This is a genomic window from Vibrio sp. Y29_XK_CS5, assembly GCF_024181835.1.
Taxonomy (GTDB): domain Bacteria; phylum Pseudomonadota; class Gammaproteobacteria; order Enterobacterales; family Vibrionaceae; genus Vibrio; species Vibrio harveyi.
In genome coordinates, this window is record NZ_JAMZAM010000005.1 from 346,028 (window position 1) to 403,698 (window position 57,671).

The following is a 57,671-nucleotide window of genomic DNA, read 5'->3' on the forward strand; positions in this document are numbered from 1 at the left end:
ACAAAAAAATGAGAATTGATTTACACAGCCACACCACTGCATCAGATGGTCGCTTTGCACCACATGATCTAGTAGACAGGGCATTGAGTTTTGATATCGAGGTTTTGGCGATCACGGATCATGATACGGTTGACGGCTTAGCTCCGGCCAAGCAATACGTTGAAGAAAATAATCTTCCGATAAAAATCATCAACGGTATCGAGATTTCCACGGTTTGGCAGAATAAAGATATTCATATTGTTGGGTTAAACATTGACCCGGACAGCCCAGCGTTGGTTGAGTTAATCGAGCAACAAAAAAAGCATCGCGTTACACGTGCAGAGCTTATTGCGGAACGTTTACAGAAGGCGACCCGTGAAGGTGTGCTGGAAGAAGTGCAGCAAATAGCTGGTAATGCGCCTATTACCCGTGCGCACTTTGCTAAGTGGTTGGTCGACAACGGTTACGCCAAGACCATGCAGATGGTGTTTAAGAAGTTTCTGACGCGCACCAATCCGGGTTATGTCCCACCAAACTGGTGTTCAATGAAAGATGCGGTAGATGCTATTCATGCCGCGGGTGGTCAAGCGGTACTCGCGCATCCGGGGCGTTACCAACTGACGGCAAAGTGGGTAAAACGCTTATTAGCCGCGTTTGTTGATGCTGGTGGAGACGCTATGGAAGTGGCGCAACCCCAACAAGCGCAACAAGAAAGACGCAACTTGGCGGATTATGCTATACAATACAAACTATTAGCGTCTCAAGGCAGTGATTTTCACTATCCATCACCGTGGATGGAGTTGGGAAGAAACCTTTGGTTACCTTCGGGCGTAGAGCCAGTTTGGAAAGATTGGGGAATTGACCCTTCTCTAGAAAGCGCTGAATAAGACGGAGTCTAGACTCCATAAAAAAATATAGAGCCGAGAGGTTCGATAATGAGGAATTACAATGAGCCAGTTTTTTTACGTTCATCCAGAAAACCCACAGGCTCGCTTGATCAATCAAGCAGTAGCAATCATTCGTAACGGCGGTGTTGTGGTGTATCCGACCGATTCCGGTTATGCACTAGGCTGTCAATTGGAGAACAAGCAGGCGTTAGAACGCATCTGTCAGATTCGTCGTCTGGATGACAAGCATAACTTTACTTTGTTATGTCGTGATTTGTCGGAGTTATCTCTGTATGCGCGTGTTGATAACGCCGCATTCCGACTTCTGAAAAATAACACTCCTGGTCCTTACACTTTTATCTTCAAAGGCACAAAAGAAGTGCCGCGTCGTTTGATGAACGCGAAACGTAAGACCATTGGTATCCGTGTTCCAGATAACCGTATCGCACTTGATCTGCTTGAAGCGTTAGGCGAGCCAATGATGTCGACGTCGCTGATCTTACCGGGTAGTGATGTTACTGAGTCAGATCCTGAAGACATCCGCGATAAGCTTGAGCATGCGGTAGATGTGATCCTTAATGGCGGTTATCTTGGTGAGCAACCAACGACAGTGATTGATTTCAGTGAAGGCGATGCTGTTGTAGCACGTGTTGGTTCGGGCGATCCTGCACCATTTGAATAGTTCGCTCTATTGGTAATGAAATAAGAAAGGGAGGCACAGAAGCCTCCCTTTTTTTTTATAAAGCCTATCGCTGAGCATTTAGCTTATGCGAAATCGAAGATATCAATGCCGTGGTGTTCGACGTAGTTCATGTATCCCGCATCAATGCCTTTTAGTGTGACTTCAACATTGAACTGATCGCTTGAGAATACAGCCCAACCAAAATCGTTGTAAGACAGAGTCAGATCGTCGGCGGAATCCAAGAATGTATCGCGAATACCGTCGTCATTGGTGTCTAGACCCATATCAAAGACCAACTTGTCGTGGCAAATATTAAAGTCGAGAATTTCTGCTTTTACTTCAATGTCGTTTGATGAGACGGGTTGGTCTGGCACACCGATGGCAAGGCGATTGGTCATTACGAAAGTGTCATCACCGCAACCTCCAGCGATCACCGAATGACCGTCACCGACCACGACGGTATCATCGCCCCAACCAGCGTTGATGAAGTTGTTACCTGAGTAGTCAAAAATCGTATCGTCGCCACAACCACCAAACAACAGGTCGTTGCCTAGACCGCCAGACAGAAAATCATCACCAGAGCCTCCTGAGATGAGATCATTACCTCGGCCACCTAACAGGTGATCGTCACCACGACCCCCATAGACATAGTCATTACCGCCGTAACCAACAAACTTATCATCGCCGCCGAAGCCAACAAAAATATCGGTCGTGTTCGAACCTAATGTGCCCGTTAGATCGTCATCTGCTGCCGTACCAAATATCCAATTCAGGTCAAGATTTGTATGAGACATTTATTATTCCTTTGTTTTGTTTGAGGGAGCTAGCAAGCTATTGGGTTTTCTTTGTTACCACTCTGATAATTTTATCAGGTAGGTCAGGTTTTTAGAGGTGAAAGGCGACCTATAATAGTGCGGTTCTCGATGGTCTTTGTCTGGTACTAAGTTGGACAAATTGATGAGGGAAGTGTGAGTTTATGACCGATATTTTGCTACGCCAATGTCGACGATTTCGCTTACATTAAGTCGTAGAATCTCGTATAATGTCCGACCGAAAAAATCCCAATAGGTTGGGTAACTTGCACAATGAAGACCAATTCTGGTCTCGACGTCTGTGAAGACGACACATAGGTAGATAAATGAGCGAAAAGTTACAAAAAGTATTAGCACGTGCTGGACACGGTTCTCGTCGTGAGATCGAATCGTTAATTAAATCTGGTCGCGTTAGCGTGAACGGAATCGTAGCTAAACTTGGTGAAAGACTAGAAGATGAGAACAGCGTAGTTCGTATCGATGGTCACATTGTGTCTGCAAAGGCACAAGAAGAAGTGATCTGTCGTGTATTGGCTTACTACAAGCCAGAAGGTGAACTATGTACTCGTCACGACCCTGAAGGTCGTCGCACTGTTTTCGATCGTCTGCCAAAAATTCGTGGCTCTCGTTGGATTTCAGTTGGTCGTCTTGATGCGAACACATCTGGCCTACTGCTTTTCACAACTGATGGTGAATTGGCAAACCGCCTAATGCACCCAAGCCGTCAGGTTGAGCGTGAATACCTAGTGCGTGTGTTTGGTGAAGTGAACGAGAAAAAAGTTCGTAACCTAGTAAGTGGTGTAGAACTTGAAGATGGTATGGCTCGTTTTGAAGACGTAGTACACGCGGGTGGTGAAGGTATGAACCACACGTTCTACGTAGTAATTAACGAAGGTCGTAACCGTGAGGTTCGTCGTTTGTGGGAATCTCAAGAATGTACGGTTAGCCGTCTAAAACGTGTTCGTTACGGTGATATCTTCCTAGACAAGAAACTACCTCGTGGTGGTTGGATGGAACTTGACCTGAAAGAAGTGAACTACCTGCGTGAGCTTGTAGAACTTCGTCCAGAGAAAGAAACCATGCTTGATCTGAACAAAGACAACACATCACGTAAGCGTGAACGTGCTCGTAGCCAAAAAATCCGTCGCGCAGTGAAGCGTCACGAAGAGCGTGTTAACACACCAAAAGGTCGCAGCAACAATCCTTCTCGTCGTAAGCCGAAGAAGACTGCAGGTGACCAAGGTGCACGTAATAAGCATCGTTAATCGATAGCAGAAAATCAGAAAGGCTTGCCAAATCGGCAAGCCTTTTTCTTATCGAGCCTTTCGAGCTTATGAGCTTTCATGTCTTTCAATCATGCTTGTGCAATTAATAAACATAAAAAAACACCAGCATGAGGCTGGTGTTTTTGACCATGATAGGGAAAGCGTTAGTCACGTTTCCAAAGCATATGACAGAACTTATGTTCTGGGTCTCGACTGATTAGCATACGAGCAAAAACGTCATCAAGCACGTCATTTTCCTCGTTTACTAAGCCGATTCGAACTTCTGCATACACTTCTTTGTCGATATCGAAGCCAACGTGTTCAACCCAGTCATCACCAGTTTCAACAAGTTCTGCGGCACCACGATCTTCAAATTGCGCAGTAAACAGAATGACATCAGCGGGCTCTAGGTTATCTGGAGCCATCTCAAGGAAGATGTCGTACGCAGCGTCGATAACGTCGTCGTAAGAAATCAAATCAGACATGCTTATGCTCGGCTCATGTATTTACGTTCAGTCGTGTTAATGATAACACGGTCACCAGTTGCGATGTATTCAGGAACTTGGATTACAAGACCTGAAGCAAAGCGTGCTGGTTTAGTACGTGCAGATGCAGAAGCACCTTTGATTGAAGGGTCAGTTTCTTCAATCACTAGCTCAACAGAAGATGGTAGTTCGATACCCACAGCAGCACCGTTCACAAGGATAATGTGGATACCTTGTGTGTCTTCGTTGATGAACAGCATGTCGTCTTCAACTTCATTGTGCTTGAATGTGTATTGTGAGTAGTCTTCGTTGTCCATGAAGATGTGCTCATCGCCGTCAGCGTATGAGTACACAACTGCACGTTTGTTCATTTCTACTGTTTCAACAACATCATCAGACTTGTAACGCTCGTCTACACGAGCACCAGTGTTCAGATCTGTACAACGCATTTTGTAGATTTTAGCGCCGCCACGACCGCCAGGAGTCGTTACTTCGATGTCTTTAACTAGAAGAGTTTTACCATTAGACTCGATTGCGAAGCCTTTTTTGATTTCACTTGCCTTTGGCATTGTATTTTCCTATTACACTTATTAAGCAAAACTTGGTGATTATAGCGCTAAGTTCTTTGTCTGGCATTAAAATTCCACTCAGTAATTTGAACATTAATAAGGAGATGAATAGGCTTGATCCAAACGTAATGCTGGTGGATCATATAGCCCTTCGTCCGTTAAAAGCTTGAGATCGCGTTTTCTTCAATGTCTCTCCCTATTATCGATCCAAAACATCCTTTCCAACCTGAATTCGAACCTCTGCTCAGAGAAGTTCTCGCATGCCTAAAAGGTGGGCTTGGCGCAAACTTGCACAGTGTTTACGTCTACGGTAGCGTGGCCCGTAAGTCTGCGGTCGCAGGTAGATCGAATCTTGATATGGTGGTTGTGACAAAGGCGGACTTTGAAAACAACCGCGCCACGTTACTAAACACCATCAAATGGCGAGCACAGCAAGGGTATCCTCACGTGAAAGGGGTGTCGATTCGCACGGCGTTGGTCAATGAAGTAGCCAATCTCGATAGCATTTTTACTTGGGGTTTTATGCTCAAGCATTGCTGTGTGTGTGTTTATGGTGATGATCTGGCAGATTGCTTTGGTGATTATGTACCAAGTTGGGAGATTGCCAAGCACTGGAACATGGATGTGGAAGATTGGCTATCGGTGTATCGTACCAAGATTGTACAAGCACAAAGTGTTGAAGAGCTGGTCAGTGCTCAAGTTGTTATCGCCAAGAAACTGCTTCGCGCTTCGTATTCTTTAATCATGTATCGTGATAAACGTTGGTTTGACGACCCGCTTAAATGTGGCGAAGTGTTTTTGCAGTATCACCCAGAAAAGCAACTTGAGATAGAACGCCTTGGTATTCTGCTCTCTGGACGTCCTATCCCTAAACGCTCTGTGGTTGGGTTATTGGACGGTTTTGGCGATTGGTTAGTAAAGCAATATCAGAAAACCGAATTCCGCATTGGTTAACGCCAACAGCGTTAGCGCCTTTCCAATTTCGAATCTGATTTAGAACAGCCCCATCTGTGGTGCAGATAACTGCTCGAAGTCTGTGCCAATGAACGGCAAAATAGCGTCCGCGATCGGTTTTAGCTGTTTATCAATATAATGCTGATAGTCGATAGGGCTATTACGGTACTCATGCGGTTCTGGTCCGTTAACAGTGATCAAATATTCAATTCGACCACGGTTTTGATACTGCAGTGGTCTGCCTAATTTAGCATTGATGTCATCGGCTAAGCGCGCAGCGCGTACTTGTGGCGGAATGTTCTTTTGGTATTCGTGCAGCTTGCGACGTAAGCGCTTTTGATAAACCAATTGATCATCAAACTCGCCACTATTGGTTTTTTCAACCATCTCTCGTACGTAATCACTCGGATCTTCACCATGGAAAATCATTTGGTACAAGGTGTTTTGGAAACGCTGCGCCAGCGGTGTCCAGTCGGTGCGTGCGCTCTCTAACCCTTTAAAGATGATACGTTCTTTTTCACCTTCACCAATTAGACCAGCGTAGCGTTTCTTTGAGCCAGTTTCTGCGCCTCGAATGGTCGGCATCAAGAACTTGCGATAATGGGTTTCGTATTCTAGCTCAAGAATCGAATTGAGATTGTATTCATCACGAAGGTGATCACCCCACCATTGATTAATGTAATCGACCAGTTCATTACCAATCTTATCGGCATCTACTTGGCTATACGGGCCATTTAACGACACAAAAGTTGAATCGGTATCGCCATAAATCACTTGATAGCCTTTGGCTTCGATCAGCACCTTGGTTTGTTTCATAATTTCGTGCCCACGCATGGTGATGCTTGAAGCAAGGCGGGTATCAAAGAAACGACAACCGGAAGAACCAAGCACGCCATAGAAAGAGTTCATGATGATTTTGATAGCTTGCGAGAAGGCTTTCTCATTGTTCTTCTTTGCGACGTCGCGGGCTGCCCAGAGCTTTTCGATCATCTCGGGTAGAAAGTGTTTCGAGCGATGGAACTGACCACCACGAAATCCCGGTACCGCTTCATCTTCTGCTTTGCCGATTTCAAGCTGTAAGCCCTCGACCAAACCCATAGGGTCAATCAAGAATGAGCGAATAATAGAGGGGTAAAGACTCTTAAAATCGAGCACCAATACGGAATCGTAAAGGTTCGGGATAGAGTCCATCACATAGCCCCCTGGGCTGGCGATCCAGTTTTCTGGATGCAGGTTTGGGGCAACATAGCCTGCTCGGTGGATTTGCGGCAGATACAAATTGGTAAATGCGGCCACTGACCCCCCAACGCGGTCTAATTCCACACCTGTTAGGCGGGAGCGTTCTATCGCGAAGTCGAGTAGGTGAGTGTGGTCAAAAATCTTGTTAACCAACACACAATCTTGCAAGTTGTATTTAGCGAGAGACGGCTTGTCTGAACGGTACATGCGATTGATTTCATCCATTCTGTCATGCACGTTATGAATTTCTTTACCTTCGCCAAGGAGTTCTTGTGAAACAGACTCAAGTGACCAAGAACGGAAATGGTAGGTCGCGGTTTTGAGCGTATCGATACCATCCAGCACAACACGACCAGGAATAGAGATAAAGCCCTGTTGGCTTTGTGCTGAGCTGCGGAAGAAACTTGGCTGGTCTGCACGACCTAATATCAGCTTCATGTTATGCCACTCTGCGCGCTTATGCAGCAGACGGAAATCGAAGTCGATAACGTTCCAACCAACAATCACATCTGGGTCAAATTGCTTAAACCACGCAATTAAAGCATCGAGCAAAGCCTTCTCATCTTTTACCCATTGAATTGGCGTCTCTGCTTGTTCCGGTTCGCCAATCATAATCACGCGTGAATCAACAGGGCTATCTAAACCAATCGAGTAGAGAATGCCTTTCTCTGAGCATTCCAAATCTAGAGAGACCACATGCAGCTTAGGTTGGTATTCACCTGTGCGACACTTTGCATTTTGAATGCGTTGGAAGCCGTTTAGTGATTGTTGGTTACCGGTAAACTCCATACTGCCTTTGATAAAGCGTTCCATCAGATAACGATCGGCAAGTCGTACATCGCCCTCGAAATGGACGATGTCGTTTTGCTTCAGTTCATCTTGTAGAGCGAATGCGTCTTTCGTGGTCTGGGTATAACACGCGGCTAAAGGAGTTAGTTGGAAGTTCTTTAACTCAAGCGAGCGTATGTCGACAGCAATTTGCTTAGAAGTGGCAAATCGCTTGGTTTGCTCGATTTGTGCTTGCTCGATAAAGAAGACCGGTCTTTCTCCTTGAATCAACAATTGGGTCGGACCATTCTCGGTCGAAAGCCAAAGCTCAATTTGAGTTTGACCTTTGATGTCTCGGGCTTGTCGAGTGAGAAGGAAGCCTTGTTGGATATTCAATAGAGAAACCTTGTAAATCAATGAAGCACGTATTCTATCATTAAGAACTGTAAAAATAACCAGTGAAATAGAGTGGTTGTATTTCGCAGGTTAAAAGGACGTGTTGCGGGAGTACAAAAGCAGAGATAACCCGCTTATGGAATAACCATTTATAGGTGATATTGCGTTTCGCTGAGCAAAGTGAAATCTAGTTGCTTGATTTATTGGAGTTTATGTTGTTAATTAGCTTGTCTTAAAATTCGGCTTTGCACAGAGCACACTCAAATAATAGAGTGGTTTATGAATAAGTTCTTGCCAAACTTTGCGTTTAAGCACATATTCATAGAAAGCAATTTTTTGTCTTATGCGTTAGTATATAGGCACTCATACTGATATCCACATTGACCAAAGTTATGTGGGTGCAGAGCCAATAAAAGTGTGGAGATACAAGTTTGATAAATGTTTTCCTTGTAGATGATCACGAGCTGGTTCGCACAGGGATACGACGTATTATTGAAGACGTCCGTGGAATGAACGTAGCAGGAGAAGCTGACAGCGGTGAAGAAGCAGTAAAATGGTGTCGCAGTAATCATGCAGACGTCGTTTTAATGGATATGAACATGCCAGGAATTGGCGGCTTGGAAGCCACTAAAAAGATTCTTCGCGTGAATCCTGATGTAAAAATCATCGTATTAACCGTTCATACGGAAAATCCGTTCCCAACTAAAGTGATGCAGGCGGGTGCTTCTGGTTACCTAACCAAAGGTGCAGGTCCTGATGAAATGGTTAACGCAATTCGTGTGGTTAACAGTGGGCAGCGCTACATCTCGCCTGAGATCGCGCAACAGATGGCATTGAGTCAATTCTCACCAGCCTCAGAAAACCCATTCAAAGACCTATCTGAACGCGAACTGCAGATCATGATGATGATCACCAAAGGGCAGAAAGTTACGGATATTTCTGAACAACTGAATTTAAGTCCAAAAACAGTCAACAGCTACCGCTACCGTCTGTTTAGCAAATTGGACATCAATGGTGACGTTGAGTTAACACACTTAGCGATCCGCCACGGAATGCTGGACACCGAGACCCTTTAGTGTGAATCAACCCTTCGATTCGGCTTCCTTTCTCAAGACAGTAACTCATCAGCCCGGCGTTTACAGAATGTACAACGCCGAGGCTGTTGTTATTTATGTCGGCAAAGCCAAAGACCTGAAAAAGCGTCTCTCCAGTTATTTTCGCAAGAAAGTCGACAGTGAGAAGACACGTGCACTCGTCAGTAATATTGCCAAGATTGACGTCACGGTGACCCATACCGAGACGGAAGCGCTCATCCTTGAGCACAACTATATCAAGCAATATCTACCGAAATACAACGTACTTCTGCGTGACGATAAATCGTACCCGTACATTTTTATCAGCGGTCACAAACATCCGCGACTGTCTATGCATCGTGGTGCGAAAAAACGCAAAGGTGAATACTTTGGACCGTATCCGGATTCGGGCGCAGTACGAGAAACCTTGCACTTATTGCAGAAAACGCTTCCTGTTCGACAGTGTGAAGACACCGTGTATTCCAACCGAACGCGTCCATGTTTGATGTATCAAATTGGTCGCTGCGCAGGTCCGTGCGTGAGCACGATTATTTCTGATGAAGAATACGACGAGCTGGTGGGGTTTGTTCGTTTGTTTTTGCAGGGTAAAGATAAACAGGTACTTGAGCAGCTTATTGAAAAGATGGAAGTGGCAAGCCAACAGCTTCGTTTTGAAGACGCGGCCAAATTCCGTGACCAGATCCAAGCGATTCGACGTGTACAAGAACAACAGTACGTTTCAGAAGACAGCATGGATGATATGGATGTACTTGGCTTTGCCCAAGAAAACGGTATTGCTTGTATCCATATCTTGATGATTCGTCAGGGTAAGGTGCTAGGCAGTCGTAGTCATTTCCCTAAGATTCCACAGAACACTAGTCAACAAGAAGTGTTTGATAGCTTCCTTACCCAGTACTACTTGAGCCATAACGAGGCGCGTACCATTCCTTCTCGTATTATTTTGAATCAAGAATTGGGTGGCGATATAGAGCCTATCCAACAAGCTCTAAGTGAAGTGGCAGGTCGTAAGGTTCAGTTCCATACCTCTCCAACGGGTTCACGGGGTCGTTATCTAAAACTTTCCAATACCAATGCGCTTACTGCCATTACGACCAAAATTAATCACAAGATGACCATTAACCAACGCTTCAAAGCGCTGCGGGAAGTTTTGGGGATGGAAACTATTGCTCGAATGGAGTGTTTCGATATTTCGCACACTATGGGTGAAAGCACCATTGCCTCTTGTGTGGTTTTCAACAGTGAAGGTCCAGTTAAGCAAGAGTATCGTCGTTACAACATCACCGGAATTACTGGTGGCGATGACTACGCAGCGATGGGGCAAGCATTGGAGCGTCGTTATTCGAAGCAACTCGATGTAGAGAAGATTCCTGACATTATCTTTATCGATGGTGGTAAAGGTCAGTTGAATCGAGCGCACGAAATCATTGCTCAATATTGGGTGGATTGGCCTAAGCGTCCGACCATGATCGGTATTGCGAAAGGGGTAACCCGTAAGCCAGGTCTTGAAACCTTAATTACCGTAGATGGTGATGAATTTAACTTGCCAAGCGATGCTCCAGCATTGCACCTCATTCAACACATCCGAGATGAGAGCCATAACCATGCCATTGCAGGGCACAGAGCGAAACGTGGAAAAACGCGTCGTACCAGTGCTTTAGAGGGAATTGAAGGGGTTGGACCAAAACGCCGTCAAGCTTTGCTCAAATACATGGGCGGTTTACAAGAATTAAAGCGTGCAAGTGTCGAAGAAATCGCCAAAGTACCGGGAATTAGTCACTCTTTGGCAGAAATTATTTTCCAAGCATTGAAACAATAAGGAAAATCCCGCAACATTAAGCCGCAATGTGTAAGAGAATAATAAAATGCGTTTGAATATCCCGAACATTCTATCTCTACTAAGACTGTTCCTAATCCCAGTTTTCGTGGTTGTTTTCTATCTACCTTACTCTTGGGCACCGTTTGCAGCAGCAATGGTTTTCTGGGTCGCAGGTTTTACTGATTGGCTCGACGGCATGTTGGCTCGTAAGCTAGGTCAAACATCGCGTTTTGGCGCTTTCATTGACCCAGTAGCAGATAAGGTTCTGGTAGCAACAGCGTTGATTTTGATCACGGAGCATTACCACACCATTTGGGTGACTATCCCAGCTGTAACAATGATAGCGCGTGAAATCATTATCTCCGCATTGCGTGAATGGATGGCAGAAATCGGGAAACGAGCCAGCGTCGCAGTTTCTTGGGTTGGTAAAGTAAAAACGGTATCGCAAATGTTCGCTTTATGGGTACTGATTTGGCGTTACGATGATTGGATGGTGTGGCTTGGCTTTGGTGCTTTATATGTAGCAACCTTCCTGACGTACTGGTCAATGGTTCAGTACTTAGCTGCGGCGAAAGATGATCTCCTTAATGAAGAACATCATTAAAACAATCCATCACAAATAGCATTTTAAAAAGCAGGCTCTATCGCCTGCTTTTTTTCTATCTCGATTTTATGAGTGAATTTTATGTGATCTAAGTCTTGTTTTTGTTCTGTCAGCACTTGGCGATGGTTTATGGCTTTGATTATCAACACTTGAAATAGAAAATCCCCCAAAGAGATAGGGCGGTGGAGAAGCCCAATATTCATGATAAACAAGTGTATTTGGTGTGGTTTCAGTATCAAAACTAATCAATTTACCGTCTTTCGCACAAATTCTGGTCAAACGATTTAAAAAAATAAAAATAGTGTTGACTCGATCGCTCGAATCCGTAGAATGCATCCCGTACCCAAGAGAGCAAAGCTTGAAAGGGTGGTGAAAAAAGTTAAGCTTTCTTCACAAATGAGGCGCCTTGGCAGAGTGGCTATGCAGCGGATTGCAAATCCGTGGACCTCGGTTCGACTCCGGGAGGCGCCTCCATTATTCTTTTGAGAGTGAATGACTTTCGAGAATAAATGCGACACTAGCTCAGTTGGTAGAGCGCAACCTTGCCAAGGTTGAGGTCACGAGTTCGAACCTCGTGTGTCGCTCCAAATTAAAATGATATGGCAATTAGCGGTATCAGATGGTGTTTTACTTTTCTGTAAAGGCATCACAAAGAATATTTGTGTGCCCTGGTGGTGGAATTGGTAGACACAAGGGATTTAAAATCCCTCGACGTTCGCGTTGTGCCGGTTCAAGTCCGGCCCGGGGCACCATCTCAAATCTGCGACACTAGCTCAGTTGGTAGAGCGCAACCTTGCCAAGGTTGAGGTCACGAGTTCGAACCTCGTGTGTCGCTCCAGATTTTAAAGCCCAGCATCTATGCTGGGCTTTTTCATTTCTGTTGTTTTCTTTTCTCTGAGCTTCTTCTTTCCTTCCATGCTGGCATAGATACCTCTGCCGCGTACTTTATTTATCCTGAATTTCCTTGCTCTTTACTACGCACGAAATACAGCCTCAACTAATCACCTTCACGCGTTTACTTTTCTGTCGAGGTTAAGAAGACCTTCTGCGATGCACATCAATGTTGAGGTAAATTAGTCCAGTAAACGTTTGCTGTGATTGTGATCTCAGTCAATATGCAACCTGTGAAAAGATATTGCCAGAAGATTTTATTTTGTGATAAATTCGCGCGCAATCTCGGAGCGTATTATTACGACTTTGATTCTCTGGGGGATACGCGTAGTGACCATTCAAGCTGATTGTGACACTACGTAGGGTAGGTATCGGCAAAGCCATTTGTCGATAGACGGGATACTAGTGCTGTAAGAAACAGCATGTTAATGGGAAACCCAACATTGAAACCTTTAAACAAACACACACTAATCAGCTTCATACTGCCGAAATGTCCTGTTTTACAAAACGGGTGCATTACGGAACCTTGATTACTCTCCAATCAAAATAAAAAGTCGCGCTTGTCGTGACGGGTTATCTGTATTTGTCGTTTAGAAAATGACGAATGCGGAGGTGTATCTGTATATCCTGTTATTTAATACTAACGAGAATAAATACAGGAAAGAGAATCATTATAATTCAAGGGATTATGTAGTATGAGCACTGCCTTTGAAGTCGATAACACTATCGCAAATTACTTTTCGTCTCAGGTTCCAGTTGTTGAAGGAACGTATGATTTAACGCCTGATCAAGTTCTTATCGAACAAGCAGAGCATGAATCGGAAGTACGTTCTTACCCACGTCGCTTGCCAATCGCAATTAAACAAGCTTACGGCTGTTTGGTTGAAGATACGCGTGGTCAAATCTTTCTAGACTGTCTTGCTGGGGCGGGTACGTTGGCTCTGGGTTACAATCATCCGGAAATCAACCAAGCGCTAAAAGAGCAGTTAGATTCTGGTTTGCCGTACCAGACTCTGGATATCGCAACGTCTGCGAAAACACATTTTATTAAGTCTGTTAAAGGCTTCCTTCCTCAAGAGCTAAGCGACAACTGCGTGATTCAGTTCTGTGGTCCTTCGGGTGCGGATGCCGTTGAAGCGGCTATTAAATTAGCGAAGCAAACCACGGGTCGTAACACCATGTTTGCTTTCCGTGGAGCCTACCACGGTATGACAAATGGCACCATGGGTATGATGGGGAACTTGGGTACCAAAGCTCGCCGTACTGGATTGATGTCAGATGTGCACTTTATGCCATTCCCATACAGCCTACGCTGCCCATTTGGGCTTGGCGGTGATGAGGGTGCGAAAGCGAGCATCCGCTATATCGAGCGTCTCTTGAACGACGATGAAGCGGGTATCATGAAGCCGGCAGCGATCATTGTGGAGCCAGTCCAAGGTGAGGGTGGTGTTATTCCTGCGCCTGCATTCTGGCTACGTGAACTACGCCGTATTTGTGATGATCACGGTATCTTGTTGATCTTCGATGAAATTCAATGTGGTGTTGGTAAGTCAGGTTACAACTTCGCATTCGAAGAAGCGGGCATTGTTCCTGATATTTTATGTTTGTCTAAAGCAATCGGTGGTGGCTTACCTATGTCACTACTGGTGATCAACAAACAACACGATACATGGAAGCCAGGTGAGCACACCGGTACTTTCCGTGGTAACCAATTGGCAATGGTCTCAGGTGCAAAAGCACTAGAAATCATCCAGCGCGACAACCTTGTTGAACATGCGAACGTCGCTGGTCAGTATTTACGCTTTGGTCTTGAGAGCATTCAAAAACGCGTTAACTGTATCGCGGATGTTCGTGGCAAAGGTTTGATGCTTGGTGTTGAGATTAAGCATCCAAATGGCGAGCTGAACAAATTTGGTGAGCCTCTAGCTGATGGTCAATTGACACTTGCTATTCAACGTGCGGCGCTTGAGCGCGGCTTGATGGTTGAAAAGGGCGGTCGTGAAGGCTCTGTAATTCGCTTCCTTCCACCTCTTATTATCTCTTTTGAGCAAATCGACTTTGCGCTTCGCGTACTCGAAGAAGCGATTATCGCAGCGGGTGGCAGTCATATTGAAACTGCACCACAAGAAGAATGGAAAAAGCACTTTATTCAAACTGGTGATCTTGGTGGTGCCGAATTCGCGTCGGTTATGAATCACACTACCGCTGTAATGAAATCGGTGTTCGAAGAAGTGAACGCACCATACTCTGGTATGAACCCTAAGTTGCTGGAAGCAGCGATTAATGCAGTCGATCTAGACAACAAAAATGCGTCGTTAAAGTCTGTCATCGATGAAGCTGCTGAGCTTGTTGCAAAGAATGCGATTTTCACCCAGCACCCAGATTGTATTGCGCATCTACATACCCCTCCTCTCATGCCAGCGGTTGCGGCAGAAGCCATGATTGCGGCGCTAAACCAATCTATGGATTCATGGGATCAAGCTTCCTCTGCGACTTACGTAGAGCAAAAAGTGATTAATTGGTTGTGTGACAAGTATGAGTTGGGCGAGAAGGGCGACGGCATCTTCACCAGTGGTGGTACGCAAAGCAACCAAATGGGGCTAATGTTGGCGCGAGACTGGATTGCACACAAGCTAAGCGGTCACTCAATCCAAAAGCTGGGTCTTCCTGATTACGCAGACAAACTGCGCATTGTGTGTTCTAAGAAATCACACTTCACGGTTCAAAAGTCAGCATCTTGGATGGGACTGGGTGAGAAAGCAGTGATGACCGTCGATGCGAACGCTGACGGTACAATGGACGTTACTCAGTTAGATCAGGTTCTAACACAGGCGAAATCAGAAGGTCTGATCCCATTCGCCATTGTTGGCACGGCGGGTACGACTGACCACGGCGCAATTGATGACCTTGATTTCATTGCTGATATGGCAGCGAAGCACGAGATGTGGATGCACGTTGATGGCGCTTACGGTGGCGCACTGATTCTAAGCAGTCACAAATCTCGCCTGAAAGGTGTAGAGCGTGCGCACTCTATTAGTGTCGATTTCCACAAATTGTTCTACCAAACAATCAGTTGTGGTGCGTTGCTGGTGAACGACAAGTCGAACTTTAAGTTCCTACTTCATCATGCTGACTATCTGAACCGAGAACACGATGAGCTACCAAACTTGGTGGACAAATCTATTGCAACCACGAAGCGCTTTGATGCATTGAAAGTGTTCATGACGATGCAAAACGTGGGTCCTAAAGCGCTGGGCGATATGTACGATCACCTGTTGGTACAAACTCAAGATGTTGCCGAGATGATTCGTGCACACGATCAGTTCGAGCTTTTGGCTGAGCCGGCACTTTCTACGGTTCTATTCCGCGCAACCAATGTACGCACAAACAACGCATCTGCAGATTTAGATGAACTAAACAAAGCGTTGCGTCTTGAAGCGTTGACTCGCGGTATCGCAGTTCTCGGTGAAACCATCGTTGATGGTAAGACCGCTCTTAAATTTACGATTTTGAATCCTTGTCTGACGACAGCGGACTTTGAATCTTTGCTCTTGAAAATCAACACGCTAGCAGTTGAGCTAGTTTAATAAAGGTAACGGAAAACTATGGCAGTTCTACAGATTGGTGCAGGCGGCGTTGGCTGGGTTGTTGCACATAAAGCAGCACAAAACAACGACGTTCTGGGTGATATCACAATCGCATCACGTACTATTGGTAAGTGTGAGAAGATCATCGAATCGATTCAGAAGAAAAACAACCTGAAAGATTCAGCTAAGAAACTAGAAGCGCGTGCAGTGAACGCTGACGACGTAGATTCTCTGGTTGCTCTTATTGAAGAAGTAAAACCGGATCTTGTCATCAACGCGGGTCCTCCGTGGGTTAACATGCCAATCATGGAAGCGTGTTACCGAGCAAAAGTTTCATACCTAGACACATCAGTAGCGGTTGACCTATGTTCTGAAGGTCAGCAAGTACCACAAGCTTACGATTGGCAATGGGGTTACCGTGAGAAGTTCGAGGAAGCGGGCATCACAGGTATCCTGGGCGCTGGTTTCGATCCAGGTGTAGTCTCGGTATTTGCAGCGTACGCTGTGAAGCATCTGTTTGACGAAATCGATACGATTGATGTAATGGATGTTAACGCGGGTGACCACGGTAAGAAGTTCGCGACCAACTTTGACCCAGAAACGAACATGCTAGAGATCCAAGGTGATTCATTCTACTGGGAAAACGAAGAGTGGAAACAAGTACCTTGTCACTCTCGTATGCTAGAGTTCGATTTCCCGAACTGTGGTTCTCACAAAGTGTACTCAATGGCGCACGATGAAGTTCGTTCGATGAAAGAATTCATCCCAGCAAAACGCATTGAATTCTGGATGGGTTTCGGTGACCGTTACCTAAACTACTTCAATGTGATGCGAGATATTGGTCTACTAAGCCCAGATCCACTAACGCTGCACGATGGTACAGTCGTTCAACCTCTGCATGTACTAAAAGCGCTATTGCCAGACCCAACATCTCTAGCACCGGGCTACACAGGTCTAACGTGTATCGGTACTTGGGTTCAAGGTAAGAAAGATGGCAAAGAGCGTAGCGTGTTTATCTACAACAACGCAGATCATGAAGTCGCGTACGAAGACGTTGAACATCAAGCGATCTCTTATACGACGGGTGTTCCTGCGATTACAGCTGCGCTGCAATTCTTCCGTGGTAAATGGGCTGACAAAGGTGTGTTCAACATGGAACAGCTAGACCCAGATCCGTTCCTAGAAACAATGCCAACAATTGGTCTAGATTGGCATGTTCAGGAATTAGAAGCAGGTCAGGGGCTTCCAGTTATCCACGAACTGAACAAGTAAGGCACTTACACTAACGATTTCTTTTTATCGTATTTTGAGGTGTGCGCGTTAATTGTTACAAACAACGCGTGCATCCTAAACTCGATTAGAAGTTTCAGTGCAAACTGCGCTTATTTTAATCATCAATCTAAGCCGGTGCGATCGCATCGGCTTTGTTCGGTTTTATAGTTCCTTCATTTTTATGAGGGGATCTAAGGTATTAACATGCAACAAAACGAACTTAAAACCCCATACTTCATGATCAATGAAGACAAATTGATTGAGAATCTAGAGAGGGCAAAACAGCTAAAAGATATCTCTGGTGTGAAGTTAGTGTTGGCACTGAAGTGTTTCTCGACATGGGGCGTATTCGACATTATCAAGCCTTACTTAGACGGTACAACCAGTTCTGGTCCTTTTGAAGTGAAGCTTGGTTATGAAACCTTTGGTGGAGAGACTCATGCTTACAGTGTTGGCTACAGCGAAGATGACGTACGTGAAGTAGCAGATATCTGCGACAAGATGATTTTTAACTCTCAGTCGCAGTTAGCAGCTTACCGCCATATTGTTGAAGGTAAAGCGTCGATTGGTTTGCGTCTAAACCCGGGTGTAAGCTATGCAGGTCAAGACTTGGCGAACCCTGCACGTCAGTTTTCTCGTCTAGGCGTACAAGCTGACCACATCAAGCCGGAAATTTTCGATGGCATTGATGGTGTGATGTTCCACATGAACTGTGAGAACAAAGATGTGGACGCATTCATCAGTCTGTTGGATTCGATCTCAGAGCAGTTTGGCGAGTATCTCGATAAGCTGGATTGGGTTAGCATGGGCGGCGGCGTGTTCTTTACGTGGCCGGGCTACGATATCGAAAAGCTGGGGCTTGCACTGAAAGCTTTCTCTGAAAAGCACGGCGTACAAATGTACCTAGAGCCGGGTGAGGCAATCATCACTAAAACGACGGATCTTGTCGTGACTGTGGTAGACATTGTTGAGAACGTGAAGAAGACTGCGATTGTGGATTCAGCAACTGAAGCACACCGCTTAGATACTTTGATTTATAACGAGCCAGCATCGATTCTTGAAGCAGCAGAAAATGGTGCACATGAATACGTCATTGGCTCGTGCTCTTGTTTAGCTGGTGATCAGTTCTGTGTGGCGAACTTTGAGCAACCACTGGAGATCGGACAGCGTCTGCACATTCTAGATAGTGCGGGTTACACCATGGTGAAACTGAACTGGTTTAACGGTCTACGTATGCCGTCGGTATACTGCGAACGTTCAAATGGTGAAATTCAAAAGCTGAACGAATTTGATTATTCAGACTTCAAACGTTCTCTGTCTCAATGGACAGTGAAGTAATCACCTTTTCATTTGATTGAACGTAAAAAGAGCAGCGATGAGCTGCTCTTTTTTATTATGCATTGCTTAGGATTACCGAGTGCTTTGGGCTTAAGATCAGCTTTCGACAATCACACGAGTATCTTCGCTGAGCGATTCTAACTCATTCGCTACATCATCAATTTCCAGTTCACTCGGCAACTTGATTGCCATCTTAGCGCTAAACAAGCTTGAACTTACACCTCCGCCACCGGCGATAAACACTCGTTGACAGTCCATGTCTAAAATCGAAATGCCTTGTCCATCGAGCACGTGGGTGATTTCGTTGACGATGCCTGCACGATCATTGGCGTCCAGACGAAGCTGAAAGACCGTATCTTCACGGTGAGAGTGAGGTTCGGAATCAACGAATTTTACGATGAGGGTTTGGCAAGCAGAGAACGCCTCTTTCACTGTGTTGGCATTTTCCTCTGGTAGCTCGATTTTGATCACGCCGGCAACCTGATCCTCAATAAAGTTCACTTTACTGATCAGCCATTTGCCTTCGTTTTCATGGGTAACCGCTGCAAGCTGTTTGATGGTCGCTGGTGATGCCTGACCGACGAAATTAACGATAAACACAGTGTTCATAATGGTCCCCTCCCGGAATAAGGTTTGGACGCGGCACGGTTAGACGTATCGCTATAGTTATTTGAGCTTAAGGTTTAAAACTTAAGTTATTGGAATTAGTCCTTAAATTCAGTGTAGGTGCTGGAGGAGGGTTAGGTTTGATAAAGGTCAATTTTTGACGCTAATTCGTGATGCAAATAATAAAAATTATGCTTGGGGCACAAAAAAGCAGCCCTCAGGCTGCTATTTAACAGTTTGGTTTTAGAAGGTGACCTTCATTTCAAAACCGTAGAAGACGTTATCGTAGCTTGCGCCGGAATCCATCGCAAACTTCGCTGCGTCTTGGTTGCCAAACCAAGGTGATGAACTGAATTGGAATTCTGCGCTACCGCCCCATGCATCTGATACCCAGTAGTGAATGTGTCCGACTGGATTGAGGAAGAATAGAGAAACGTCCCCAACGGTTTCTGAGCCCATTACTTCACCACCATTGGCAACGATGTCTTGTTCCGCTGTTAGCATCATTTCACCCACTACAGCACCAAAGAATGGAGTAATAAACAAGTCCTGCCATGATGGGATTTCAGCAAAAGCTTCTACACCGTATTCCCAGAAGAACGTCGACATGGTCGCAGAATACAAGAAGGATTCAAATTCGTTATAGCCAGCGTGGCGAGCAGCCGTATAGTAAACACCACCGAAGTAAGGGTGCATGACGTAGTTTAGAAAGTGCTCATCTCGGTCCCATACTGGACCGCTTGAAACGTTGTCTTTCCACTTGCTGCCTAGCTTACTCATGTCACGATCTTCTTCGTCCCATTTTGTAATGCTCTCAGGCAATAAAGTCATCAAACCTACCGTAGCCACACTCAAACCAAGAATGGTGTAAGTTTGACCCATGAGATAGTCCCAATCTTTGTCTTTTGGCACGATCATATGCTTCGGTTGAAGGCCTGCGTCGAGATTTAAAGAATCATCGTTATCAAGTCCCATCGCAAAGCGACGATTTTGTGGCTCGAAGCTATACAGAGTGGTCGTTTCGCAGTAACCTGACAGGCAATCAGGCGTGTAAGAGAACTCAATATGGTTACTCATATCGTACTGGCTTGCATTTGCGGTAGCAGATGCCGTCAGAACAAGACCACTTAGAGTTTTCTTGAACATGGATGATTTTGACACGAAGGTCTCCGAGTTGTTGGTTTGATGATCGGGCTCACAATTATCCCTTAAAAGAACAGCCATTTAAATACTTGACCTACATTTAATCTCAACAAATTAACTATGAGATTAGTCCAATAAAATGAAAACGATATAGGCACAATGTCGAAAAAATGTGGATTTTGCCTATTTTCAGGAGTCAGTTGTGAAAATTGCTATGCTAAGTACCGGTGAAGAGGTCCTTCACGGTGATATTGTTGATACAAATGCAGCTTGGCTGTCGAGCTTATTTTATCAACATGGATTTGGCTTAACGAAGCGCTCGACCGTTGGTGATAAACAATCGAGTTTGATTGAAGAGTTTTTGATGCTCAGCTTCAATAATGACGTGGTGATCGTGAATGGTGGTTTAGGACCAACCACAGATGACATGAGCGCAGCGGCAGCAGCGAAAGCAGCAGATTGTAAATTAGTGTTATTTAAAGACTGGTTAGCACACCTAGAGGCGATGTATGCCCGTCGTGGTATCCCAATGCCGGATAGCAATCTCAAGCAAGCTATGCTACCGGAAACGGCACAAATTGTTGATAATCCGATTGGCACGGCTTGTGGCTTTAAAATGCTGATCAATGATGCGGTGTTCTATTTCACCCCAGGTGTACCAAGTGAATTTAAGTTAATGGCAGAGACGCAAATTCTGCCAGATTTGAAAAAACTCTTCCCTGAAGTAGAAAGTGCATCTTGTAGCCGAATTTATACGTTTGGTCTGTCTGAATCTGGTATATCGGACAAGCTTGACCAAATGAAGCTTCCGCCTAGTTATGAGCTGGGTTATCGCTCTTACTTACCCTTTATCGAAGTGAAACTGTTTGGTCCATCTCAGCATATTGAGCAACGCATGAAGTTGATGCAGATGATCCATAAGCACCTTGAAACCAATTCTGTAAGTGTCGATGTACCTATGGTTGAACATGTCGGTCAGCTACTAACAGATAAAGCGCTGACACTATCGGTGTCGGAGAAAAGCAGTGCAGGGTATTTAACGTATTGGCTAAATAGTGATGAAAAAGTCGCTGAGCAATTCGGTCACGGTTGGGTTCTATCAGGAAACAATCAAACCATTGCAGATGAAGGGGACCCACTAGCAGCGACGTTTGCTCTAGCTGGTGCGACACGTGAAAAGTGCGCCACCGACTTGGCTTTAGTTACGGGAAAAATTGAAGAAGGCATTTTCTCTGTTGCTCTTTCCACGTCAACAGGAGAGTGGGGCGTCCTATACAAACTTTCAAGAAAATATCAGCAAGATGATCAGGTTAAAGTCATCAGTGCTGCGGCACTGGATATGCTACGCCGTTATCTAGAACGCAAGCCGATGTCGGCTCAATACGCATTCTTGGAAAAGATTAAAGAAATGCACATTCCGAGCAGTGCTCTTTAAAAGGATGTCGAGCTGTTTAGATAGTAAAAGTAGACAGTAAAAATAAATAGTAAAAAGCCAAGGCGATTGCCTTGGCTTTTTTGTACTGGCTGGTGGCGTTTATGCGCGTTTTTCTTTCATCGCGTAATTCACACCACTGAGCGAAATTTCGGATTTCGCTTTGCAAATACAAGGCAGAATTTCGTCTGGCTGAGTATACGCCATTGCAAAACCAACATACTCCACGTCACCTGATTCCAATTTACAGCGACATGCACCACAGTGTCCGTCGCGGCAATTGTATTCAGGCAGTAAGCCCGCTTGCTCCATCGTCTCCAAAATTGTGTTAGATGGATTAGACTCAATGCTAACGAGTTTGTTGATTTTGATGCTTGGCATTACAGCTCAAATCCTTCGAAGTCGTCTGCACTTACTTCATTGTCAATCTGACCAACAAGGTAAGAAGAGATTTCTGCTTCCTGCGGTGCAACTTGAACGTTATCCGATGACAACCAAGCGTTAATCCATGGGATAGGGTTTGAAGTTGCTTCAGGGTATGCTGCTGGTAGACCTACCGCTTGCATACGAATGTTCGTAATGTATTCAACGTATTGGCTAAGGATATCTTTATTTAGACCAATCATTGAACCATCTTTAAATAGGTATTCAGCCCATTCTTTCTCTTGCTCTGCCGCTTCTTTGAATAGGTCAAAACAGTCTTGTTTTGCTTCTTCAGCGATTTGCATGAAAGAGAAGTCATCTTGACCGTTACGTAGCAGGTTGATCATATGCTGCGTACCGTTCAAGTGAAGCGCTTCATCACGAGCGATAAGCTTGATGATTTTCGCGTTACCTTCCATAAGCTCACGTTCAGCGAAAGCAAATGAACATGCGAAACTTACGTAGAAGCGGATTGCTTCTAGTGCGTTCACTGACATCAAACAGACGTACAATTTCTTCTTCAGATCGTACAGGCTAACTTTAACCGTTTCACCGTTAAGAACGTGTTCGCCTTCACCGTAGCGGTGATAGTCGTTTGTCGCTTGGATCAGGTCATCGTAGTAATGTGCGATGTCTTTCGCACGCTTAAGGATGTGCTCGTTTTCTACGATGTCATCGAATACCACACTTGGATCATTCACGATATTACGGATGATGTGCGTGTAAGAACGAGAGTGGATCGTCTCAGAGAACGACCAAGTCTCGATCCAAGTTTCTAGCTCAGGTAGAGAAACCAGAGGAAGTAGCGCAACGTTCGGGCTACGACCTTGAATTGAGTCAAGCAGCGTTTGGTACTTCAGGTTTGAGATGAAGATGTGCTTCTCATGGTCAGGTAGCTTGTTGTAATCTATACGGTCGCTAGATACATCAACTTCTTCTGGACGCCAGAAGAAAGACAATTGCTTTTCGATAAGCTTTTCGAAGATCTCGAATTTTTGCTGGTCGTAACGAGCTACGTTCACTGATTGACCAAGGAACATTGGTTCCTTCAGTTGGTCATTTTTGTTCTGGTTAAAAGTACTGTAAGCCATAATGCCTCAATTCCTTTTAGACCTCCCCAAGCGGGGAGGCGTTCGATTGTTTGTTACTACGAATTGTTTAAGTGGGGGAGATTAAATCTTACAACCGCCGCCTGCACAATCGTCATCTTGTGGTTGAACTGCGTCTTTCTGGTCGTCTTTCGCACCGTCACGAGTGTTATGGTAGTAAAGCGTCTTCACACCAAACTTGTAAGCAGTCAGAAGGTCTTGAAGAAGTTTCTTCATTGGCACCTTACCGCTCTCATAACCAGAAGGATCGTAGTTTGTGTTTGCAGAGATCGCTTGGTCAACGAACTTCTGCATAATGCCCACAAGGTGTAGGTAACCGTCGTTAGAACCGATGTTCCAAAGCAGTTCATAGTTGTCTTTAAGCTCAGCGAAATCTGGCACAACTTGTTTCAGGATACCGTCTTTCGACGCTTTAACAGACACGAAACCACGTGGCGGCTCAATACCGTTTGTTGCGTTAGAGATCTGAGAAGATGTCTCAGAAGGCATTAGCGCAGTCAGTGTTGAGTTACGTAGACCGTGTTCCATGATTTCTTGACGTAGGCTGTCCCAATCGTAGTGCAGCTCTTCGTCACAAATTAGGTCAACGTCTTTCTTGTAAGTGTCGATAGGCAGTAGACCTTTCGCGTAGTTCGTTTCGTTAAACGAAGGACACTTACCTTGCTCTTTCGCAAGCGCAACAGAGGCTTTCAATAGGTAGTATTGAATCGCTTCAAATGTACGGTGAGTTAGACCGTTTGCGCTGCCGTCAGAGTACTTAACGCCATTCTTCGCTAGGTAGTATGCGAAGTTGATAACACCAACACCCAGCGTACGACGGTTCATTGTCGATTTGTATGCAGCTGGTAGTGGGTAATCTTGGTAATCAAGCAGTGCATCTAGCGCACGAACAACAAGCTCAGACAGTTCTTCGAAGTCATCCAGAGACTTGATTGCACCAAGGTTAAACGCAGACAGTGTACATAGCGCGATTTCACCCGAGTCATCTTCAACGTTAGTTAATGGCTTGGTTGGCAGCGCGATTTCCAAACATAGGTTTGATTGACGAACTGGTGCTACTTCTGAATCGAACGGGCTGTGCGTATTACAGTGGTCTACGTTCTGAATGTAAATACGACCAGTTGATGCGCGCTCTTGCATTAGAAGAGTGAACATTTCAATCGCTTTAACGGTCTCTTTCTTGATTGAAGGATCGTTTTCGTATTTCACGTATAGACGCTCGAATTCTTCTTGATTTTCAAAGAATGCGTCGTACAGACCTGGTACGTCAGATGGCGAGAATAGCGTGATGTTGCCACCTTCCACTAGGCGTTGATACATCAGTTTGTTCAACTGAACACCGTAGTCCATGTGACGAACACGGTTCTCTTCAACACCACGGTTGTTCTTAAGAACCATTAGCGAGCGCGCTTCACCGTGCCATAGTGGGTAGAACACAGTTGCTGCACCACCACGAACACCACCTTGAGAACAGCACTTAACTGCTGTTTGGAAGTATTTGTAGAACGGGATACAACCTGTATGGAATGCTTCACCACCACGGATCTCAGAACCTAGTGCACGGATACGACCAGCGTTGATACCGATACCAGCACGTTGAGAAACGTAACGTACGATTGAACTTGCTGTTGCGTTGATAGAATCTAGGCTATCACCACACTCAATCAGCACACATGAGCTGAACTGACGAGTAGGGGTACGTACACCAGACATGATTGGTGTAGGTAGAGAAATCTTAAATGTCGATGTCGCATCGTAGAAACGTTTGATGTAGTCAAGACGCGTTTCTTTCGGGTAGTTAGCGAACAAGCAAGCAGACACTAGAATGTAAAGGAACTGAGCACTTTCGTAGATTTCACCCGATACACGGTTTTGAACGAAGTACTTACCTTCTAGTTGTTTTACAGCAGCGTAAGAGAAATCAAGGTCGCGCTTGTGATCGATGTACGCATCAAGCTCGTCCAATTCAGCTTTTGTGTAGTCTTCTAGGATGTGTTGGTCGTACTTACCCATATCAACAAGACGAGCTACGTGGTTGTAAAGCGTTGGCGGCTCATATTGACCGTATGCTTTCTTACGTAGGTGGAATACCGCTAGGCGAGCAGCTAGGTATTGGTAATCCGGTGTTTCTTCTGAAATCAAATCTGCAGCAGACTTGATGATAGTCTCGTGGATATCTGTCGTCGTAATGCCGTCGTAAAACTGGATGTGAGCACGTAGTTCTACTTGTGATACCGATACGTTGTTCAGGCCTTCTGCAGCCCAAGTAATAACGCGATGGATTTTCTCCAGATCGATAGTTTCTTTGCGGCCATCACGTTTAGTGACGGTAAGTTGTTGGTTCATTCTGCTTTATTTCCCTAAGAAAACTGATAAAAGCCGTATTTTTGTTTGTTTATGTGCAAAACTTGTAAAATTTGCGGCGGCTTTGTGATCAAAGTCTATCTATATATTGTAGTCGAAACACAAGATATAGGGGTTCATTTGTTTGCGAGTTACAAGATAGTGCTGTTACCCCAATTTTTCAAGGCACAGGTTTGGGATGACTTGTGGATAACTAACAAAATAAAAAAAAACAGTAAGTGAACACTAACCGATGAGAAAAGGGCTGACTTGAATGGGGAAAAATACGTTTTTTAAATCGGTTCATAAATAACCGCATGTAAAAATATTTTCCTTGATCTTTGACAGTTTTTGTTTGTTAAAAATAGTTTGGTCAAAATGGAATCTAGAGCACTTTTTTTCGACAGAAATTGACAAAAAAAGCGGCGCATCTATGCTACCGCTTTTTCTCAATCTTGATGCTCGTTTTTTGCTTAAGCGTCAATCGAACCATCAATATTTTGTAGTATGAACGATGTAGTTTACATCCACATTACGACCAAGTTTGTAGCTATCGTTGAGTGGGTTGTAATGTAAGCCTGTGATACCCATCTCGGTAAGGTCTGTCTGGTCAATCATCTTCATCATTTCACCAGGTTTGATGAACTTCTCATGATCGTGTGTACCTTCTGGCACAATCTTAAGCAACTTCTCTGCACCCACAATGGCAAATAGGTAAGATTTGATATTACGGTTCAAGGTAGAGAAGAAAACGTGACCGCCAGGTTTGACCAATGCAGCACAAGAACGAATCACTGAAAGTGGATCTGGAACGTGTTCAAGCATTTCCATGCAAGTGACAACGTCATAGATTCCTGCATTTTCTGCTGCGTGGTCTTCAATCGTGCTTTGGATGTAAGTCAACTTAGTGCCAGTCTCAAGTGCATGCAGGCGAGCGACCTCAAGAGGCTCTTTACCCATATCCAAACCAGTAACTACTGCACCTTCTTTAGCCATGCTCTCAGCTAGGATGCCACCACCACAGCCAACATCGAGCACTTTTTTACCAAATAAGCCGTCTGCTTTCTCTAGGACATAGTTCAAGCGAAGCGGGTTAATTTGATGAAGTGGCTTGAACTCGCCTTCTAAATCCCACCAACGAGAAGCCATCTCTTCGAATTTCTTAATTTCACTTGGGTCGACGTTTTGTGCTTTAGTCATGATTGTTATATCGCTTCGCTAATAGTCCTTTGGAAGGCGAGATTATACTCCAATGGTACGATACGTTAAAACTGGTTCTTTTCTCACAATCGCTACAGGAGAGATTTTTGACTGATGTTGGTGGAAATATAGTCAGTTTTCATAAAGATATGGGATGAATGTGCAAATTCTCTTCATTTAACCCATAACCAAGCTCACAACCTGATAAAACGAGTGGGAAAGTGATGCCCCGTTGATGAATTGTGTGTTATATTTTTGCACCTTACACGTATCGTAATTACGATCAGATAATAGAGGGATAATGGCTCTATGAGCGATTTAGCTAAAGAGATCACGCCCGTAAACATTGAAGATGAGCTTAGAGGTTCATATCTAGACTACGCGATGTCTGTCATCGTGGGTCGTGCTCTTCCAGATGTGCGTGATGGCCTAAAACCAGTACACCGCCGCGTTTTATTCGCGATGAACGTACTAGGCAACGATTGGAACAAACCATATAAAAAATCAGCCCGTGTTGTCGGCGACGTAATCGGTAAATATCACCCACACGGTGATAGTGCTGTGTACGACACAATCGTACGTATGGCTCAGCCGTTCTCACTTCGTTACATGCTGGTCGATGGTCAAGGTAACTTTGGCTCGATCGATGGCGACTCTGCTGCGGCAATGCGTTATACCGAAGTACGTATGGCGAAAATGGCCCACGAACTTCTGGCTGACCTAGACAAAGAAACGGTGGACTACGTACCTAACTACGATGGTACGGAGCAAATTCCTGCAGTTCTTCCTACTAAAATTCCTAACCTACTGGTAAACGGTTCTTCCGGTATCGCGGTAGGTATGGCAACCAACATCCCGCCACATAACCTTGGCGAAGTGATCGATGGCTGTCTTGCATACATCAATAATGAAGAAATCACTATTGATGAGCTAATGGATTACATTCCTGGTCCTGATTTCCCAACTGCGGCGCTTATCAGCGGTCGTAAAGGTATTGTAGACGCGTACAAAACAGGTCGCGGCAAAATCTACATGCGTTCAAAAGCGGAAATCGAAGTGGAGAAGAATGGTAAAGAAACCATTATCGTCACTGAAATCCCTTACCAGGTGAACAAAGCTCGTTTGATCGAGAAGATCGCTGAGCTAGTAAAAGATAAGAAAGTAGAAGGCATTAGTGCGCTACGTGACGAGTCTGATAAAGATGGTATGCGTATCGTAATTGAATGTAAGCGCGATGCAGTGGGTGAAGTTGTTCTAAACAACCTTTACGCACAAACTCAGCTTCAAACCACTTTCGGTATCAACATGGTTGCGCTAAACAACGGCCAACCTCAGCTATTCAACCTAAAAGACATGTTGAAGTGCTTCGTTGATCACCGTCGTGAAGTTGTGACTCGTCGTACTATTTTCGAATTGCGTAAAGCGCGTGAACGTGCGCATATCCTTGAAGCACTTTCTCTTGCTCTTGCGAACATTGACGAAGTTATCGAACTCATCAAAAACGCACCAACTCCAGCTGAAGCAAAAGTTGGCTTGGTATCGCGTGGTTGGGATCTTGGTAACGTAGCATCAATGCTAGAGCGTGCTGGTACTGACGCTGCACGTCCTGAATGGCTAGAAGATCAATACGGTATCCGTGATGGTCTGTACTACCTAACAGAAACTCAAGCTCAAGCGATTCTAGAACTTCGCCTACACCGTCTAACTGGTCTAGAGCATGAGAAGATTCTTGATGAATACAAAGCGCTATTGGACGAAATTGCAGAGCTAATGCACATCCTTGCAAGCACTGAGCGTTTGATGGAAGTGATCCGTGAAGAACTTGAAGCGGTTCGTGATGGTTACGGCGATGAGCGTCGTACAGAAATTACAGCAGCTAGCCATGACATTGACATGGAAGAGCTGATCGCTCGTGAAGACGTAGTAGTAACTCTGTCTCACGAAGGTTATGTTAAGTACCAAATCCTAAGCGACTACGAAGCTCAGCGTCGTGGTGGTAAAGGTAAGAGTGCAACGAAGATGAAAGATGAAGACTTCATCGAGCGTCTACTTGTTGCAAATACTCACGATAACATTCTGTGTTTCTCAACTCGTGGTAAGACTTACCGTCTGAAAGTTTACCAATTACCTCATGCAACTCGTACTGCACGTGGTAAGCCAATCGTAAACATCCTTCCACTTGAGGAAGGTGAACGTATCACGGCAATCCTTCCGGTAGATGAGTTCTCTCCAGAGAAGTTTATCTTCATGGCTACGGGGGACGGTACGGTTAAGAAGACTCCTCTGAACCAGTTTGCTAACGTACGTTCAAACGGTCTGATCGCAGTTAACCTACGTGATGATGACTCTTTGATCGGCGTTGATATCACTACAGGTTCAAGCGATATCATGCTGTTCTCTAAAGCAGGTAAAGTGGTTCGCTTTAGCGAAGACAAAGTACGTGCAATGGGTCGTACAGCGGCAGGTGTTCGCGGTATGAAGCTAGCAGATGATGATCAAGTGGTTTCTTTGATCGTTCCATCAAACGAAGGCGATATCCTAACGGTTACTCAAAACGGTTACGGTAAACGTACTGAACTAGCGGAATACCCAACGAAAGGTCGTGCAACTCAGGGCGTTGTGTCTATCAAGGTTTCTGAGCGTAACGGTCCAGTAGTTGGCGCGGTACAAGTAGAAGAAGGCGACGAGATGATGATGATCACCGACGCTGGTACTCTAGTTCGTACACGTGTTGCGGAAGTTAGCCAAGTTGGTCGTAATACTCAAGGTGTAACACTTATCCGTACAGCTGAAGATGAGTCAGTGGTTGGTTTGCAGCGTATTGATGAAGTTGAAGAAGTAGAACTGCCAGAAGGCGAAGAAGCGGAAGCAACAGAAGCAAATGCAGAAGGTCAAACGCCTGAAGCACCAGCAGCGGATGATGCAGCAGAAGGTTCTGAAGAAGAGTAATCTTTTCCTTTACATCTAAGTTTGAAAGCCGAGCATTACGCTCGGCTTTTTTGTATCTGTATCAACGCAATATTGAGAGGAAGTCAGTAAACTAAACCAATATTTGCTTGTGGGGTACATTATGTCTGCTTGGTTCTTCGTTGCCATCACTCTGATGGGATTATTCGTCGTGGTGTTATCGCTCAGCGCTTCAAAGGTCAAACCGGCTCAATGGTTTGGGCTTTGTACTTTAGTTTTGGTTGTTACTAGTGCAAGCTTTTTACTCTTGCGACAAACGCCACCGCCAACAATGCAAGCCGAGATGTCACGTATGACCAATGCACGGGATATCATGCAAGAGATCCAAGACCAGTTGCGCGAAGACCCAAATAATGCAGCATTGTGGTTTCAATTAGGGCAGGGCTATCTTGTTGAAGGGGAGCTTGATGGAGCATTGATTTGTTTTGATTATGCTATTCAGCTTAGTGACGTTGTTAGTGCTACCCAACTTGCCGCGAAAGCCACCACACTATATTACCTCCACCAACAATCCATGACGGAAGAAGTCACTCTGCTACTTGAGCAAGCCTTACAGCTCGAGCCGCACAATGAAGCCGCTTTGTCTTTGATTGCAAATGACCACTTTTTGTCATTTCGTTTTCAAGAAGCCATTGATACCTGGGTACTATTATTAGATTCCAATGATCCTAATTTGGATCGTGTACAAATCATAAACTCAATCAACAAAGCGAAAGAGTTGTTGTAAGCATATAATTAGGGGGCTGTTGACCCTTCGTGCTGATTTCTGCAGCGAATTGTTGGGCCTTTACACAAAGCAGAGGTTTTGATGTGCAGTTCGTCTTTATGAGAAGCCAAAAACGCAGTAGAAGTGACCAATAAACGCTACCCCAAAGGGGCGTCTAAAATTAACCGCGAAAGATAAACAGCCTCTGGAGCAGTAAAAGGAAAGTGGGTGATGAATGAACAATAAAGCGTTAGGGATATTAGCGGTGCTATGCGGTTCCGTGTTGGCGGGTTGTACCTCTTCCGATCATTCCGGTTCCTCATCTTCGGCTTATTACGCTTCTGGTTACTACGACCCATGGTGGTACGATCATGATGATTATTGGATTTACTACTACCCAGGTTGTTGTGATAACGATGACGAGTATAAAGAGAAGTTGGAAACGTGGTGGAACGGTTTGGATGAAGAACAACAACAATCCATCAAAGACAAAGTTGAAGATTGGAAAGACGATGATATGTCCGCCAACATCGACACCATGAAACGTCAGCTTGACGATCACTGGCAATCGCTACCAGAAGAACAAAAGCAGGAGATTCAAACTAAATGGGAGAATCGTCCGGAACGCATCGAACCAGCGTTGATGCAAGACAAAGCATTGAAAGAAAAAGTGCAACAAAGAGAAACGCGACCAGAGACAAAAGTTCAGCGCCCGGCGGCAAAACCTAGCATTCAAATGCCTAAAACACGTCCAAATATACAGCCCAGACCGAGACTTCCTCGCCGTTAATTATAAGGCGAGCTGGGTTTAGTTCGTCTTTTCCTACGATCAAACAAAAAGGGCGCATTGTGCGCCCTGTACTTTGCATGGTGTTATCTTAGTTGATTAGTACGTTGCTTCGCGCTCCGCTGCTGCTTTATCCCAATCTGGAACCACGGTCTCTAAGAAGTGTTTCTTGTCCGCGTTCATTTTTTCCATATCCATCCCAAGAGCTTGTTGTGCTTTGGCCTTAGTTGAAATATCAGGGATCTGTACTGGGTCAGTAATGCCTTTCGTCGCTAGTAAACGAACCAGCTTAGTACGGGCGTCTGCTGCGCGGTCGACTGCAGTACCCAGTACTTCAAGTGCCACTTCAGGCGCGTGCATATGAACGCCATGAGAGGCAATTGCGTAATCCCAACGCCATTGTGCATGGCGGATATCTTGAAGGATAGGTTGCATCTCTTCTTCTGTTGCCCCGGCTTTCCATGCAGCTCCTGCCTCAAAGTGCGCTGCCACGATTTGCTTCTCGGCAGTGAGCTTCATGTTCAGTACTTGCGCTTTGCGAGTCGAAACGATGCCTTGCAGCTGTTCTTTGGTTTGGGTATGACATTGCGCACACGTGTCTTCGAAACGATCAAATGGGTTACCCACTTTGTGATCGGTGTAAACTGTGCCGTCTTCTTTGGTTACTTTAGGCATGTGACAGTCCACGCAGACCACTTTGTTTTTGCCATGGATACCATCACGCCACGTTTCGTAACCCGGGTGCTGTGCTTTCAACATTGGTGCCTTGGAGACTGCATGCGTCCAATCTTTGAAATTTAGCGCGTCGTAGTATTTCTCCATGTCATTAACGGTAGTGCCCATGTCCCATGGGAATTTGACGGCTTTCGTCGGACCCGTAAAGTAGTACTCTACGTGACATTGCGCACATACTGATGCTTGTTTATCTAGGCGAGATTGCTGATCAAAGTTTTTGCCTATTGTATCGAATGCACGTTCTACGTATGGACGGGTCAATGCTAAAGCAGGCTCACCTTTCTTAAACTCTTCAGAGCGTGTGTCATGACAGTCAGAACAACCGATCGGGTTGACGATTTCTGAGCCTAAACGTGCCCATTTCCCTTCGAAATAACCGTCTTCACCTCGCTCTTCAATCACACGCGCCACATCTGGGCTTTTACAGCTCCAACACGCCATTGGCATGGGACCGGACTTCTCATCGCTAGGTGCACCGGTACGTAGAGTTTGGCGAACATCATCGAGTGCGTAAAAGTGACCGCGTGCCTTGTTGTAGTCTTTCGCGAATCCATAGCCTGCCCATAAGATTACCATGTTCGGATCTTCGCCTAGGGCATCTTCAATATGTTCGCTCTCAGAGGTGGCTTTCCATGAGTGGTATTGGTCAGGGTGTTGTTGCTCAAAGGCATCATTGCGAGGGTCCATGAGACCTTTCTCTTCTGCTGCCAACGGAGCGCCGGCCAAAAATAATTGGCTGGCGAATAAGGTCGCAACCGCGATTGGTGCGCTCATCCAGTGTTTTATGCTCACGGTGTTATCTCCATATTCGTTTTTATTAGCAGCGTTGTGAGGAGCTATTCCAAATAAGAATCGGAGATCTAAAGTTAATATTATTAGTTAATTAAGGAGATGAAATAGTGAGCGAAACTTGTCTTGTTTTAGATCAATTTACACCAGTGATCTCAATCATATTTAGATTTATATACCTCTAAAGGGGTAGTGGTTAATGTCTTGTTTGATAAGGGGTTGGCTTTTTAACCATTTTAAAAATAGGGTGATTTAGTTCGCTTTTTGAACAGGTGTTTCTACCCCTTATGAATAATAGAGGTATTATAAATATAGGTTTAGCGTTGTGGCTTTCCGAAATAAGAATTGATGTCATTTGAAGATTTGGAAAATATCTTCAGAGGAAATTAATTGTCGCTCAAATAAATAGTTGAGAATAGTTATCAATTATTATCGAGCTAAGGAAAGAAAAATATGGGCAATATAAAATTGACCATAGAGACAATGCTGAAATTTCTCTTCATCCTTGCCATCTATGGTTTTACCATCGCCGCCCATGCGACTTCTTCAGAGCCAATTGATGGAGCTCAATCTGAGCGTCATCAAGTCGAGTTGATCCGTGACAGAGACTATAAATGTCTGCAATGTCACAAGGATGCCAAAGAGACTCTGAACCTTTCGCATGATCCTCAAGCGTTACTCAGTCAGGGTAAACAGCTTAATTGCACCAACTGCCATAGTAATATCGGTCCTGACCATCGAGAAGGCGCGCCTGATGTAATCAAGTTTTCAGCGGCTCAATCGAAAGCGGTGCACGACAAAGTGTTCTTAGACCCAAGCTTGATCCTCAAAGCGAACAGCCAGTGTGTGGATTGTCATACACCAACAAAGCTAAGAGAAAGCCACTGGACACATGATGTGCATGCTAAAAAGCTCACTTGTTCAAATTGTCATGATGTACACGCCGCCAAAACTAAAGCGCTGTCGTACGACAGAAAGCAACTGATCAAACAGTGTGTGGATTGTCACTCTGAATTTGCCGTCAAACCTGAGCTCGCAAAAGAAGAGGAGAGATAGCATGAAATGTTCGAGAAGAAACTTTTTAGCCGGCAGCGGCGCATTGATATTGACCACGGGCGTTGCAGGCACCTCTGTTGTGAGCTCCTCTCTTTATGCCAGCGACAGTGAACAAGGTAAACGTTTAGGTATGGTGCATGATGAGAACGCTTGTATTGGGTGTACCGCCTGTACTGATGCCTGTAGAGAAGTAAATAAGGTGCCTGATGGCGTGACACGCCTTAAAATTCACCGTGGTGAACCGATTGGTGAATTTCCTGACGTGGAGTATCAGTTCACTCGAGAGTCCTGCCAGCATTGTGATAACCCTCCTTGTGTATATGTATGCCCAACAGGGGCTGCCTATAAAGATGAAGCGACTGGTATTGTCGATGTACACAAGGAAAAGTGTGTCGGTTGTGGTTACTGTCTTGCTGCTTGTCCTTATCAAGTGCGTTTCTTTAATCCCGTCGACCATTCTGCGGACAAATGTAACTTCTGTAGAGATACCAATTTAGCGCAAGGTAAACAACCGGCTTGTGTTGAATCTTGCCCAACTAAGGCGCTGATATTTGGCGATCTGAACGATCCAACGAGTGACGTGAGTAAAGCGATAGAAAGCCATGTGGTGTACCGCGATAAATCACATTTGGGTACGCAACCTAAGCTGTACAAAATTCCGCATAGTAAAGGGGAGGTATCATCATGAACGGCTTTGAAAGTGCTTTCCATTTTGACTCGTTAGTCTGGGATTGGATCATCGCGATTTACTTATTCTTAGCGGGCATGTCGGCAGGAGCTGTGATGATAGCGCTCTATCTTAAGCGCAAAGTCATTGAAGGTGATCCGGCGAATAATGGCATCATGAAAGCAATGGCTTGGCTAGCACCATTTGGCATTATCTCGGGATTAGTGATTTTGATTTTCCACTTAACCAAACCTCTCGAGTTTTGGAAGATCATGATTTACTACAACCCGACGTCAGTTATGTCGATGGGCGTCATCCTGTTCCAAGTCTATATGATTGTTTTGTTCGTGTGGATTGGCACTATTTTCCGTCATCAAATCATCCGTTTTTGTGAAGGAAAATTGCCGAGCAAATTGCTCGATTTGGCGGATACTGTCTTGATCAAAGCAGGTAAAGCGAATAATGCCGTAGAATTGTTCTTAGGTTTCTTGGCGATTGTACTCGCGGCATACACTGGCTTCTTATTGTCTGCACTCAAGACTTACCCAATGCTTAACAATCCAGTGCTACCAATCTTGTTCCTATTTTCAAGTTTGTCTTCCGGTGCTGCGGCCAGTTTGATGTTTGGTATCTTGGTATTTAAAGAACCAACCAGCAGTCCTAGTGTGTCATGGGTACACGGATTTGAACGCCCAGTCGTATTGTTTGAGTTGTTTGTCCTAGTTACCTTCTTTACCGGACTGATCTTCAGCGGTGGTCAGAACGAAGTCGCGGCTTGGAATGCGATATCGACGGGTTTTTGGGCACAATGGTTCTGGGGAGGCGTGATCCTCATCGGCATGTTAATGCCTTTGACGCTCAATTGGTTGACGCCTGCCGAAGTTCGTCACAAAGGTGGCTATGTGTTCGTAGTGACTTCTTTGAGTTTGGTTGGGGTATTGATGCTTCGTACCTTCATTCTCTATGCCGGTCAAATGACCATCGTATAAAGGAGGAAAAATGGAGGCTGAGCTGGGATTTTTCTTATTGATACTGGTCGGTGTCGCATCGACTTGTACGGCATTATTGCATTGGATGAGGCGCGCCATGAATAAGAAGGTGGTATTGCCCCATCAAATAGCGATGTCACACATCATCAGCTTAGCCTCTTTAGTTTGTTTAACCCTATTGATCATCAGTTTTATTCAGGACAACTTCGCCTTAGAGTACGTGGTCACTCATTCTAATAGCCAATTGCCCATGGCATTTAAAATTGCTGCCGCATGGGGAGGACACCAAGGCTCGATGTTGTTTTGGGTGGTCACGTTAAGTCTTTGGGCTTCTTACATAGCACGCAAGTTACCTATTAGTGGGCAATACGCCGCTGATTGTTTAGGTATTATGAATATTCTGATTGCGGTGTTTGCGTGGTTTACACTCCTTACGTCTAATCCATTTGAATACGCGCAAGAGTTGGCTACACAAGGGCGGGATTTGAATCCGATGTTGCAAGACGTAGGGCTGATTATTCATCCACCTTTGCTGTATTTGGGCTACGTTGGTTATGCGGCAATTTTGGCATTTGCTCTAGCGGCGCTGTTAGGTCCGCGACCAATTCATGAATGGTATAACGCAGCACGTGGTCCAGTACTTTTTGCTTGGGGCACTCTCACGTTGGGTATCATCGTTGGGTCTTGGTGGGCTTATAACGAACTTGGATGGGGTGGCTGGTGGTTCTGGGACCCAGTAGAAAATGCGTCGTTGCTTCCTTGGCTAACTGGTAGTGCGTTACTTCATAGTGGAGTCATTGCGACGAGAAACAAGGGGGCAATTTGGAGCACTTATGCGTTAGCTTTTGCAACATTCAGCTTGAGTATTCTCGGCACATTTGTGGTGCGTTCTGGTGTGCTCACTTCGGTGCATGCATTTGCTGTAGATCCAACCAAAGGTCTTGTACTGCTTAGCGTGCTGTGTCTGCTAGTGATTGTGACTTTTGCCTTGCTTATCACCAAAGGCGAACATATCGCCCGTTTTCAACTTCACACATTAACCAGCCGAGCCTACACCGTTTATTTTGCAATTGGATTGCTCGTTATGACGACAGCAATCGTCTTTCTCGGCACCTTTTACCCTATGCTTTATCAACTCTTGGGGTTGGGGAATATTTCAGTAGGAGCACCGTATTTTAACAGCCTTATCTTCCCTTTAAGCCTGCTAGCGCTCGTTGCTCTTGCGCTAATGCCCATACTGAAATGGAGTAAAGGCATCAATCAGACGATGGCTTCCCAAACCGGAACTGCAGGCGCGATCTCGTTTGTTGTCGGGTGTGCTTTTATCTTTACTGTCGACGTTATTCATCTGACAAGCCTTATCACGCTAGTATTGTCAACGTGGGTCGGAGTGTCACATGCCTTAATGCTATTTAAAACAGAAAATAGACGTTTGCGGTTACCAATGGTGTTTGCGCATATTGGCTTTGCGGTAGCATGTTGCGGAGCTGTGTTTAATAGTGACTATTCATATGAATATAATCTGCGTGTAGAACCGGGTACTACGTCTCAAAGAGCTGATATTAGCATCGACTATCATGGGATAGAGTGGCGAGTAGGTCCAAACTACACTGCCGAGCAAGGAATGATCGAGCTGCGTCTTGAGGACGGTAGCCGTCTCAACTTTACGCCAGAGAAACGCCATTACCCTGTGCGAGTGATGAATATGACCGAACCAGCGATTCGCTCGCGGTGGTATGGGGATTACTATGTGACGTTAGGTGATAAAGTCGATATTCATGCTTATGCGATTAAAGTGCAGTATCGGGCTGGGATCTGGTGGATCTGGATCGGCGGCATTCTAGCGGTGCTAGGTATGTGCACGACATTAATGACGAAAAGAAAAGAGGCATTCAATGCGACCGAGAAATACGCTTAAACTAGCAGGGTTAGTCGGGAGTGTGATTGCATTTGCTGTTGTAGTGACTATCGCGTTATCAGATAGACCGAATGTCGAATTGTCTCAGCAGCGCAATTTATCCATCCCTGAATTTACCGCCACGTCTTTACTTTCGGGTAATGACGTCACTCAGCAAGTTTTTAAAAAGGAACAGTATAAATTACTGAATGTTTGGGCATCTTGGTGCGGCATATGCAAGCGTGAACATGAAGAATTATTGCAACTTGCTGAGCTTGGTGTCGTTATTATTGGACTGAATTATCGAGACAACAATCAAGCTGCTCGTGAATATTTGAGCTCTAAACGAAATCCATACATAGAGGTGATCAGTGATCCAAATGGTAGGCTTGCAGTTGAGCTAGGGGTTATTGGAACACCAGAAACGTATTTGATTGATCAAAATGGCAAGGTGTTGATCAAATATCGAGGTGAGTTAACTTCGGATAAATGGAACGATATATTTTCAGGTTATTTGAATGTTTCGATTTAATTATCTATTTCTCATGCTAGTCACGTTTGCGTTATTTTCTTCTTCGCTAAAGAGTGAAGAAATTGTGCAGAATGTTGATCTGTTTGAGTTTCATTCTATTGAACTGCAACAACGTGCAACGAGATTAGCCAAGACATTACGCTGTCCGCAGTGTCAGAACCAAAACTTAGTTGAGTCAAACGCGCAGGCTGCAAAAGACCTGCGTTTGAAAGTGTATACCATGGTGAATGAAGGCCATTCAGATCAAGAAGTGAAAGATTATTTGGTGACTCGTTATGGGAATATTGTTCTATATAAACCACCATTTAATTATTCTACTGCCATGCTGTGGATCCTTCCGGCGTTATTTTTGATCTTTTTTGTCCTATATTCGATCCGAATGATAAGGCGTGATTAATGTGACCGTTATTCCACTATTAAAAATAAATTGTGCACATAACAAACAGAATGTTATCATTTTCTCGAATTTATGAATGCTTCAGCGAATAGCAAACGATATAAATTGAGCTGGAGGAGTAATAAAGAATGAATAGGTGTACGCAGTGGATTCAGTTATAACGCAATTAAAAAAGGACTTTTATTCGCAGATTCGTGCATTGCAGTCACCGAAACTGCCTCAAGTCACTTCATCTCTCGCGGTGTTGACCGACGAGGAAATTCAAGAACTCGAAGCGGTCTGGATTGAGCTCGCCGTGTGGAAGCGAAGCCAAACGCATTGAATGCCAGATTTTAATAACTCTTTCTAAACCCCAGGCAAATATGTCTGGGGTTTTTTTATTGTAGTTCGTCATAAATGTTATATTATAACAATTGTAAAGTCGGCTAGCGGGTGTTATTCCGATAGGATTTCCAAGCTTGTCACACATAAGAATAGGGCTCGTTGTGATCTCAACATTGAAAAATGCGGTATCAATCCCCATAGTTGAAGAGCAAATGAGAACAATCCCATGAATGCAATAACGAACATGCATCAAGCAATAAATCGAGTGAGTGTAGATATGGCGGAAGTACGTGCCAGAGTAGAATTTAAAGTCGGGGCTAACAGTAACATTGATGCCGAAATCCTGTCTTTTCGCGGTCTGAAGACGGATAAAGAGCATGTCGCAATTATCTTTAAGCAAGCAGACCAAACACAAGACATGCCTTTAGTGCGCATGCACTCTGAGTGTCTGACTGGTGATGTGTTCCACTCTTCACGCTGTGACTGTGGCGAGCAATTGGAAGAAACCATCAACCGAATGGGTGAGTCAGGTGGCATTATCTTATATCTTCGCCAAGAAGGTCGCGGGATCGGTTTGTACAACAAAATTGATGCGTACCGTTTACAAAGCCAAGGTATGAACACATATGAAGCCAACAACCACCTAGGCTTTGATGATGACTTGCGCGATTTCACCGAGGCGGCACAAATGCTTGAGGCGTTAGGGGTTGGAAAAATCCGTCTCGTAACTAATAACCCTAAAAAAATCCGTGAGTTATCGGAATACGGAATTGAAATTACAGAGGTTGTCAACACTTCAGCGCACATTAAAGATGGCAATGAAAATTATCTTAAAGCAAAGGTTTCACACGGGAAACACCACCTAAAGGTTTAATCTTAAAGATAAATTTGACAATAATGACTGTTAAAGGCCTCATTTTTATGAGGCTTTTTTTGTATCTGGAGTTGCAAATAAATTGTAAATTTGTATTATCTCGGGACAAAAGTGCAAATAAGAATAATTAGCACTACCAATACGATAATTAAAATGCTCAACAAGGATGCTTCAGATGAATGCAAAAACAGTATTAGTCCAATCTATTGCTGCATCACTCCTCATTGCCAGTGGTTCTACGGTTGCTGCGACAGTAACTAAACAACAAGTGGTCGAACATTATGCTGACGTGGCACACGCCGTGTTCGCTGATTCTGTGACTACAGCGAAAACACTCGACGTAAAAATCGATGAGTTTCTTGAATCCCCATCAGCGAAAAAGCTTGAAGAAGTTAAACAAGCTTGGCTTGACGCTCGCGTACCATACCAACAGTCTGAAGTTTTCCGTTTTGGTAACGCAATCGTCGATGATTGGGAAGGTCAGCTTAACGCATGGCCGCTCGATGAAGGTCTGATTGACTATGTCGCTTCTGATTACCAATATGAGCTTGGTAACGAAGGTGCTGCAGCAAATATCATCGCAAACACAAGCCTACAAATTGGTGCGTCTAAGCTAGACGTTTCAAAAATTACACCAGAGTTGCTAGCGGATCTAAACGAAGTGGGTGGCTCTGAAGCAAACGTTGCTTCTGGTTACCACGCGATTGAATTCCTACTTTGGGGTCAAGATCTAAATGGCACAAATGCGGGTGCGGGTCAGCGTGCTTATACTGACTTTGTGGTTGGTTCTGAATGTACGAATGATCATTGTGACCGTCGTGGTGAGTACCTAAAAGCGGCTGCAGATCTGTTGGTTCAGGATCTTGAGTGGATGGAGAAGCAGTGGTCTTCGGAAGTAAAAGGTAATTACCGTGAAGAGCTTCTAAGCGAATCTGCGGATAATGGTCTTCGTAAGATGTTGTTCGGCATGGGCTCTCTGTCTCTAGGTGAACTAGCGGGCGAACGTATGAAAGTAGCGCTAGAGGCAAACTCTACTGAAGATGAGCACGATTGTTTCTCAGACAACACGCATAACTCTCATTACTACAATGAGCAAGGCATCTACAACGTTTACACAGGTACGTACAAAGGTGTTGACGGAAAAGAACTGTCTGGTCCAAGTATTGCGGATTTAGTCGCCCAAAAAGACAAACAAGCGGCAAAAGAGATCCAAAAGCAGTTTGATACAACACGTAGCCAAGTGGGCGAGCTGGTTACTTCTGCAGAGAAGAATAACCAACACTTTGACCAGTTGATCGCAGCTGGTAATACGCAAGGCAATGCGCTAGTCAATGACACGATCATGTCATTGGTAGCTCAAACAGGTGCGATTGAGCGAGCGGCGAACATCGTCGGTATCGACAGCTTAAGCCCTGATACTGCTGATCACGAGTTTTAATAAGAAAACCATAATAAATAAGGGCTCTTTGTGAGCCCTTTTGCCGTTTGAGCTCGTTGTTATCACACCTGTCGTATTAGTAGAGCAATGATATGAAGCCATACCTATATTCTGCGCTAGTCGCGCTCCTTTCTTCTTCTGCCATGGCTTATGATGTTAAGTCTGGTGGCAAAACCAGCGTCAAAAAAGACGGCGCTAACGCGTATTCTCTTCCTGCTGCCAACCTGCCGATGAGCAAACGGCTGGACTTTAGTGTCGGCAACAGTTTCTTCCGTAACCCTTGGGTACAAGCGCCTGCATCAACAGACGCTCGCGATGGACTGGGACCTTTGTTTAACACGAATGGTTGCCAAAACTGCCATATCAAAGATGGGCGTGGTCATCCGCCGGAAAAAGACGATTTGCATGCGGTCTCTATGCTAGTGCGCCTCAGTATTCCAGCAATGACTCCGGAGCAGAAAAAAGCGTACATCAAAGATGGCGGTATCCCTGAGCCAACTTACGGTGGGCAGCTACAAGATTTTGCACTGCAAGATCAAACGCCGGAAGGCAAGATCAATATCAGTTACACCGACGTGCCAGTTACTTTTAAAGATGGCACCAAGGTCGTACTCAGAAAGCCAGTGCTGCAAATTACGGATTTAGGTTATGGGGCGATGCACCCTGATACAGAGTTGTCTGCGCGTGTTGCTCCGCCAATGATCGGTCTTGGTTTGCTGGAGAGCATTCCTGATAAAACGTTGCTGGCTTGGGCTGACGAGCAAGATACAAACAAAGATGGTATCTCTGGCAAAGTGAATAAAGTGTGGGACATCGAAAAAGACGATTTCTCAATTGGTCGATTTGGCTGGAAAGCAGGGCAACCGACGCTCATGCAACAAAACGCCGCTGCATTTAACGGCGATGTGGGTCTAACTAGTCATTTGTTCCCGAACGAAAACTGCACTTCTAAGCAGACGATTTGTGATGACATGCCTAATGGCGGCAAACCAGAGGTGAGTAAAAATATCCTCGATTTTGTTGAGTTCTACAGTCAACACCTCGCAGTACCGGCACGTCGAAATATCAATGATCCCGAGGTTCAGCTTGGTCAGCAGATTTTTGCGTCTTCTGGCTGCGAAAGTTGCCACAAGACGAGCGTAAAAACCGCTAAGCGACCGGAATTACCGGCTCTTTCTGAGCAACTTATTCACCCTTATACCGATATGCTTCTGCATGACATGGGTGATGGCTTGGCAGATAACCGTCCTGAGTACCTAGCGAATGGCCGTGAATGGCGAACCGCGCCGTTATGGGGGATTGGTTATACCGAAGAGGTAAATGGTCATACTTACTTCTTACATGATGGTCGTGCACGTAACTTAATGGAAGCCGTATTGTGGCACGGCGGCGAGGCAGAAACGGCTAAGCAAAACGTTTTAGCGCTCAACAAGAAAGAACGCGACGCATTGATCGCATTCCTGAATTCTCTATAAGGAGCCAACCATGAAAAAAACTTTGTTAGTGAGTGCGATTGCCGCAACGTTAAGTTTGGCTGGCTGCCAATCGACAAACGGGTCAAGCTCTGTTGAGCCCGAGAGTACAAGCCATATTTCACAAAACGTATACGAGGTGGAGTTTAACGCGGCACAGGCGTTTGTAACTCAGACAACCAAGTTAGAGCAGAGCCTCACAGAATACTGTGCTTCACAAATGAAAGGTGACGCACAAATTAAGCAGCAATGGCATCAAACCATGTTGGTGTGGATGGCATTACAAGGGCAAGAGCGTGGACCTGCGACCGCATTAGAGCAGAGCTGGAATGTGCAATTTTGGCCAGATAAGAAGAACACGACTGGACGAAAAATGTCGGTCTTAACGAAGTCTGACCAAATTTGGAGCGCAGAGGATATTTCGACTCAAAGCGTAACAGTACAAGGGTTGGGTGCGCTGGAATGGTTGCTTTACGACAAGGCGTCGAGTTTATCTACTAATAGCAATACGTGTGCTACCAGTATTGCGATTGCAGAAAACCTTAATAACAAAGCAAACATCATTGCAGATTCATGGGCACAAAACCCATGGAAGTCATTAGACATGACGGAGTGGGAGTCTGAGTACATTTCGTTGCTGTCTAATCAATTAGAATACAGCATGAAGAAGCTGAGCCGCCCATTGGCCAAAATAGGCAAACCGCGTCCTTATTTCTCAGAATCATGGCGTTCACAAACCTCATTGTCTAACTTGAAGGCTAACCTTGAAGCGTTACAGGCTCTCTATCTTGCTAACGGCTCTGGTTTAGATGCATTGCTTCGTGAGCAGGGGCATAGTGAATTAGCTGATCGTGTTGTTCATCAATTTGATATGGCATTGGATACGTGGCCTGAAGATAAAAGTTTGTTTGCCGCGCTGCAAACCAAAGACGGTTATCGAATGGTTCTCGCACAATACAACAAGCTTGAGCAACTGAAGTATCTGATCCACGAAGAGGTGGCTATCGAACTTGGTGTCGTTATAGGATTCAATGCAACCGATGGTGACTGATCAAACTCGCCGAACCTTACTGAAAGCCGCTTTGTTTGGAGCGGCTGCCCCTGTTCTGCCGTTCGGTTGCACTTCAACAAACACACGCGAGCCTGCTTTGATTGGCTGCTCTATCATTGGACGCGACAAATACGCTGCCGTAGTTGCCGATGAACATGGCATGCCGCTGTCTTCGCTGCCAATCCCTGAACGGGGTCATGGCGTGGCGACCAACCCGCAAGGTCATGCGGTTGTCTTTGGTCGTCGTGCCGGCACCTTTTTTATGGTGTTTGACTATCGTTCGGAGCAAATGGTCAAACTGGAGTTAGCAAAAGTGGACCGCCATTTCTATGGGCATGGTGTTTACTCCCATGATGGTCATTACTTATTTGCTACTGAGGGGGAAAGGGGAACAAGCCGAGGGATCATCGGAGTTTATGATGCGCAAAGGCAGTATCAAAAAATCGATGAATTGAGCGGATTTGGTCTCGGACCTCATGAAGTCATCATGATGCCTGACGGCGCTTTAGCCATTGGTGTTGGCGGCGTCCACACGAATGGACGCGAGCCGCTTAATCTAAATACCATGACGCCAAGTCTGAGCTATCTTTCGCAAGAAGGAAAATTGTTAGACCAAGTGTCTTTACCCGATCATAAGCTGAGTATTCGTCACCTTGCACATGATGGTGTTGAGACAGTGCTTTGCGGTCAGCAATATCGTGGTGAGCCGGATGAATACCCAGCTTTGATCGCCATGCATACGCGTGGTGGTGAGATGCAAGATTTGCAAGCTGAACCGGAGCAGTGGGCGCGTTTTAATCATTATGTGGCAAGCATTGCTGCGACAGAAGATTGGATATTAGCAACATCACCTCCGGGAAGTTGTTACGGTATTTGGTCGAAATCCACCGGGCAGTTGGTTGAATTGAATGCACTACCAGATGCTTCTGGTGTCGTCACTTACGGTGATGAGTTTCGCGTCAGCTCTGGCGCAGGGAGAGTGGTCGAACAAAGACCTACAGAGTCAAAGAATACTTTTGCTAGCGGCGTTCAATGGGATAACCATTGGGCGAGAATTGTCTAGAAAGATCATTAAGTAACATCTTATTGAGAATCTTGTTGGCATTTTCGTTTGCAGATTCTTAATTTTAAAGCGGCAACCCGTGAGATATTTGCCATACTTTTTTTATGGCACGTAACGAAGGGATCGTTTCAGTGATTGCTAGACTCATAATGATAACGGCACTTTTGGTGCCGTTTTGCAGCTTTTCAACCGTGGTTTCTCCCGATGCATCTGCACAAACAGAGCAAGAGGGCGCGGTTGAGCAGTTGTCTGTGGAGAAGATGATCCACTATCCAGGTGTCATCGATCAGCTTTACCAAAGCACCAACTACCGTCTTAACTGGGAAAATGAAACTGATGTTGATCAACTCATCTTTCAAATTGAGCTGGTGGCATTGGCGGATGTGACCTCTGAATTTGATGACCAACTGCGACGTATTGAACAAGTACGCGAACAAGGTGATGAGCTTGACTTTGATCTGGTGATGAGTGATTCACTCCTCATGTATTTGTCCTACCTTGAACAAGTTCCACAAGAAGGCATCAATTGGCTATTTGCAAATAAAGTTCACATCAAACTGCCTGCGCCAAGTATCGAAACGCTGTCGTTGTTGAGTAATGAAATCACGGTAGGCAAACTTGACCAGTTTCTTGCCGAACTTCGCTCCCCCCTACAAATGGATGCATCATTTAATACCGCCTTTGCTTCATTATCGACTTACGCGCAGTTTGAGTTCCCTTTGTATCAGCAAGAGCAGAGATTGGCGAGAGTCGGAGACGAGCTATTTGATAAATCGAGCCTGATAGCGCGGATGCAAATCGTGGGCGTTGAAGTCGGTCATTTAGACACAGAGACCACACGTTATGATGAAAACCTAGAACTGGCGGTGATGGAGTTTCAACGTATTCATGGCTTGAAGCAAGACGGTATCATCGGCCCCAATACGATTCGCTGGATCAACTTCTCTCCTGAGCAACGATTGCACTCTCTAGCACTTAACGCAGAGCGCTCGCGGATTTGGGCAAAAGAGCGTGACAATGTGGTGTTTGTCAATGTCCCCGGTTACGAAGTGACCTACTGGCATCAAGGACAAGCACTGTTTGAATCCAAAGTAGTGGTGGGGAGAGCATCACGCAAGACCCCAATCATGACGGGCACGCTTGATTCCGTTATCTTAAACCCAACTTGGAATGTTCCTTGGAAGATCATGGTTAAGGACATCATCCCTAAGGTGAAGCGCAATCCCATGTATCTGATCGAGCATAATATCCAGATCATCCGATCATGGACCTCGCAAGAGATCATTGACCCAACCACAATTAACTGGGCAACGGTCAACCCAAGAAGCTTTCCTTACCGGATGAGACAGTCATCGGGTTCGCACAATGCTTTAGGGTTGTACAAGTTTAATATGCCGAACCCACAAGCAATCTATCTACACGATACTCCAAGCAAAAACTTGTTCGATCAAGATCGGAGAGCGTTCAGCTCAGGGTGTGTTCGCGTTGAGCATGCTGATCAACTTGCTGAGTTGCTCTTTAAAACGCAAGGTCTTGAAGAACGGTTAGCGAAAAAACGTCAAAGTGGACGTCGCTCCAACACCTCAGTGCCTTTGAGTGAGCGAATTCAAGTGCACATCATTTATCAAACCGCGTGGTTAGAAGAAGGCACGCTCTACTACCGTGATGATATTTATCAATACGACGACCAAGGGTAAAGGGCACACTTAATTTAAGAAAATTTACAATTAAGAAAATCTGTTTTTTGTTCAATAAGTAAGCAAAAAATCTAGCCTAAAAGCGACAAGCCGGACCGGTTTATGCATTTGACGCGTTAAATAGGTTTCGGTAATGTCCGCTGCTCGTACAGTAATTGAGCAGTATATTTGTCATGGTAAGTCGTAATTTTTCCCGTCGTGATTTTCTTAAAATGACCGCTGGTGGTGTTGTGGTCGCCTCGGCGATGCCAAGTTTGTCTTGGGCTTCATTGCCTGATGAACCTCGTGTGCTTGCGATGAATAATCTCAATACTGGTGAGCTTTTGGAGTCATGCTACTTCAACGGTAGTACTTATGTGGACGAGGAACTTAAACGGCTTGATAAGTTTTGTCGTGACCATCGTCGCAACGAAATCCATCCAATGGACCGCCGCTTATTTGATCAAATCAGTCAGATCCAAGCACTGATAGGTACCGATGCAGAGGTAATTGTGATTTCAGGGTACCGTTCGCCTCTAACGAATGCATCGCTACGCAACAACTCTTCTGGCGTGGCAAAGAAAAGCATGCACATGGAAGGCAAAGCGATCGATTTTCGCTTAGATGGCGTCAAGCTTTCGACCGTGCGTGATGCCGCATTAAGTTTAAAAGCGGGTGGTGTTGGCTATTACCCACGCAGTAACTTTGTACATATCGATACCGGCGCAGTACGTTCTTGGTAATGCCTGCCTAAGACTTAATTTATTGACGTAGAAAGTCGTTAATTACCCATGGCTCAGCGCTTGAAGTCACTCAGGCTTAGTGTCATAGTTGCCGCAGTTTTCACGAAAATTTATTCGGTATAGGTTATCTATGGCTCTGAAGTACCAAGTTGTTCCCGTAACATCTTTCTCTCAAAACTGTTCTATTGTCTGGTGTGATGAAACCATGAAGGGCATTGTGGTTGACCCGGGTGGTGATGAAAAGCAACTGGCAATGCTGATCAAAGAGTTGGGTGTTGAGGTTGTAAACCTAGTTCTGACACACGGTCACTTAGACCATGTGGGCGGCACTGAACCATTATCTGCTCTTCTTGGTGGCACTGAAATTGTTGGGCCACACAAAGCGGATAACTTCTGGTTGCAAGGTTTGGAAGGTCAGAGTCAAATGTTTGGGTTCCCATTGACTGAAGCGTTTGAACCACACCAATGGCTAAATGAGGGCGATAAGGTCTCTTTTGGCAACCAAACTTTAGATGTTATTCATACGCCTGGACATACGCCTGGTCACGTTGTGCTTTACAGTGAAGAAGCTCGTCTTGCTTTCGTTGGTGATGTTTTGTTTAACGGCAGTGTAGGTCGTACAGATTTCCCTCAAGGGGACTTCAATACATTGATAAGTTCGATCAAAGAAAAGCTGTGGCCACTCGGCAACGATGTAACTTTCGTTCCTGGGCATGGCCCACAATCGACGTTTGGTCATGAACGCAAGACAAACCCATTCGTTGCAGACGAAATGCCTCTATATTAAGGCGCATTGAATTAAGCATCTGGCTCGGCGGCAGCTAAGTAACGTCGAGCCAATCCCACAAACTCTTCAGCTTCTCGGTCTAAGTCACTGGCTGAAATAAACACGTCATAGCCGTAAAACTGCCTCTGATACTTCATTCTATTCGCCAGCATGGCTTGTAGACCTTCGTAATGCATGCCTTCTTGATTAATGTATGGAGCGGGGTCTAACACCATATCTTCAAATTTTGTTTCGCAATTATTTTGTCTTGCGCCTAAGTAAAGCAAAGCTCGTTGCCCTAATAAAATTTCCGTTGCGATTCGAGGACAGATCGAGTTGAGATAAGGGGAATAGTGCTTCAAGCGAATACCAATCCAAGGTAAAGGCTGATGCCAACCTTCTTGCTCGTAGGTGCAAATACCGATTGAATCAATGTCTTTCCAACGTAGTACCCAGCCGCCTTTGAAAAGATGTTGCTGGAAATGAGAAGCGGTGAGCGTGAAAGAGACCTGGCTCTTTTTGATCATTACAATGGCAAAGCCAACGATGAGTGCCATCAAGATCACCGACAACATGGCTTGTTTCCATCCTGGAGCAATTAAAACCAGAAATAAGGTAATCGTGACAACCATAAACATGATCAATTTGTTGATGGGGGAGTCAGATTTGAAATGTGAGTTGCTGAGATGCCGCGTTTCCATGCTTTTAGCCTCATTGAACAATGGTGTTGAGACTCTTGTTTTTGATATTCATTTACTTGCTTATCAGAAACAAAGAACCTCTGTTTTTATACCCAGTATTCAATAAATCCGTTCACAATTTATCTGATTAAATAGTAGACGTTCTATGCAATGAGCGCATTTTTCATCGCGTTTCGCCGCTAAAACCTACAAATCGTTTGTGATTTTTGGTATAAAACGCGCTTCAAATTTTCATCCCTGCTGAGATGCAGTGAACTGGAGAAATATTCAATGAGACTTGCTCATAAGCGTAAAGTGCAGATGAAACTGCAAAAACGCATTAAAGCGACAGTAGCAAACGTAGTTGCAGCACCGAAGGCGGCTAAACCTGTTGTTGAGAAAGCAGCAGCACCTTCCGTTGCTAAAAAAGCTGTTGCTGAAAAAGCAGTAGCTGAGAAGAAAGTAGCTGCAGCAAAAACGGTTGAGGTTGCACTTACTCCTAAGCAGCAACAAGTACTAGATATCGTTGTAGCAAACGCAGAAGGTATCAACCCTAAAGGTATCGGTCTGGCTGCTGGTCAAGAAGACACTAAAGCGGCATCATGGGCTACTGGCGCACTGAAGAAGCTTCTTGAAGAAAACCTAGTTCAAAAAGAGCAGTTAGCAGGTAACAAAGTTATCTATAAAGCAGTTTAATTACCGCTGTAATTCTGTTTTTTGCATTAAATACCTCGGCATTGCCCGGGGTATTTTTTTACCTTAAGAGCGGCTTTTCCCTTCTATAATTGAGCATTCTAACGATACAAATCCGTCATTTGTCACAATTTATTAAATACTATGTAAATTCTTTCGCAGTTAACCACGTACGTGGTTTCTATGCTGCTTTCTCCAAATGAAATAGATAACATTCTGATTTTACGACTTTGTTTCATGATGATTGCTTATCGCCTACGCAGAAATACGTAATACTAACGACTAAGCCTAGCTTATAGACACCGATTTGTTGCGTGTTCATGCCCATTTCTTACTTCCAAGTAATGTCCCATCTTCTATATCGAATCCTTATGTAATGGATGACAACAATAACCTTGGTGACAAAGGACGTGAACGATGAGTCTTATCCAAAAATCTTTGAAACGAGTACTCAAAGCGACAGCGATGGTAGCAACCATGGCATTTGTAGCGACTTCTGCTAACGCTGCTGACGATAAAGTGTATCGCTTGAAACTAGCGGAGACTTGGGGACCGAATTTCCCTATCTTCGGTGATGCAACAAAGAACATGGCGAAAATGGCAGAAGAAATGTCAAACGGACGCCTACAAATTCGTATTGATTCCGCAAACAAGCATAAAGCGCCGCTTGGCGTGTTTGATATGGTGAAATCTGGTCAGTACGACATGGGACATTCCGCTTCTTATTACTGGAAAGGCAAAGTACCAAACACCCTTTACTTCACCTCTATGCCTTTCGGTATGTTGCCAACAGAACAGTACGCATGGTTTTACTACGGTGGTGGTATGGAGTTGATGGAGAAGGTTTATTCTCCGCATAACTTGCTGTCTTTCCCTGGTGGTAACACCGATACCCAGATGGGCGGTTGGTTCCAGAAAGAAATCAAATCAGTAGATGACCTGAAAGGTCTGAAAATGCGTATTCCGGGTTTCGCTGGGGAAATTCTCGCAGAGCTGGGTGCAAAACCAACAAACATCGCACCGGGTGAGCTATACACTTCTCTTGAGCGACGCACGATTGATGCATTGGAGTGGGTAGGACCATCTCTAGATTTGCGTATGGGCTTCCACAAAATTGCTCCTTACTACTATACAGGTTGGCATGAGCCAGGTACCGAACTGCAGTTCCTAGTGAACAAACGTACTTGGGAACGCCTACCGGATGATCTAAAAGCGATCTTGCAAGTAGCGATGAAAGCGGCGGCTTACGATATGTACACGCAGTCTAAACATGAAAGTGGTAAGAACTGGGCATCTATCCAATCAGAATACCCAGACGTACAAGTTAAAGACTTCCCACCTGAGGTGATTTCAGCGCTGCGAGAAGCGAACGAGCGTTTGCTAAAACAGCATGCTGAGAAAGACGCGCTAGCGAAAGAAATCCAAGAGTCACAAGCAAGCTACATCGAGCAAGTACGCCCTTGGTCTGACATTTCACACCGAGCTTACCTAAACAGCCAAGCTCAGGAATAACTTCGTATCGCAGGCTATTTAGAGTGATTTAGCCTGCCAATGAAGCCCAAGAAAACTTCTCTTAGAGAAGGTCATAACAAGTGCTCCGCGAACCAGCGGAGCCAATCTCCCCCACGTTCCATGGAGTTCGGAATGAGAAGCCTTATTTATATTGAGCGAATCTTTAACCGCTTCGGTGATTTTCTAGGCTGGTTATCCAGCATCTTATTTATTTTGTTGCTAGCGAACGTGGTGTACGACGTTGTCATGCGCTACGTGTTCAATGACGTCTCGATCGCCTTTCAAGAAATGGAATGGCACCTTTTCTCTGCCGTGTTTTTACTTGGTGTGCCTTACGCAATTAAATCCGGCGGGCACGTACGCGTAGATATTTTCTATGAGCGTTTGTCATACAAAGCGCAGTCCATAATCGACATTTTAGGCACCTTACTTTTTTTGTTTCCCTTTTGCCTATTGGTTGCTTGGTTTGGTGTCGACTTTGCCAAAGAGAGTTACGCGCTGGGCGAGACATCTGGAGATCCGGGTGGTTTGCCATACCGATGGATCATTAAAGGTATGATTCCACTTTCGTTTTTGTTTATGGCGGTAAGCGGAGTTGGTTTGCTGCTTCATTCCATCAACAAAATTGTTAACCCTCATCTTATCTATGCCGGTAACAACGGTAAGTCGTAAAAGGAATTCAGTATGATCGGTATAGTGATGTTTTTTGTGGCGTTATTTGCGCTACTGCTTGGTTTTCCTGTCGCCTTCACCTTTGGCGGCATCGCATTAATTTTTGGCGTATGGGCAGAAGGCATTGAGATGTTTGCTTTCATGCCTTATCGCATTCAATCCATCATGGAGAATACGGTACTGATGGCAGTACCTCTGTTTGTCTTCATGGGATTAGTGTTGCAAAAGACCCGATTGGCTGAGCAATTGCTTGAGTCGATGGGGCGTTTGTTTGGTGGTATTCGCGGTGGTATTGCCATTTCAACCGTGTTGGTGGGTGCCTTGCTTGCGGCATCAACGGGGGTAGTCGGTGCATCGGTAGTGGCAATGGGGTTGATCTCCTTGCCAGTGATGCTTAAGTACAATTACGACAAAGGATTGGCTTGTGGCACCATCTGTGCGTCGGGCACGTTAGGTCAAATCATTCCGCCTTCCATAGTTTTGATTCTTCTGGGGGATGTTCTCGGTGTACCAGTCGGGGATTTGTTCCAAGCCGCAGTGTGGCCGGGATTGGTGTTGGTGGGCGCGTATGTGATCTACATTTTGATTTACGCCAAACTGAACCCTGAAGCAGCCCAGCCTATCGAGCGTGATGAGTCTATCAGTCGTAAAGAAGAAGTGATTACTGCGTTGAAAGCCGTACTGCCACCGTTGGCGTTGATTATTGTTGTTCTCGGCTCTATCTTTGCGGGTATTGCTACCCCAACAGAGTCTGCAGCACTGGGTGGGGCTGGTGCAATTGTATTGTCGTTGCTTTACAAACAGTTTAGCTGGTCGATGGTGTATGAAGCTTCGAAAGAGACCGTAAAAGTGACCGCGATGGTCTTTGCGATTTTGCTTGGGGCAACGGCATTCTCAATGGCGTTTACGTACACTGGGGGAGATTACCTTGTTGAAGAGTGGATGTTGGAACTTCCGGGTGAAAAATGGGGCTTCTTGATCATTACCATGTTAGTCATCCTTATCCTTGGGTTCTTCATCGACTTCGTAGAAATCTGTTTCATTATCGTGCCAATCATTGCACCTGTTGCCGAGTTGATGGGTATCAACATGACTTGGTTTGCGATTTTGATTGCGATGAACCTGCAGACCTCATTCCTAACACCGCCTTTTGGTTTTAGTTTGTTCTACCTAAAAGGTGTGGCTCCGGCAGGCGTGACCACTCGGGATATCTACCGCGGTGTGATGCCATTCATTGCGATTCAGATTGTGGTACTTGCTTCATTGTTATTTTTCCCAGGATTCTATGGCATGTCCTAATGCAAGTAAGAAGCAAGGAATTGTGATGTGAAAATTTTCACCTTTTGAGACAAGTTGTTAAGCTGATTAACTATCAGGGGCTGTTGATGTTTCGAACCGATTTTAATCGCGAAAGGTCAACAGCCCCAAGCCAAATCAGCGTTTCATTGGAGGGAAAGGATGCCTCTCAAAGCCAAGTTAATCTTGTTGGCACTGATCCCTGTGGTTTTGGTGTCAGCCAGTATCAGTTGGATTTCCATTTACCAAGCGAAAACCTTGGGGCAGCGTGAGGTGGAAATCTTTCATCAGAACTTAATTCAATCCAAAGAAGCGGCACTAAAAGATACCGTAGATCTCGCCTTTGATGCCATTTCCCATATCTATAACGATCCTATGCTTGAAGAGGCTGACGCGAAAGCGCGCGTAAAAGCGATCCTAAACCGCTTACGTTACGGTTCAGACGGGTATTTCTTTGCCTACGATAAGCACGGTACGAACCTTGTTCATCCCATTCTCCCGGACTTAGTCGGACAAAATTTACTGCATATTCAAGATGAAAATGGCGATCACCTGATTGAGGCTCTGCTTTATCAAGCGCAGCTTGGGGGCGGGTTCCATCAATATCTATGGCAAAAGCCCTCTACGGGGGAGGTGGTACCTAAGCTGAGCTATGCGGCATGGCTTGATAAATGGGATTGGATGATTGGCACTGGGTTGTATATTGAAGATGTGAGCCGTGAAGTCGCCAATATGCGTGCGGCAATCAATCAAAATATCGAGACTACCTTTTTCACCGTGGTGATTATTCTGGTGGTTACGGTGGCGGTGATCATCGTATTGACACTTGCTATCAATTTACACGAGCATCGTTTAGCGGATAAGAACCTAAAAGAGCTTGCCCACAAAACGGTGATGTTCCAAGAAGATGAGAAAAAACATCTGGCGAGAGAGCTCCATGATGGCATCAATCAATTGCTGGTTTCGAGCAAATGTCACCTCGATTTGATGGCGCATCGTATTGAAGATGAAAAGCTCAAAGCTCACCTAGATAAATCTCAACGCTCGTTGATCACTGCGATTAATGAAGTACGCCATATTTCTCACCAACTGAGACCAAGTGCCTTGGATGATATTGGCTTAGAAGCCGCGCTTTCTACACTATTGCAAGATTTTCATTCGCACTCTGGTATGGACATCGATAGCCATTTTGATACCGAGCAAGTGAAGTTGAAATCTGAAGTGGCTACAACCTTGTATCGTGTGGCTCAGGAATCTTTAAACAACATTGAGAAGCACGCCAAAGCAAAAAAGGTCACAGTAATTTTGCAAAAAATGGGCAATATGCTGCAATTACTGATACGAGACGACGGTACGGGTTTTATGGTCAACCCTTCAGTGCACCGACAAGGAATTGGATTGCGGAACATGCGTGAGCGTGTTGAGTTTATCGGAGGCGAGTTTGAACTCATGAGCGAGCCCGGTTTGGGGACGGAAATCACCGTATTGTTAGATTTGGATGGATTAGTTTATGGATAAACCAATTAGTGTGGTGATAGTTGATGATCATCAGGTGGTGCTTGATGGTTTTATGGCGCGTTTGGAACTGGAACCTGATATTGATGTGATTGGTACGGCGAGTAATGGGCTTGAGGCAATTGAAGTATCAAAGCTTCTCAATCCAGATGTCATCTTGATGGATATCAGTATGCCAATCATGAATGGCATTGAAGCTACTGGCGTAATTAAGGAAGAGCGTCCAGAGAGCAAAATTTTAATGCTCACCATGCACGACAACCGTGAATACATCATGAAGGTGATGCAAGCTGGTGCGGTAGGTTACATGCTGAAAGAAATTTCAGCAGAGAAAATGGTGCAAGCAATAAAAACGGTGAACCAAGGATCGACTTACTTTTGCGAATCCGTTACCCAGACCTTATTTACGCAGGATGTCGTCCCGGCAGCGCAAAAGCCGAACCCACTTAGCCGCAGGGAAGAAGCGGTACTTAAGTTAGTGGCGCAAGGAAACAGCAGCAAAAAGATTGCGACGTTGTTGGACATTAGCTATCGAACGGTAGAAACGCACCGTCATAACATCAAACACAAACTGGATTTGCACTCGACGGCTGAGTTGGCGAAATACGCTTTTGAAACAGGATTGATAGAGTAGGCAGGGGCGCCCTCATGCTTTCATACATCAGAGCGCTCGAAGGGATACTTATTCAGGCTTGGTAATACTGCCAAGTTCAAGCATAGGGGCAACATCAATATCTTCTGCATTCATCATGGTCGAGATGCGCTGCACAGAAGACAAAAGCAAGCTCTGTTCCCACTCTTCTAGCTTTTGGAAGCGGCTAATAAAATGCTCTTGCAATGGCGTCGGGGCCTGTTTTAAGGCTTCTTGTCCTTTCTCGGTCAATACCGCGTGAACTTTACGCTTGTCTTCGACACTGCGGCGGCGCTCAACAAGTTGGTTGCGCTCTAAGCGGTCAAGGATAGTGGTTGCCGTTGCCTGACTCATGTTGGTATGGCTAGACAATTGTTTGATAGTGACGTTATTTAATTCACTAATGGCACGCATCAGGATCAGCTGAGGAGCCGTCAAACCAGACTCTTTGCTTAACTTCTTAGAATGTAAATCAATAGCGCGGATGATCTGACGAATCGAGACCAAAACTTCTTCGTACTTTTCCAATTTCGTAATCCAGTCATTAAGGGATCATGTAACGAGGCGACACTAACTCAAATGCGCTGTTATTTAAAGGGCTTCGTTAGGTATCGCGACACCAATTTTCAATAATTTGCCTTGGCTCTCCTTATTGTTTTTAAGGTCATTGAGCGAGGAAAAAAGCAACGACTAGAATTATTATAGTAAGAAATGTTTGTGGTCTAAGTATTACTGTGGTTGTTTCCGCTTTTTTAGCTACACTTTTCTGATTGAAATGTAAGTTATTGGATTTTTTATCAGCAAAAGATAGACAAAAACGCCTCAAATGGTAGGATCTTCCACTTTCATGGAAAATAAAATGTATCGTGTTCAAATGATTTTTAATGCCTTGTTAAGAAGATTGAACATAAAAAGAGAGGAATAATGACAAAAGGTATAGATAAGTACAGTATCGACAGTACCGACTATACGGTTGGTCAAGACAACGTCCAGAAATGGGGTTTTGACGTACATAATCCTGTTTTTGGTATCAGTGCTGGTTTCATTGCACTGTTTCTTATTGCTGCACTTGTGCTGGACGCACACACCGCTAAGACCGCACTCGACGGCATTAAGTGGAAAATCATCGGTTCTTTTGACTGGCTGTTTATCATCTCTGGTAACATCTTCGTTATCTTCTGTTTAGCTCTCATCGTTTCACCAATGGGTAAGATTCGCCTTGGTGGTAAAGATGCTGTCGCTGATTACTCATTCATGTCCTGGCTGGCAATGTTGTTTGCTGCTGGTATGGGTATCGGTTTGATGTTCTGGAGTGTGGCAGAGCCAGTAGCGTACTTCACTGGTTGGTATGAAACCCCGCTGGGTGTAGAAGCAAACACACCAGAAGCCGCGAAGCTAGCACTAGGGGCGACCATGTTCCACTGGGGTCTACACCCATGGGCGATTTACGGTGTCGTGGCACTATCTCTTGCTTTCTTTACTTACAACAAAGGTCTGCCGCTTTCAATGCGCTCGATTTTCTACCCGTTATTGGGCGATCGCGCATGGGGTTGGGCAGGTCACATCGTGGATATTCTAGCGGTATTGGCAACCTTGTTTGGTCTGGCGACTTCTCTAGGTCTAGGTGCACAACAAGCGGCAAGTGGTATTCACCATGTCTTTGGCGTTGAACCAGGACTAGGACTGCAAATTGTCGTTATCACTATTGTTACGCTATTGGCGGTTGTTTCTGTTGTTCGTGGTATTGATGGCGGGGTAAAAGTCATCAGTAACATCAACATGGTGATTGCTTTCTTATTGCTTATCCTTGTTGGTTTGATCGGCTGGGCGGTAACACTAGGCTCTGTGCCAACCACATTGATGGCTTATGTTGAGAATATTATTCCACTGAGTAATCCGTTTGATCGTACTGATGAAGCTTGGTTCCAAGGTTGGACAGTATTCTACTGGGCTTGGTGGATCTCATGGTCACCATTTGTAGGTATGTTTATCGCTCGAGTTTCACGCGGTCGTACCGTTCGTGAATTCATCACTGCGGTTCTAATTGTACCGACAGCAGTTACCTTGATTTGGATGTCGACATTCGGTGGTCTTGCTATCGACCAAGTGATCAATAATGTGGGCGAGCTAGGTGCAAATGGTTTGACTGATGTTTCCCTTGCGATGTTCCAAATGTTCGATGTATTGCCATTCGGTAACATGCTATCCATCATTGCAGTCGTACTAGTATTGGTATTCTTTATTACTTCTTCAGACTCAGGCTCATTGGTTATCGACAGCATCACCGCTGGTGGTAAAGTCGATGCACCAGTGTTACAGCGTGTATTCTGGGCATTCATGGAAGGTGCGATTGCGGTTGCATTACTGTGGATCGGTGGTTCTGAAGCTGTTCAAGCGCTGCAAGCGGGTGCAATTTCTACTGCACTGCCATTTACCGTCGTTTTATTGGCGATGTGTGTCAGCCTGCTTATGGGTATGAGAACCGAACGTCAATAATTGATAAGATTTATAAATATTACTTAAATATTAGTAAGTTAAAAAAGCCAGCGTTTTGCTGGCTTTTTTGTGTGATTTTTCTGACGGTAGACAAAATAATGACGAAATAAGTCATTAATTTACAATGAGTTAATGTTTTATTTTTATTAGTAAAATCTCGTGATTAGTGATTAAAAAATGTGTAATATTCACCCACCTTAACTGTTCTCCCAACCTCTATAATAATTATGAAATTATCATTAAAACAAAAGCTAATTGGCGCAAGCCTCTCTGCTGTTGTTGTGATGGCAACAGCACTGACTTGGTTGTCGGCTGGTCAACTTCTTGATCAGACGCGTTCAGGTGTCTATTCA

Annotated in this window: 50 protein-coding genes and 4 tRNA genes (1 of these 54 cut by a window edge); 41 read left to right on the plus strand and 13 right to left on the minus strand. The window is 44.9% G+C overall.

Going from position 1 to position 57,671, the window contains the following annotated elements; all coding sequences use genetic code 11:
- Positions 1 to 8 precede the first annotated feature (8 nt).
- Both NL647_RS20260 and NL647_RS20265 read left to right on the plus strand, forming a co-directional pair.
- The gene (locus NL647_RS20260) at positions 9 to 866 is read left to right on the plus strand and encodes a PHP domain-containing protein (protein ID WP_017189446.1); all 858 of its coding nucleotides are present in this window, start codon (positions 9 to 11) and stop codon (positions 864 to 866) included.
- Between the two features lie 61 nt (positions 867 to 927).
- On the plus strand, positions 928 to 1,548 hold the full coding sequence (locus NL647_RS20265; protein WP_005445057.1) for an L-threonylcarbamoyladenylate synthase: 621 nt from the start codon (positions 928 to 930) through the stop codon (positions 1,546 to 1,548).
- Between the two features lie 83 nt (positions 1,549 to 1,631).
- Here NL647_RS20265 and NL647_RS20270 read toward each other — a convergent pair whose 3' ends face one another.
- The gene (locus NL647_RS20270; RefSeq protein WP_009698409.1) at positions 1,632 to 2,342 is read right to left on the minus strand and encodes a calcium-binding protein; all 711 of its coding nucleotides are present in this window, start codon (positions 2,340 to 2,342) and stop codon (positions 1,632 to 1,634) included.
- A 344-nt stretch (positions 2,343 to 2,686) separates the two neighbouring features.
- Here NL647_RS20270 and rluB point away from each other — a divergent pair, with 344 nt between their 5' ends.
- Positions 2,687 to 3,625 carry a 23S rRNA pseudouridine(2605) synthase RluB gene (gene rluB, locus NL647_RS20275; protein WP_005445061.1) on the plus strand — a complete coding sequence of 313 codons (939 nt, stop codon included), beginning with the start codon at positions 2,687 to 2,689 and terminating at the stop codon, positions 3,623 to 3,625.
- Positions 3,626 to 3,789: 164 nt separating this feature from the next.
- Here rluB and NL647_RS20280 read toward each other — a convergent pair whose 3' ends face one another.
- Positions 3,790 to 4,110 carry an HI1450 family dsDNA-mimic protein gene (locus NL647_RS20280; protein ID WP_005431208.1) on the minus strand — a complete coding sequence of 107 codons (321 nt, stop codon included), beginning with the start codon at positions 4,108 to 4,110 and terminating at the stop codon, positions 3,790 to 3,792.
- 2 nt (positions 4,111 to 4,112) lie between these two features.
- The gene (gene yeiP, locus NL647_RS20285) at positions 4,113 to 4,679 is read right to left on the minus strand and encodes an elongation factor P-like protein YeiP (protein ID WP_005445063.1); all 567 of its coding nucleotides are present in this window, start codon (positions 4,677 to 4,679) and stop codon (positions 4,113 to 4,115) included.
- A gap of 186 nt (positions 4,680 to 4,865) precedes the next feature.
- Here yeiP and NL647_RS20290 point away from each other — a divergent pair, with 186 nt between their 5' ends.
- On the plus strand, positions 4,866 to 5,633 hold the full coding sequence (locus tag NL647_RS20290; protein WP_029790949.1) for a nucleotidyltransferase: 768 nt from the start codon (positions 4,866 to 4,868) through the stop codon (positions 5,631 to 5,633).
- A 39-nt stretch (positions 5,634 to 5,672) separates the two neighbouring features.
- Here the strand turns inward: NL647_RS20290 and NL647_RS20295 are convergent, their stop codons facing one another.
- Complete coding sequence (locus NL647_RS20295; RefSeq protein WP_110414826.1) at positions 5,673 to 8,036, minus strand: DNA polymerase II; 2,364 nt, start codon at positions 8,034 to 8,036, stop codon at positions 5,673 to 5,675.
- Between the two features lie 431 nt (positions 8,037 to 8,467).
- Between NL647_RS20295 and uvrY the strand changes: the two genes are divergently transcribed.
- From uvrY to nspC, 10 genes are all read left to right on the plus strand, one after another.
- Positions 8,468 to 9,112 (plus strand): UvrY/SirA/GacA family response regulator transcription factor, encoded by a 645-nt coding sequence (uvrY, locus tag NL647_RS20300; protein ID WP_005434947.1) that lies wholly within the window; start codon positions 8,468 to 8,470, stop codon positions 9,110 to 9,112.
- A 1-nt stretch (position 9,113) separates the two neighbouring features.
- Positions 9,114 to 10,946 (plus strand): excinuclease ABC subunit UvrC, encoded by a 1,833-nt coding sequence (gene uvrC, locus NL647_RS20305; RefSeq protein ID WP_253650617.1) that lies wholly within the window; start codon positions 9,114 to 9,116, stop codon positions 10,944 to 10,946.
- Positions 10,947 to 10,992: 46 nt separating this feature from the next.
- Positions 10,993 to 11,550 carry a CDP-diacylglycerol--glycerol-3-phosphate 3-phosphatidyltransferase gene (gene pgsA, locus NL647_RS20310; protein WP_005445072.1) on the plus strand — a complete coding sequence of 186 codons (558 nt, stop codon included), beginning with the start codon at positions 10,993 to 10,995 and terminating at the stop codon, positions 11,548 to 11,550.
- A gap of 400 nt (positions 11,551 to 11,950) precedes the next feature.
- Positions 11,951 to 12,024, plus strand: a tRNA-Cys gene (locus NL647_RS20315).
- A gap of 37 nt (positions 12,025 to 12,061) precedes the next feature.
- Positions 12,062 to 12,137 (plus strand) — tRNA-Gly (locus tag NL647_RS20320).
- 78 nt (positions 12,138 to 12,215) lie between these two features.
- A tRNA-Leu gene (locus tag NL647_RS20325) sits at positions 12,216 to 12,302 on the plus strand.
- Between the two features lie 10 nt (positions 12,303 to 12,312).
- Positions 12,313 to 12,388 (plus strand) — tRNA-Gly (locus NL647_RS20330).
- Between the two features lie 748 nt (positions 12,389 to 13,136).
- Positions 13,137 to 16,028, plus strand: a complete 2,892-nt coding sequence (locus NL647_RS20335; protein WP_069219060.1) for a pyridoxal phosphate-dependent class III aminotransferase — start codon at positions 13,137 to 13,139, stop codon at positions 16,026 to 16,028.
- A gap of 18 nt (positions 16,029 to 16,046) precedes the next feature.
- The gene (locus NL647_RS20340) at positions 16,047 to 17,300 is read left to right on the plus strand and encodes a carboxynorspermidine synthase (protein WP_005445078.1); all 1,254 of its coding nucleotides are present in this window, start codon (positions 16,047 to 16,049) and stop codon (positions 17,298 to 17,300) included.
- Between the two features lie 204 nt (positions 17,301 to 17,504).
- The gene (nspC, locus tag NL647_RS20345) at positions 17,505 to 18,638 is read left to right on the plus strand and encodes a carboxynorspermidine decarboxylase (RefSeq protein WP_253650618.1); all 1,134 of its coding nucleotides are present in this window, start codon (positions 17,505 to 17,507) and stop codon (positions 18,636 to 18,638) included.
- Between the two features lie 96 nt (positions 18,639 to 18,734).
- On the opposite strand, the gene NL647_RS20350 is transcribed toward nspC, so the two are convergent.
- Positions 18,735 to 19,247 carry a glycine cleavage system protein R gene (locus NL647_RS20350; RefSeq protein ID WP_005445081.1) on the minus strand — a complete coding sequence of 171 codons (513 nt, stop codon included), beginning with the start codon at positions 19,245 to 19,247 and terminating at the stop codon, positions 18,735 to 18,737.
- A 240-nt stretch (positions 19,248 to 19,487) separates the two neighbouring features.
- A complete protein-coding gene (locus tag NL647_RS20355) occupies positions 19,488 to 20,390 on the minus strand; it encodes a DUF3943 domain-containing protein (RefSeq protein WP_005445090.1) in 903 nt (300 codons plus the stop codon).
- Positions 20,391 to 20,589: 199 nt separating this feature from the next.
- On the opposite strand from NL647_RS20355, the gene NL647_RS20360 reads away from it, so the two are divergent.
- Entirely contained in the window at positions 20,590 to 21,822 is a 1,233-nt protein-coding gene (locus NL647_RS20360) for a CinA family nicotinamide mononucleotide deamidase-related protein (RefSeq protein WP_253650619.1), read from the plus strand.
- Between the two features lie 99 nt (positions 21,823 to 21,921).
- On the opposite strand, the gene yfaE is transcribed toward NL647_RS20360, so the two are convergent.
- The 4 genes from yfaE to ubiG all read right to left on the minus strand — a co-directional run bounded on the left by yfaE (position 21,922) and on the right by ubiG (position 26,894).
- Complete coding sequence (yfaE, locus tag NL647_RS20365; protein WP_005445095.1) at positions 21,922 to 22,200, minus strand: class I ribonucleotide reductase maintenance protein YfaE; 279 nt, start codon at positions 22,198 to 22,200, stop codon at positions 21,922 to 21,924.
- Entirely contained in the window at positions 22,200 to 23,333 is a 1,134-nt protein-coding gene (gene nrdB, locus NL647_RS20370) for a class Ia ribonucleoside-diphosphate reductase subunit beta (protein ID WP_005445097.1), read from the minus strand. The genes yfaE and nrdB overlap by 1 nt, the downstream gene beginning before the upstream one ends.
- Positions 23,334 to 23,414: 81 nt before the next feature.
- Positions 23,415 to 25,697: a class 1a ribonucleoside-diphosphate reductase subunit alpha gene (nrdA, locus tag NL647_RS20375; RefSeq protein ID WP_005445098.1), complete on the minus strand. Its 2,283-nt coding sequence runs from the start codon at positions 25,695 to 25,697 to the stop codon at positions 23,415 to 23,417.
- Positions 25,698 to 26,186: 489 nt separating this feature from the next.
- Positions 26,187 to 26,894 (minus strand): bifunctional 2-polyprenyl-6-hydroxyphenol methylase/3-demethylubiquinol 3-O-methyltransferase UbiG, encoded by a 708-nt coding sequence (gene ubiG, locus NL647_RS20380; protein ID WP_005445102.1) that lies wholly within the window; start codon positions 26,892 to 26,894, stop codon positions 26,187 to 26,189.
- Between the two features lie 309 nt (positions 26,895 to 27,203).
- Between ubiG and gyrA the strand changes: the two genes are divergently transcribed.
- From gyrA to NL647_RS20395, 3 genes are all read left to right on the plus strand, one after another.
- Positions 27,204 to 29,843 carry a DNA gyrase subunit A gene (gene gyrA, locus NL647_RS20385; RefSeq protein ID WP_005445103.1) on the plus strand — a complete coding sequence of 880 codons (2,640 nt, stop codon included), beginning with the start codon at positions 27,204 to 27,206 and terminating at the stop codon, positions 29,841 to 29,843.
- A 121-nt stretch (positions 29,844 to 29,964) separates the two neighbouring features.
- Positions 29,965 to 30,588: a hypothetical protein gene (locus NL647_RS20390; protein WP_005445105.1), complete on the plus strand. Its 624-nt coding sequence runs from the start codon at positions 29,965 to 29,967 to the stop codon at positions 30,586 to 30,588.
- A gap of 214 nt (positions 30,589 to 30,802) precedes the next feature.
- Positions 30,803 to 31,357, plus strand: coding sequence for a hypothetical protein (locus NL647_RS20395; RefSeq protein ID WP_029790964.1), 555 nt, complete (start codon positions 30,803 to 30,805; stop codon positions 31,355 to 31,357).
- Between the two features lie 96 nt (positions 31,358 to 31,453).
- Here NL647_RS20395 and nrfA read toward each other — a convergent pair whose 3' ends face one another.
- A complete protein-coding gene (gene nrfA / locus NL647_RS20400; protein WP_005445107.1) occupies positions 31,454 to 32,881 on the minus strand; it encodes an ammonia-forming nitrite reductase cytochrome c552 subunit in 1,428 nt (475 codons plus the stop codon).
- A gap of 450 nt (positions 32,882 to 33,331) precedes the next feature.
- On the opposite strand from nrfA, the gene nrfB reads away from it, so the two are divergent.
- The 15 genes from nrfB to NL647_RS20475 all read left to right on the plus strand — a co-directional run bounded on the left by nrfB (position 33,332) and on the right by NL647_RS20475 (position 47,844).
- On the plus strand, positions 33,332 to 33,934 hold the full coding sequence (nrfB, locus tag NL647_RS20405) for a cytochrome c nitrite reductase pentaheme subunit (RefSeq protein ID WP_253650620.1): 603 nt from the start codon (positions 33,332 to 33,334) through the stop codon (positions 33,932 to 33,934).
- 1 nt (position 33,935) lies between these two features.
- Positions 33,936 to 34,622: a cytochrome c nitrite reductase Fe-S protein gene (nrfC, locus tag NL647_RS20410; RefSeq protein WP_017189460.1), complete on the plus strand. Its 687-nt coding sequence runs from the start codon at positions 33,936 to 33,938 to the stop codon at positions 34,620 to 34,622.
- Positions 34,619 to 35,590, plus strand: coding sequence for a cytochrome c nitrite reductase subunit NrfD (nrfD, locus tag NL647_RS20415; RefSeq protein WP_005445111.1), 972 nt, complete (start codon positions 34,619 to 34,621; stop codon positions 35,588 to 35,590). Before nrfC ends, nrfD begins: the two co-directional genes overlap by 4 nt.
- Before the next feature lie 10 nt (positions 35,591 to 35,600).
- Positions 35,601 to 37,508, plus strand: a complete 1,908-nt coding sequence (locus NL647_RS20420; protein ID WP_253650621.1) for a heme lyase CcmF/NrfE family subunit — start codon at positions 35,601 to 35,603, stop codon at positions 37,506 to 37,508.
- Positions 37,486 to 38,019 (plus strand): DsbE family thiol:disulfide interchange protein, encoded by a 534-nt coding sequence (locus NL647_RS20425; RefSeq protein ID WP_253650622.1) that lies wholly within the window; start codon positions 37,486 to 37,488, stop codon positions 38,017 to 38,019. The genes NL647_RS20420 and NL647_RS20425 overlap by 23 nt, the downstream gene beginning before the upstream one ends.
- Positions 38,006 to 38,416: a heme lyase NrfEFG subunit NrfF gene (nrfF, locus tag NL647_RS20430; protein WP_005445117.1), complete on the plus strand. Its 411-nt coding sequence runs from the start codon at positions 38,006 to 38,008 to the stop codon at positions 38,414 to 38,416. Before NL647_RS20425 ends, nrfF begins: the two co-directional genes overlap by 14 nt.
- A gap of 145 nt (positions 38,417 to 38,561) precedes the next feature.
- On the plus strand, positions 38,562 to 38,738 hold the full coding sequence (locus tag NL647_RS20435; protein WP_005445119.1) for a hypothetical protein: 177 nt from the start codon (positions 38,562 to 38,564) through the stop codon (positions 38,736 to 38,738).
- Positions 38,739 to 38,966: 228 nt separating this feature from the next.
- Positions 38,967 to 39,614, plus strand: a complete 648-nt coding sequence (gene ribA / locus NL647_RS20440; protein ID WP_253650623.1) for a GTP cyclohydrolase II — start codon at positions 38,967 to 38,969, stop codon at positions 39,612 to 39,614.
- A gap of 175 nt (positions 39,615 to 39,789) precedes the next feature.
- Positions 39,790 to 41,052, plus strand: coding sequence for an imelysin family protein (locus NL647_RS20445; RefSeq protein WP_005445123.1), 1,263 nt, complete (start codon positions 39,790 to 39,792; stop codon positions 41,050 to 41,052).
- A gap of 92 nt (positions 41,053 to 41,144) precedes the next feature.
- Positions 41,145 to 42,527: a di-heme oxidoredictase family protein gene (locus tag NL647_RS20450; protein ID WP_253650624.1), complete on the plus strand. Its 1,383-nt coding sequence runs from the start codon at positions 41,145 to 41,147 to the stop codon at positions 42,525 to 42,527.
- Positions 42,528 to 42,537: 10 nt separating this feature from the next.
- On the plus strand, positions 42,538 to 43,575 hold the full coding sequence (locus NL647_RS20455) for an imelysin family protein (RefSeq protein WP_017189465.1): 1,038 nt from the start codon (positions 42,538 to 42,540) through the stop codon (positions 43,573 to 43,575).
- Positions 43,556 to 44,638 carry a DUF1513 domain-containing protein gene (locus NL647_RS20460; RefSeq protein ID WP_253650625.1) on the plus strand — a complete coding sequence of 361 codons (1,083 nt, stop codon included), beginning with the start codon at positions 43,556 to 43,558 and terminating at the stop codon, positions 44,636 to 44,638. Before NL647_RS20455 ends, NL647_RS20460 begins: the two co-directional genes overlap by 20 nt.
- Before the next feature lie 104 nt (positions 44,639 to 44,742).
- Positions 44,743 to 46,335 (plus strand): murein L,D-transpeptidase, encoded by a 1,593-nt coding sequence (locus tag NL647_RS20465; RefSeq protein WP_253650626.1) that lies wholly within the window; start codon positions 44,743 to 44,745, stop codon positions 46,333 to 46,335.
- 173 nt (positions 46,336 to 46,508) lie between these two features.
- The gene (locus tag NL647_RS20470) at positions 46,509 to 47,057 is read left to right on the plus strand and encodes a DUF882 domain-containing protein (protein WP_005445130.1); all 549 of its coding nucleotides are present in this window, start codon (positions 46,509 to 46,511) and stop codon (positions 47,055 to 47,057) included.
- 130 nt (positions 47,058 to 47,187) lie between these two features.
- Entirely contained in the window at positions 47,188 to 47,844 is a 657-nt protein-coding gene (locus NL647_RS20475) for an MBL fold metallo-hydrolase (RefSeq protein ID WP_005445137.1), read from the plus strand.
- Between the two features lie 11 nt (positions 47,845 to 47,855).
- On the opposite strand, the gene NL647_RS20480 is transcribed toward NL647_RS20475, so the two are convergent.
- Positions 47,856 to 48,524, minus strand: a complete 669-nt coding sequence (locus tag NL647_RS20480) for a DUF2982 domain-containing protein (RefSeq protein WP_005445138.1) — start codon at positions 48,522 to 48,524, stop codon at positions 47,856 to 47,858.
- Positions 48,525 to 48,794: 270 nt separating this feature from the next.
- On the opposite strand from NL647_RS20480, the gene NL647_RS20485 reads away from it, so the two are divergent.
- The 6 genes from NL647_RS20485 to NL647_RS20510 all read left to right on the plus strand — a co-directional run bounded on the left by NL647_RS20485 (position 48,795) and on the right by NL647_RS20510 (position 54,825).
- Positions 48,795 to 49,199: a hypothetical protein gene (locus tag NL647_RS20485; protein WP_005445139.1), complete on the plus strand. Its 405-nt coding sequence runs from the start codon at positions 48,795 to 48,797 to the stop codon at positions 49,197 to 49,199.
- A 414-nt stretch (positions 49,200 to 49,613) separates the two neighbouring features.
- Positions 49,614 to 50,708: a TRAP transporter substrate-binding protein gene (locus NL647_RS20490; protein WP_050941238.1), complete on the plus strand. Its 1,095-nt coding sequence runs from the start codon at positions 49,614 to 49,616 to the stop codon at positions 50,706 to 50,708.
- A gap of 132 nt (positions 50,709 to 50,840) precedes the next feature.
- Positions 50,841 to 51,380 carry a TRAP transporter small permease subunit gene (locus NL647_RS20495; RefSeq protein WP_005445141.1) on the plus strand — a complete coding sequence of 180 codons (540 nt, stop codon included), beginning with the start codon at positions 50,841 to 50,843 and terminating at the stop codon, positions 51,378 to 51,380.
- Positions 51,381 to 51,392: 12 nt separating this feature from the next.
- The gene (locus NL647_RS20500) at positions 51,393 to 52,679 is read left to right on the plus strand and encodes a TRAP transporter large permease subunit (RefSeq protein WP_005445143.1); all 1,287 of its coding nucleotides are present in this window, start codon (positions 51,393 to 51,395) and stop codon (positions 52,677 to 52,679) included.
- A gap of 159 nt (positions 52,680 to 52,838) precedes the next feature.
- Positions 52,839 to 54,194, plus strand: a complete 1,356-nt coding sequence (locus NL647_RS20505) for a cache domain-containing protein (protein ID WP_005445145.1) — start codon at positions 52,839 to 52,841, stop codon at positions 54,192 to 54,194.
- The gene (locus NL647_RS20510; RefSeq protein ID WP_005445147.1) at positions 54,187 to 54,825 is read left to right on the plus strand and encodes a response regulator transcription factor; all 639 of its coding nucleotides are present in this window, start codon (positions 54,187 to 54,189) and stop codon (positions 54,823 to 54,825) included. The genes NL647_RS20505 and NL647_RS20510 overlap by 8 nt, the downstream gene beginning before the upstream one ends.
- A 48-nt stretch (positions 54,826 to 54,873) precedes the next feature.
- On the opposite strand, the gene cosR is transcribed toward NL647_RS20510, so the two are convergent.
- Positions 54,874 to 55,350, minus strand: coding sequence for a MarR family transcriptional regulator CosR (cosR, locus tag NL647_RS20515; RefSeq protein ID WP_005445149.1), 477 nt, complete (start codon positions 55,348 to 55,350; stop codon positions 54,874 to 54,876).
- A gap of 396 nt (positions 55,351 to 55,746) precedes the next feature.
- Here cosR and NL647_RS20520 point away from each other — a divergent pair, with 396 nt between their 5' ends.
- Entirely contained in the window at positions 55,747 to 57,318 is a 1,572-nt protein-coding gene (locus tag NL647_RS20520) for a BCCT family transporter (protein WP_050935626.1), read from the plus strand.
- Positions 57,319 to 57,545: 227 nt separating this feature from the next.
- A protein-coding gene (locus tag NL647_RS20525) for a methyl-accepting chemotaxis protein (protein WP_005445153.1) crosses the window boundary here: on the plus strand, positions 57,546 to 57,671 show its 5' end (the start). It continues 1,758 nt past the right edge of the window; the window shows 126 of its 1,884 coding nt (coding positions 1-126); the start codon lies at positions 57,546 to 57,548; its stop codon lies beyond the right edge, outside the window.

Bases quoted from the DNA above. Each gene is read 5' to 3' on its own strand.
- NL647_RS20260 (WP_017189446.1), top strand. From the start codon at position 9: ATGAGAATTGATTTACACAGCCACACCACTGCATCAGATGGTCGCTTT.
- NL647_RS20265 (WP_005445057.1), top strand. From the start codon at position 928: ATGAGCCAGTTTTTTTACGTTCATCCAGAAAACCCACAGGCTCGCTTG.
- NL647_RS20270 (WP_009698409.1), bottom strand. From the start codon at position 2,342: ATGTCTCATACAAATCTTGACCTGAATTGGATATTTGGTACGGCAGCA.
- rluB (WP_005445061.1), top strand. From the start codon at position 2,687: ATGAGCGAAAAGTTACAAAAAGTATTAGCACGTGCTGGACACGGTTCT.
- NL647_RS20280 (WP_005431208.1), bottom strand. From the start codon at position 4,110: ATGTCTGATTTGATTTCTTACGACGACGTTATCGACGCTGCGTACGAC.
- yeiP (WP_005445063.1), bottom strand. From the start codon at position 4,679: ATGCCAAAGGCAAGTGAAATCAAAAAAGGCTTCGCAATCGAGTCTAAT.
- NL647_RS20290 (WP_029790949.1), top strand. From the start codon at position 4,866: ATGTCTCTCCCTATTATCGATCCAAAACATCCTTTCCAACCTGAATTC.
- pgsA (WP_005445072.1), top strand. From the start codon at position 10,993: ATGCGTTTGAATATCCCGAACATTCTATCTCTACTAAGACTGTTCCTA.
- NL647_RS20335 (WP_069219060.1), top strand. From the start codon at position 13,137: ATGAGCACTGCCTTTGAAGTCGATAACACTATCGCAAATTACTTTTCG.
- NL647_RS20340 (WP_005445078.1), top strand. From the start codon at position 16,047: ATGGCAGTTCTACAGATTGGTGCAGGCGGCGTTGGCTGGGTTGTTGCA.
- nspC (WP_253650618.1), top strand. From the start codon at position 17,505: ATGCAACAAAACGAACTTAAAACCCCATACTTCATGATCAATGAAGAC.
- NL647_RS20350 (WP_005445081.1), bottom strand. From the start codon at position 19,247: ATGAACACTGTGTTTATCGTTAATTTCGTCGGTCAGGCATCACCAGCG.
- NL647_RS20355 (WP_005445090.1), bottom strand. From the start codon at position 20,390: ATGTTCAAGAAAACTCTAAGTGGTCTTGTTCTGACGGCATCTGCTACC.
- yfaE (WP_005445095.1), bottom strand. From the start codon at position 22,200: ATGCCAAGCATCAAAATCAACAAACTCGTTAGCATTGAGTCTAATCCA.
- nrdB (WP_005445097.1), bottom strand. From the start codon at position 23,333: ATGGCTTACAGTACTTTTAACCAGAACAAAAATGACCAACTGAAGGAA.
- nrdA (WP_005445098.1), bottom strand. From the start codon at position 25,697: ATGAACCAACAACTTACCGTCACTAAACGTGATGGCCGCAAAGAAACT.
- ubiG (WP_005445102.1), bottom strand. From the start codon at position 26,894: ATGACTAAAGCACAAAACGTCGACCCAAGTGAAATTAAGAAATTCGAA.
- gyrA (WP_005445103.1), top strand. From the start codon at position 27,204: ATGAGCGATTTAGCTAAAGAGATCACGCCCGTAAACATTGAAGATGAG.
- NL647_RS20390 (WP_005445105.1), top strand. From the start codon at position 29,965: ATGTCTGCTTGGTTCTTCGTTGCCATCACTCTGATGGGATTATTCGTC.
- NL647_RS20395 (WP_029790964.1), top strand. From the start codon at position 30,803: ATGAACAATAAAGCGTTAGGGATATTAGCGGTGCTATGCGGTTCCGTG.
- nrfB (WP_253650620.1), top strand. From the start codon at position 33,332: ATGGGCAATATAAAATTGACCATAGAGACAATGCTGAAATTTCTCTTC.
- nrfC (WP_017189460.1), top strand. From the start codon at position 33,936: ATGAAATGTTCGAGAAGAAACTTTTTAGCCGGCAGCGGCGCATTGATA.
- nrfD (WP_005445111.1), top strand. From the start codon at position 34,619: ATGAACGGCTTTGAAAGTGCTTTCCATTTTGACTCGTTAGTCTGGGAT.
- NL647_RS20420 (WP_253650621.1), top strand. From the start codon at position 35,601: ATGGAGGCTGAGCTGGGATTTTTCTTATTGATACTGGTCGGTGTCGCA.
- NL647_RS20425 (WP_253650622.1), top strand. From the start codon at position 37,486: ATGCGACCGAGAAATACGCTTAAACTAGCAGGGTTAGTCGGGAGTGTG.
- nrfF (WP_005445117.1), top strand. From the start codon at position 38,006: ATGTTTCGATTTAATTATCTATTTCTCATGCTAGTCACGTTTGCGTTA.
- ribA (WP_253650623.1), top strand. From the start codon at position 38,967: ATGAATGCAATAACGAACATGCATCAAGCAATAAATCGAGTGAGTGTA.
- NL647_RS20445 (WP_005445123.1), top strand. From the start codon at position 39,790: ATGAATGCAAAAACAGTATTAGTCCAATCTATTGCTGCATCACTCCTC.
- NL647_RS20450 (WP_253650624.1), top strand. From the start codon at position 41,145: ATGAAGCCATACCTATATTCTGCGCTAGTCGCGCTCCTTTCTTCTTCT.
- NL647_RS20455 (WP_017189465.1), top strand. From the start codon at position 42,538: ATGAAAAAAACTTTGTTAGTGAGTGCGATTGCCGCAACGTTAAGTTTG.
- NL647_RS20460 (WP_253650625.1), top strand. From the start codon at position 43,556: ATGCAACCGATGGTGACTGATCAAACTCGCCGAACCTTACTGAAAGCC.
- NL647_RS20465 (WP_253650626.1), top strand. From the start codon at position 44,743: ATGGCACGTAACGAAGGGATCGTTTCAGTGATTGCTAGACTCATAATG.
- NL647_RS20470 (WP_005445130.1), top strand. From the start codon at position 46,509: ATGGTAAGTCGTAATTTTTCCCGTCGTGATTTTCTTAAAATGACCGCT.
- NL647_RS20475 (WP_005445137.1), top strand. From the start codon at position 47,188: ATGGCTCTGAAGTACCAAGTTGTTCCCGTAACATCTTTCTCTCAAAAC.
- NL647_RS20480 (WP_005445138.1), bottom strand. From the start codon at position 48,524: ATGGAAACGCGGCATCTCAGCAACTCACATTTCAAATCTGACTCCCCC.
- NL647_RS20485 (WP_005445139.1), top strand. From the start codon at position 48,795: ATGAGACTTGCTCATAAGCGTAAAGTGCAGATGAAACTGCAAAAACGC.
- NL647_RS20490 (WP_050941238.1), top strand. From the start codon at position 49,614: ATGAGTCTTATCCAAAAATCTTTGAAACGAGTACTCAAAGCGACAGCG.
- NL647_RS20495 (WP_005445141.1), top strand. From the start codon at position 50,841: ATGAGAAGCCTTATTTATATTGAGCGAATCTTTAACCGCTTCGGTGAT.
- NL647_RS20500 (WP_005445143.1), top strand. From the start codon at position 51,393: ATGATCGGTATAGTGATGTTTTTTGTGGCGTTATTTGCGCTACTGCTT.
- NL647_RS20505 (WP_005445145.1), top strand. From the start codon at position 52,839: ATGCCTCTCAAAGCCAAGTTAATCTTGTTGGCACTGATCCCTGTGGTT.
- NL647_RS20510 (WP_005445147.1), top strand. From the start codon at position 54,187: ATGGATAAACCAATTAGTGTGGTGATAGTTGATGATCATCAGGTGGTG.
- NL647_RS20520 (WP_050935626.1), top strand. From the start codon at position 55,747: ATGACAAAAGGTATAGATAAGTACAGTATCGACAGTACCGACTATACG.